General features: G+C 37.7%; 59 protein-coding genes, 1 other RNA gene and 1 riboswitch (1 of these 61 only partly in view). Of the genes, 20 read left to right on the top strand and 40 right to left on the bottom strand.

Features of this window, described 5'->3' with window-relative positions; all coding sequences use genetic code 11:
• Window positions 1-459: 459 nt before the first annotated feature.
• Genes J536_RS09505 through kynU form a run of 3 tightly spaced genes read right to left on the bottom strand, consistent with a single transcriptional unit; the run spans window position 460 to window position 3,911 of the window.
• Window positions 460-1,206 (bottom strand): alpha/beta hydrolase, encoded by a 747-nt coding sequence (locus tag J536_RS09505; protein ID WP_032062766.1) that lies wholly within the window; start codon window positions 1,204-1,206, stop codon window positions 460-462.
• 7 nt (window positions 1,207-1,213) lie between these two features.
• Window positions 1,214-2,620 carry an amino acid permease gene (locus tag J536_RS09510; RefSeq protein ID WP_032062767.1) on the bottom strand — a complete coding sequence of 469 codons (1,407 nt, stop codon included), beginning with the start codon at window positions 2,618-2,620 and terminating at the stop codon, window positions 1,214-1,216.
• Between the two features lie 40 nt (window positions 2,621-2,660).
• Window positions 2,661-3,911, bottom strand: a complete 1,251-nt coding sequence (gene kynU, locus J536_RS09515; RefSeq protein ID WP_032062769.1) for a kynureninase — start codon at window positions 3,909-3,911, stop codon at window positions 2,661-2,663.
• Between the two features lie 147 nt (window positions 3,912-4,058).
• Here kynU and gigD point away from each other — a divergent pair, with 147 nt between their 5' ends.
• Together gigD and J536_RS09525 are read left to right on the top strand one after the other, a co-directional pair.
• Window positions 4,059-4,508 carry an Lrp/AsnC family transcriptional regulator GigD gene (gigD, locus tag J536_RS09520; protein ID WP_017386002.1) on the top strand — a complete coding sequence of 150 codons (450 nt, stop codon included), beginning with the start codon at window positions 4,059-4,061 and terminating at the stop codon, window positions 4,506-4,508.
• Between the two features lie 29 nt (window positions 4,509-4,537).
• Window positions 4,538-5,074, top strand: coding sequence for a GNAT family N-acetyltransferase (locus J536_RS09525; RefSeq protein ID WP_019767682.1), 537 nt, complete (start codon window positions 4,538-4,540; stop codon window positions 5,072-5,074).
• A 37-nt stretch (window positions 5,075-5,111) separates the two neighbouring features.
• On the opposite strand, the gene J536_RS09530 is transcribed toward J536_RS09525, so the two are convergent.
• Window positions 5,112-5,405 carry a hypothetical protein gene (locus J536_RS09530; protein ID WP_023187860.1) on the bottom strand — a complete coding sequence of 98 codons (294 nt, stop codon included), beginning with the start codon at window positions 5,403-5,405 and terminating at the stop codon, window positions 5,112-5,114.
• A 423-nt stretch (window positions 5,406-5,828) separates the two neighbouring features.
• On the opposite strand from J536_RS09530, the gene J536_RS09535 reads away from it, so the two are divergent.
• The 4 genes from J536_RS09535 to J536_RS09550 all read left to right on the top strand — a co-directional run bounded on the left by J536_RS09535 (window position 5,829) and on the right by J536_RS09550 (window position 8,661).
• Complete coding sequence (locus J536_RS09535; protein WP_032062771.1) at window positions 5,829-6,515, top strand: HAD-IA family hydrolase; 687 nt, start codon at window positions 5,829-5,831, stop codon at window positions 6,513-6,515.
• A complete protein-coding gene (locus J536_RS09540) occupies window positions 6,499-6,927 on the top strand; it encodes an RNA-binding S4 domain-containing protein (protein ID WP_005068915.1) in 429 nt (142 codons plus the stop codon). The genes J536_RS09535 and J536_RS09540 overlap by 17 nt, the downstream gene beginning before the upstream one ends.
• A 145-nt stretch (window positions 6,928-7,072) precedes the next feature.
• Window positions 7,073-8,119, top strand: a complete 1,047-nt coding sequence (gene recA, locus J536_RS09545) for a recombinase RecA (RefSeq protein ID WP_002115680.1) — start codon at window positions 7,073-7,075, stop codon at window positions 8,117-8,119.
• Window positions 8,120-8,178: 59 nt separating this feature from the next.
• Window positions 8,179-8,661, top strand: coding sequence for a regulatory protein RecX (locus J536_RS09550; RefSeq protein WP_005068912.1), 483 nt, complete (start codon window positions 8,179-8,181; stop codon window positions 8,659-8,661).
• A gap of 13 nt (window positions 8,662-8,674) precedes the next feature.
• On the opposite strand, the gene ffs is transcribed toward J536_RS09550, so the two are convergent.
• Window positions 8,675-8,771: signal recognition particle sRNA small type (ffs, locus tag J536_RS24860), an RNA gene on the bottom strand.
• Between the two features lie 314 nt (window positions 8,772-9,085).
• Between ffs and J536_RS09555 the strand changes: the two genes are divergently transcribed.
• Window positions 9,086-9,961: a YbgF trimerization domain-containing protein gene (locus tag J536_RS09555; protein WP_005068911.1), complete on the top strand. Its 876-nt coding sequence runs from the start codon at window positions 9,086-9,088 to the stop codon at window positions 9,959-9,961.
• 58 nt (window positions 9,962-10,019) lie between these two features.
• On the opposite strand, the gene lpxA is transcribed toward J536_RS09555, so the two are convergent.
• The 13 genes from lpxA to J536_RS26475 form a co-directional block, all read right to left on the bottom strand.
• Window positions 10,020-10,808 carry an acyl-ACP--UDP-N-acetylglucosamine O-acyltransferase gene (lpxA, locus tag J536_RS09560; protein WP_005068909.1) on the bottom strand — a complete coding sequence of 263 codons (789 nt, stop codon included), beginning with the start codon at window positions 10,806-10,808 and terminating at the stop codon, window positions 10,020-10,022.
• The gene (gene fabZ / locus J536_RS09565) at window positions 10,805-11,290 is read right to left on the bottom strand and encodes a 3-hydroxyacyl-ACP dehydratase FabZ (protein ID WP_002115603.1); all 486 of its coding nucleotides are present in this window, start codon (window positions 11,288-11,290) and stop codon (window positions 10,805-10,807) included. The genes lpxA and fabZ overlap by 4 nt, the downstream gene beginning before the upstream one ends.
• A 6-nt stretch (window positions 11,291-11,296) precedes the next feature.
• A complete protein-coding gene (lpxD, locus tag J536_RS09570) occupies window positions 11,297-12,367 on the bottom strand; it encodes a UDP-3-O-(3-hydroxymyristoyl)glucosamine N-acyltransferase (RefSeq protein WP_002115634.1) in 1,071 nt (356 codons plus the stop codon).
• A gap of 4 nt (window positions 12,368-12,371) precedes the next feature.
• A complete protein-coding gene (locus J536_RS09575; protein ID WP_002115728.1) occupies window positions 12,372-12,872 on the bottom strand; it encodes an OmpH family outer membrane protein in 501 nt (166 codons plus the stop codon).
• 41 nt (window positions 12,873-12,913) lie between these two features.
• Entirely contained in the window at window positions 12,914-15,421 is a 2,508-nt protein-coding gene (gene bamA, locus J536_RS09580; protein WP_005068904.1) for an outer membrane protein assembly factor BamA, read from the bottom strand.
• Between the two features lie 36 nt (window positions 15,422-15,457).
• Window positions 15,458-16,813, bottom strand: coding sequence for an RIP metalloprotease RseP (gene rseP / locus J536_RS09585; protein ID WP_032055911.1), 1,356 nt, complete (start codon window positions 16,811-16,813; stop codon window positions 15,458-15,460).
• A gap of 1 nt (window position 16,814) precedes the next feature.
• A complete protein-coding gene (ispC, locus tag J536_RS09590; protein ID WP_032055909.1) occupies window positions 16,815-18,011 on the bottom strand; it encodes a 1-deoxy-D-xylulose-5-phosphate reductoisomerase in 1,197 nt (398 codons plus the stop codon).
• The gene (locus tag J536_RS09595) at window positions 18,012-18,836 is read right to left on the bottom strand and encodes a phosphatidate cytidylyltransferase (RefSeq protein WP_002115701.1); all 825 of its coding nucleotides are present in this window, start codon (window positions 18,834-18,836) and stop codon (window positions 18,012-18,014) included.
• Window positions 18,836-19,588, bottom strand: coding sequence for a polyprenyl diphosphate synthase (uppS, locus tag J536_RS09600; RefSeq protein WP_002115643.1), 753 nt, complete (start codon window positions 19,586-19,588; stop codon window positions 18,836-18,838). Before uppS ends, J536_RS09595 begins: the two co-directional genes overlap by 1 nt.
• Window positions 19,589-19,593: 5 nt before the next feature.
• Entirely contained in the window at window positions 19,594-20,148 is a 555-nt protein-coding gene (gene frr, locus J536_RS09605) for a ribosome recycling factor (RefSeq protein WP_002115638.1), read from the bottom strand.
• An 84-nt stretch (window positions 20,149-20,232) separates the two neighbouring features.
• Window positions 20,233-20,961 (bottom strand): UMP kinase, encoded by a 729-nt coding sequence (pyrH, locus tag J536_RS09610; RefSeq protein ID WP_000852257.1) that lies wholly within the window; start codon window positions 20,959-20,961, stop codon window positions 20,233-20,235.
• Window positions 20,962-21,012: 51 nt separating this feature from the next.
• Complete coding sequence (gene rimO / locus J536_RS09615; protein ID WP_002115588.1) at window positions 21,013-22,356, bottom strand: 30S ribosomal protein S12 methylthiotransferase RimO; 1,344 nt, start codon at window positions 22,354-22,356, stop codon at window positions 21,013-21,015.
• Between the two features lie 47 nt (window positions 22,357-22,403).
• Entirely contained in the window at window positions 22,404-22,625 is a 222-nt protein-coding gene (locus tag J536_RS26475) for a hypothetical protein (protein ID WP_032062772.1), read from the bottom strand.
• Window positions 22,626-22,698: 73 nt separating this feature from the next.
• Here J536_RS26475 and glnL point away from each other — a divergent pair, with 73 nt between their 5' ends.
• The 5 genes from glnL to J536_RS09645 all read left to right on the top strand — a co-directional run bounded on the left by glnL (window position 22,699) and on the right by J536_RS09645 (window position 27,958).
• Entirely contained in the window at window positions 22,699-23,808 is a 1,110-nt protein-coding gene (gene glnL / locus J536_RS09625; RefSeq protein WP_002115631.1) for a nitrogen regulation protein NR(II), read from the top strand.
• Complete coding sequence (gene glnG / locus J536_RS09630; protein WP_002115702.1) at window positions 23,795-25,288, top strand: nitrogen regulation protein NR(I); 1,494 nt, start codon at window positions 23,795-23,797, stop codon at window positions 25,286-25,288. The genes glnL and glnG overlap by 14 nt, the downstream gene beginning before the upstream one ends.
• A 266-nt stretch (window positions 25,289-25,554) precedes the next feature.
• Window positions 25,555-26,208 carry a TetR/AcrR family transcriptional regulator gene (locus tag J536_RS09635; protein ID WP_005803466.1) on the top strand — a complete coding sequence of 218 codons (654 nt, stop codon included), beginning with the start codon at window positions 25,555-25,557 and terminating at the stop codon, window positions 26,206-26,208.
• A gap of 112 nt (window positions 26,209-26,320) precedes the next feature.
• Entirely contained in the window at window positions 26,321-27,241 is a 921-nt protein-coding gene (gene argF, locus J536_RS09640; RefSeq protein WP_005068890.1) for an ornithine carbamoyltransferase, read from the top strand.
• A gap of 192 nt (window positions 27,242-27,433) precedes the next feature.
• Complete coding sequence (locus tag J536_RS09645; protein WP_032055898.1) at window positions 27,434-27,958, top strand: protein tyrosine phosphatase family protein; 525 nt, start codon at window positions 27,434-27,436, stop codon at window positions 27,956-27,958.
• Here J536_RS09645 and ispF read toward each other — a convergent pair.
• The gene (gene ispF, locus J536_RS09650; protein ID WP_005068887.1) at window positions 27,946-28,437 is read right to left on the bottom strand and encodes a 2-C-methyl-D-erythritol 2,4-cyclodiphosphate synthase; all 492 of its coding nucleotides are present in this window, start codon (window positions 28,435-28,437) and stop codon (window positions 27,946-27,948) included. The two genes, J536_RS09645 and ispF, sit on opposite strands and share 13 nt — an antisense overlap.
• Window positions 28,438-28,537: 100 nt before the next feature.
• Here ispF and J536_RS09655 point away from each other — a divergent pair, with 100 nt between their 5' ends.
• A complete protein-coding gene (locus J536_RS09655) occupies window positions 28,538-29,182 on the top strand; it encodes a hypothetical protein (protein ID WP_016140721.1) in 645 nt (214 codons plus the stop codon).
• Window positions 29,183-29,226: 44 nt separating this feature from the next.
• Here the strand turns inward: J536_RS09655 and J536_RS09660 are convergent, their stop codons facing one another.
• The 3 genes from J536_RS09660 to J536_RS09670 all read right to left on the bottom strand — a co-directional run bounded on the left by J536_RS09660 (window position 29,227) and on the right by J536_RS09670 (window position 32,063).
• Window positions 29,227-30,471, bottom strand: a complete 1,245-nt coding sequence (locus tag J536_RS09660; protein WP_032062773.1) for a D-amino acid dehydrogenase — start codon at window positions 30,469-30,471, stop codon at window positions 29,227-29,229.
• 176 nt (window positions 30,472-30,647) lie between these two features.
• Window positions 30,648-30,736, bottom strand: a riboswitch (glycine riboswitch).
• A gap of 150 nt (window positions 30,737-30,886) precedes the next feature.
• Window positions 30,887-31,378, bottom strand: coding sequence for a hypothetical protein (locus J536_RS09665; protein WP_002115670.1), 492 nt, complete (start codon window positions 31,376-31,378; stop codon window positions 30,887-30,889).
• 241 nt (window positions 31,379-31,619) lie between these two features.
• The gene (locus J536_RS09670; RefSeq protein WP_032055894.1) at window positions 31,620-32,063 is read right to left on the bottom strand and encodes a BLUF domain-containing protein; all 444 of its coding nucleotides are present in this window, start codon (window positions 32,061-32,063) and stop codon (window positions 31,620-31,622) included.
• 228 nt (window positions 32,064-32,291) lie between these two features.
• On the opposite strand from J536_RS09670, the gene J536_RS09675 reads away from it, so the two are divergent.
• A complete protein-coding gene (locus J536_RS09675) occupies window positions 32,292-32,555 on the top strand; it encodes a hypothetical protein (protein WP_032055893.1) in 264 nt (87 codons plus the stop codon).
• On the opposite strand, the gene J536_RS09680 is transcribed toward J536_RS09675, so the two are convergent.
• The gene (locus J536_RS09680) at window positions 32,550-33,251 is read right to left on the bottom strand and encodes an alpha/beta fold hydrolase (protein ID WP_032055891.1); all 702 of its coding nucleotides are present in this window, start codon (window positions 33,249-33,251) and stop codon (window positions 32,550-32,552) included. The two genes, J536_RS09675 and J536_RS09680, sit on opposite strands and share 6 nt — an antisense overlap.
• Window positions 33,252-33,426: 175 nt before the next feature.
• On the opposite strand from J536_RS09680, the gene J536_RS09685 reads away from it, so the two are divergent.
• Complete coding sequence (locus J536_RS09685) at window positions 33,427-33,720, top strand: hypothetical protein (RefSeq protein WP_002115649.1); 294 nt, start codon at window positions 33,427-33,429, stop codon at window positions 33,718-33,720.
• 165 nt (window positions 33,721-33,885) lie between these two features.
• Here the strand turns inward: J536_RS09685 and J536_RS09690 are convergent, their stop codons facing one another.
• The 3 genes from J536_RS09690 to galE all read right to left on the bottom strand — a co-directional run bounded on the left by J536_RS09690 (window position 33,886) and on the right by galE (window position 37,208).
• Window positions 33,886-34,332 carry a DUF6097 family protein gene (locus J536_RS09690; protein WP_032062774.1) on the bottom strand — a complete coding sequence of 149 codons (447 nt, stop codon included), beginning with the start codon at window positions 34,330-34,332 and terminating at the stop codon, window positions 33,886-33,888.
• Between the two features lie 357 nt (window positions 34,333-34,689).
• Window positions 34,690-36,084, bottom strand: coding sequence for a class II fumarate hydratase (gene fumC / locus J536_RS09695; protein ID WP_017385986.1), 1,395 nt, complete (start codon window positions 36,082-36,084; stop codon window positions 34,690-34,692).
• Window positions 36,085-36,200: 116 nt separating this feature from the next.
• On the bottom strand, window positions 36,201-37,208 hold the full coding sequence (galE, locus tag J536_RS09700) for a UDP-glucose 4-epimerase GalE (RefSeq protein ID WP_032062776.1): 1,008 nt from the start codon (window positions 37,206-37,208) through the stop codon (window positions 36,201-36,203).
• Between the two features lie 65 nt (window positions 37,209-37,273).
• On the opposite strand from galE, the gene tusD reads away from it, so the two are divergent.
• The 4 genes from tusD to J536_RS09720 are packed head-to-tail and all read left to right on the top strand — an operon-like array spanning window position 37,274 to window position 38,669.
• A complete protein-coding gene (gene tusD / locus J536_RS09705) occupies window positions 37,274-37,642 on the top strand; it encodes a sulfurtransferase complex subunit TusD (RefSeq protein WP_002115623.1) in 369 nt (122 codons plus the stop codon).
• Window positions 37,643-37,686: 44 nt separating this feature from the next.
• Window positions 37,687-38,037: a hypothetical protein gene (locus tag J536_RS09710; RefSeq protein ID WP_017385985.1), complete on the top strand. Its 351-nt coding sequence runs from the start codon at window positions 37,687-37,689 to the stop codon at window positions 38,035-38,037.
• Between the two features lie 17 nt (window positions 38,038-38,054).
• Window positions 38,055-38,339, top strand: a complete 285-nt coding sequence (locus J536_RS09715) for a DsrH like protein (RefSeq protein WP_032062777.1) — start codon at window positions 38,055-38,057, stop codon at window positions 38,337-38,339.
• Between the two features lie 18 nt (window positions 38,340-38,357).
• Complete coding sequence (locus J536_RS09720; protein WP_032062779.1) at window positions 38,358-38,669, top strand: TusE/DsrC/DsvC family sulfur relay protein; 312 nt, start codon at window positions 38,358-38,360, stop codon at window positions 38,667-38,669.
• Between the two features lie 2 nt (window positions 38,670-38,671).
• Here J536_RS09720 and J536_RS09725 read toward each other — a convergent pair whose 3' ends face one another.
• The gene (locus J536_RS09725; RefSeq protein WP_032062781.1) at window positions 38,672-39,535 is read right to left on the bottom strand and encodes a DMT family transporter; all 864 of its coding nucleotides are present in this window, start codon (window positions 39,533-39,535) and stop codon (window positions 38,672-38,674) included.
• A gap of 123 nt (window positions 39,536-39,658) precedes the next feature.
• Here J536_RS09725 and J536_RS09730 point away from each other — a divergent pair, with 123 nt between their 5' ends.
• Entirely contained in the window at window positions 39,659-41,050 is a 1,392-nt protein-coding gene (locus tag J536_RS09730) for a PLP-dependent aminotransferase family protein (protein WP_032062783.1), read from the top strand.
• A gap of 16 nt (window positions 41,051-41,066) precedes the next feature.
• On the opposite strand, the gene J536_RS09735 is transcribed toward J536_RS09730, so the two are convergent.
• From J536_RS09735 to nirB, 13 genes are all read right to left on the bottom strand, one after another.
• The gene (locus J536_RS09735; RefSeq protein WP_032062785.1) at window positions 41,067-41,549 is read right to left on the bottom strand and encodes a winged helix-turn-helix transcriptional regulator; all 483 of its coding nucleotides are present in this window, start codon (window positions 41,547-41,549) and stop codon (window positions 41,067-41,069) included.
• A gap of 217 nt (window positions 41,550-41,766) precedes the next feature.
• A complete protein-coding gene (locus J536_RS09740) occupies window positions 41,767-43,002 on the bottom strand; it encodes a molybdopterin molybdotransferase MoeA (RefSeq protein ID WP_032062786.1) in 1,236 nt (411 codons plus the stop codon).
• Window positions 43,002-43,925 carry a bifunctional molybdenum cofactor biosynthesis protein MoaC/MoaB gene (gene moaCB / locus J536_RS09745; RefSeq protein ID WP_032062787.1) on the bottom strand — a complete coding sequence of 308 codons (924 nt, stop codon included), beginning with the start codon at window positions 43,923-43,925 and terminating at the stop codon, window positions 43,002-43,004. Before moaCB ends, J536_RS09740 begins: the two co-directional genes overlap by 1 nt.
• A gap of 23 nt (window positions 43,926-43,948) precedes the next feature.
• Window positions 43,949-44,434 (bottom strand): molybdenum cofactor biosynthesis protein MoaE, encoded by a 486-nt coding sequence (locus J536_RS09750; RefSeq protein WP_032062788.1) that lies wholly within the window; start codon window positions 44,432-44,434, stop codon window positions 43,949-43,951.
• A 3-nt stretch (window positions 44,435-44,437) separates the two neighbouring features.
• Entirely contained in the window at window positions 44,438-44,692 is a 255-nt protein-coding gene (locus J536_RS09755) for a MoaD/ThiS family protein (RefSeq protein ID WP_031962498.1), read from the bottom strand.
• The gene (moaA, locus tag J536_RS09760; RefSeq protein ID WP_081404111.1) at window positions 44,693-45,733 is read right to left on the bottom strand and encodes a GTP 3',8-cyclase MoaA; all 1,041 of its coding nucleotides are present in this window, start codon (window positions 45,731-45,733) and stop codon (window positions 44,693-44,695) included.
• A gap of 228 nt (window positions 45,734-45,961) precedes the next feature.
• Window positions 45,962-48,235 (bottom strand): molybdopterin-dependent oxidoreductase, encoded by a 2,274-nt coding sequence (locus J536_RS09765; protein WP_032062792.1) that lies wholly within the window; start codon window positions 48,233-48,235, stop codon window positions 45,962-45,964.
• A 404-nt stretch (window positions 48,236-48,639) separates the two neighbouring features.
• Complete coding sequence (locus J536_RS26130) at window positions 48,640-49,425, bottom strand: hypothetical protein (protein ID WP_050680423.1); 786 nt, start codon at window positions 49,423-49,425, stop codon at window positions 48,640-48,642.
• A 46-nt stretch (window positions 49,426-49,471) separates the two neighbouring features.
• Complete coding sequence (locus J536_RS26135) at window positions 49,472-50,248, bottom strand: hypothetical protein (protein ID WP_228130711.1); 777 nt, start codon at window positions 50,246-50,248, stop codon at window positions 49,472-49,474.
• 120 nt (window positions 50,249-50,368) lie between these two features.
• Entirely contained in the window at window positions 50,369-50,998 is a 630-nt protein-coding gene (gene mobA / locus J536_RS09775) for a molybdenum cofactor guanylyltransferase (protein WP_032062797.1), read from the bottom strand.
• On the bottom strand, window positions 50,995-53,775 hold the full coding sequence (locus tag J536_RS09780; RefSeq protein ID WP_032062798.1) for a nitrate reductase: 2,781 nt from the start codon (window positions 53,773-53,775) through the stop codon (window positions 50,995-50,997). Before J536_RS09780 ends, mobA begins: the two co-directional genes overlap by 4 nt.
• 18 nt (window positions 53,776-53,793) lie before the next feature.
• The gene (nirD, locus tag J536_RS09785) at window positions 53,794-55,416 is read right to left on the bottom strand and encodes a nitrite reductase small subunit NirD (protein ID WP_032062800.1); all 1,623 of its coding nucleotides are present in this window, start codon (window positions 55,414-55,416) and stop codon (window positions 53,794-53,796) included.
• A gap of 12 nt (window positions 55,417-55,428) precedes the next feature.
• Window positions 55,429-57,671 carry the 3' portion of a nitrite reductase large subunit NirB gene (gene nirB / locus J536_RS09790; RefSeq protein WP_032062802.1) on the bottom strand. The gene runs 304 nt beyond the window's last position, so 2,243 of the gene's 2,547 nt are visible here — the last part of the coding sequence; its start codon lies off the right edge, out of view; its stop codon occupies window positions 55,429-55,431.

The following is a 57,671-nucleotide window of genomic DNA, read 5'->3' on the forward strand; positions in this document are numbered from 1 at the left end:
ATGAAGTTCCGAGTGTAATCTCACACTTTGTTAGTTTGGTAAAATATATTTTATATAATCTATTAATTAAATGATAATTCCAGTTAAATAATGAAAAGCAAATACTAGTTTGTTTCTTATTTGGCAAAGGGCTATGTGATTAACTCATATTAATCATTAAATAGATATTACCGCCATATCCAAGAAAAAAATTCGATTTATCTTATTGTTTTTAAAAATCAAATAAAAAAGTCCGCATCTTGGGAAGCTACGGACTTGAAACTCAACTAAACAACAGCTAAACATTTTGCCGCTTAGTGAGAAAGCACTATCTTTTTAATCTAATTAAGTTCTATAGTCAGGTCAATAAGGATACTTAATTTTTATAAAAATTAGGTTGAGTTGTGATTTATCTCACATTTTATCTTCTAATAAGTTTAATCTGTTTTTCTTTACTCAATTACATTCTATTTCAAACACTTAAATTAAAATATTATTAAAGTAATGATTTAAAATAGAATAATGGTTAATTTTAGGAATAAGCTTGAAAGAAACAAAATCCTGATCTTGCCTTTTCTTCATTTCAAAATAATTTTGGCTTTGCCATTTCAACTCATCAAGTTCGAGTTCACCACAGAAAATTGAACATGGAGTAGTAATTCGTTTTGACTGATGAACAGGGCTGTATTTTAAGATATCTTCGCTTGAAAGATTGAGAGCATGATTTAAATGTGTACTTTGTATAGGCTCAAGATCATAAATTCCACTTAACAAAACCATCTCAGATATGAGTGGATGGCCTAATGACAAAGCAGCCAGATGCGCCCCTGCCGAATGTCCAACCAAAACTACCTCATTAGTTTTCCAGTCTTGCTCTCGAATAAAATCGAGAGCTTGATTAATTTGAGAAGCAATATCTGAAATTTTGCTTTGTGGGGCCAGATCATATTCTAAAAGAACGCACTGGACTCCTTTTGCTAGAACATACGGTACGATGAATGCAAAATCTGATTTATCACACCATTGCCAATAACCACCATGAATAAAAATAACAGTCTTTTTGGCTTGCTCTAATGGAAATAAATCTAAAGTTGACCGTAGGTGCATGCCATATTGGATATCTGCAATATGGGTAAATTTTTGATAGCTCAATAAGCTTGTTCTTTTAAATTCTGCCAATATTTCATGTTCATTCGCTACAGTTCTAGAATTGTCATATGGTCGCATAGATCTCTCACTTCAATGATTCTTCATGAGCATTTAAAGCAAGCTTGGCTGATGACCGCTTTAAATAGTAAAAAACCGTAAGAACAACAACTAATGGCACTCCAAATTGTAAAGTTGACTTAAATTCATTGGTAAACCAAGTTGTGATCGTAATACTCAAAATTGCGATTAATCCTAACAGGGAGATTAACTGACTCGCTGGAACCTTAAATTTTAACTGTTCTCCTTTTCGTGCCATGTGCCTTCTGAAACACATATGGGTAACAAAAATACTGCCCCAAGTGAACAGTGCACCGAACATAGATAAAGCAATCATGATCGGGAATGCCGAGTTCGGATTAATGGTATAAACAATACTCGCAATACCAATACCGACCGCTGACAATAGCAACGCGTTAATTGGTACACCATTATGACTAATACGGCCAAATAGTTTTGGTGCATCACCAGCTCGTGACAAGCTAAATAGCATACGTGTTGAGATATACAGCATACTATTCATAGCTGATAAGGCCGCGACAATTACAATAAAATTTAAAATACTATCTGCATATGGAATCCCTACAATTTTCATTACCATCACAAAAGGGCTGGTCGCTTCGGCTCCAATTAAAGTTGTCCAAGGAACAAGTGCCACAATGAGAAATAAAGACAGCAAATAAAATAGGATTAAGCGAATTGCCGTACTTTTAAAAGCTTTCTTAACAGCTCTTTCTGGATCTTTAGCCTCACCTGCTGCAACAGCGATCATTTCAATACTTAAATAACTAAATATTGAAATGATTACTCCAATCCAGACTCCACTAAAACCATGAGGGAAAAAGCCCCCATGCTCGGTTAAATTAGAAAGAACCTGAGCTGTTCCTCCATGACTTTGAGTCAGAATGCCAATTGCTAAAAGAATAAATACAATAATTGCAAAGACTTTTATTGTCGAAAACCAATATTCAACCAACCCAAATGCTTTAACACTATATGCATTAACCACAAGTAACGTCAGCGAGAAAAACGCAATCCAGACCCAAGAACCTACATGAGGAAACCATAATTTCATATAGTCAGCAACTGCTGTAATTTCTGTACCGACCGCTAATACAATACATGCCCAATAACAATAACGGACTAAAAACCCAGCAAGCGGACTTACATAATGCTCAGCATATGCCCCAAATGAGCCTGACGTAGGGTGCTGGACTGTCATCTCAGCAAAAAAAGCCATAATAGCAAATGCGATTAAGCCTCCAATGGCATAACTCACAATGACGGCTGGGCCAGCAAAGCTAATTGCGAACTTGCTTCCCATGAACAGCCCTGTACCAATCGCTCCACCAATTGCAATCATTCCCATCTGTTTTGCGGATAATTTTTTATGTAAACCCGCTTCTCGATTTTGTATTTCATCAAAACTGCTCATAGGCCCTCCTAGCCATTTTTCTAATGTTGATCTCTAACGATCAGGTCACTTCACTGCGCACCAGATAACGCTCATTTTTCCATTCACTATTCAGCATAATTTGCTTAAGTTGTTGTACGGCATTCCAAATATCTTCAAATCCTAGATATAAAGGTGTAATTCCAAAACGTAATACTTCCGGCTCTCGATAATCCCCAATTACCCCACGAGCAATCAGCGCTTGAATAATTTCATAACCGAACTCATGTCTATAACTGACATGACTACCACGATATTTATGGTTTAAAGGGGTAATCAGTTCAAAACCAAACTGTGCACATTCTTGTTGAACAAGTTGAATAAACAAATCAGTTAATTTGAGTGATTTCTCACGTATTTGTTGCATATCAGCTTGTAAGAAAATATCGATACCACATTCAATTAGACTCATAGAAATGATGGGTTGAGTTCCGCACAAGTAACGACGGATACTGTTAGCTGGTTCATAGTGCTGAGCCATATCAAAAGGTTTCTTGTGGCTCCACCAGCCTGAGAGAGGTTGCCAGAACTGATCACGATGCTTTCGATTTACCCATAACAACGCTGGAGAACCTGGGCCACCATTTAAATATTTATAAGTACAACCAATCGCAAAATCACTATTGCTCTGATTAAGATCCATAGGCACTGCACCAACCGAGTGACATAAATCCCAAATAATCAAAGCATCTTTAGCGTGAATTTGTTGATTAATAGACTCCATATCATAGAAATATCCAGTCCGATAATTCACATGAGAAAGAACAACTACCGCCACATCTTTTGCTAGAATACGAGATAAACCATCGGTGCCATCAATCAATTCAACTTGATAACCCTGATGAATCAAATCGATAAAGCCTTCAATAATATAAATATCGGTTGGAAAGGCATCTTTTTCTGCAACAATAATTTTACGTTCCGGAAATTTTTGAGCTTGAATTTTTACCGCTGCTGATAAAACTTTGAATAAATTTAGGGTCGTTGAGTCTGAAATAACGACTTCACCTTTTTCAGCACCGATAAGCTGCGCGACTTTATCTCCGAGTCTAGTCGGTAGTCCCCACCAATCTGCTTTATTCCAACTATTAATGAGGTCCTCACCCCACTCTTTTGCAATAATATGCTGAGCAACCTCTAATGATTTTTTTGGTCTTGCACCCAAAGAATTACCATCTAAATAAATGACATTTTCTGGTAGTGCAAATTCGTCTTTAAACTTTTTGAGTTCATCTTCCTGATCCCAATAGAGGCATTGTTCGTGAGTAATCATTTGTTATTTCACCTATTTTCAACATTTCCTTTGTATTTGAATTCTATCACGCCAATTCTTTCGATTTATTCGATAATATTTGATTAAGATTTGCTATTTTCGTATAAAATTCGAATTAAAATTAAAAAACATGGATGAAATTCGAAAATGAATGTAGATGCAATTGATCTTAAAATTTTAAAACATTTACAAGATAATGCTCGGTTAAGTAACCAAGAACTGGCCGATCTCGTTAACCTTTCGGCTTCAGCTTGTCATCGAAGAGTTAAAATTTTAGAAAGCAATGGTGTAATTGAAAAATATCAAGCGAAAGTTAATTATGAAAAACTAGGTATAAAAATTGAGGCAATTGTCGAAATAAAGCTTGCCCAACTCACAGAAAATGATCACAACTTCTTTTTAAGTCAGATCAAAAATTTTGATGAAGTCATTAATGCATATATTATTACTGGTGAATCTAATTATGTTTTACACGTTGCGACCAAAGATTTGAGTTCTTTTTCTCATTTCGTCATTAATACCTTAAATAAAATAAAGGGTGTAGTAAGCATCAATTCCAAGATCATTTTACAAAAGATTGTGCAAAAACCACTTTGATCCCTTATTTTTAATTAAAGAGACATCTCATGATCGAAACAAAGCGTTTAATTTTAAGACAGTGGAAAGAAAGTGATGTTGAGCCTTTTATAACAATGGGCTTAGATCAAGATGTTATGCAATTTTTCCCAAATCTATTAACACCCCAAGAAAGCCATAATTTAATTCAAAAAATTTCATCTCTCATTAATGAAAATGGTTGGGGTTTCTGGGCAGTAGAATTAAAAGAAACTCATCAATTTATCGGGTTTATTGGTTTACATAGTCAACCTGAACAATTTGACTTTTCTCCATGTGTGGAAATTGGGTGGCGACTTGCAAAAGAATTCTGGAAACAAGGTTATGCAACTGAAGGAGCAAAAGCAGCTTTAGACTATGGTTTTAATGTACTGAATTTAGATAAGATCGTTTCATTTACCGCTAACACAAATACACCCTCTCAAGCTGTCATGGAAAGACTTGGAATGCATAAAGTTAAAAACTTTGATCATCCCAAGGTTCCTCTCCATCACCAATTAAAAGCACATGTGTTATATGAAATTACGAACTCTTCATTTAATTTTTGATTAAAGTCAAAATTTTAAATTATTAATAAATATTTTCTTAATCATCGAAATCATAGCCAACAGATGTAGAGCACTCCCAATACTCATGGATTTTACTCGCGATATCATCTTTTCCCATTGTAGTGAGTACATAAAAGAGTTTAGCCTCTTTATTTTTTCTTAGTATTAATAGGTTGTAGTAATCATACTCAGGCCCATTAAGACCTAAGGTTGGCTGTGCTTCACAGTGCTTTTCTGCTTTGTAATGCCATTCAAGCTTATAAGTATCAAGGCCATCAGCAGCATTGATTACAATACCGTCATTGGCTCCGCCAATAAATCCAATTTTCATTGCTTTCTCTAAATTCTTATTAGGGTTAATTTTAAATATAACTTTAAACAAGTATCCTTCAATTTATAAAATGTATGTCAATACGTATCCTATGTAAGCAAAATTAACCATAAATATAGATGACTTTTAAGATTTCTTAATTGCAAAACTTTGGCTGCCTATTTTTACTTTAAACACAGGAAAAGTTTTCTATTAAAAAGCATTTATTATTGTTTTTTGTTTGCAAAATTACACGCTATAATTTTCAAATCATTTATCCTCCCTACCCATCACATTAATCAAAACACCTTTTGAAAGAATTAATGGGTGGAGTTTTAAATTAATTTTATATCTCGAAGTTTCTTTAATTAATGATTTTAAAAAGGATATATGGTAGATGTGTCTTAAAAAATTTGCTTTAAATGATTTTGGAGATATTTAGATATGTCTAAAATCGTAATGTTTGACATGGATGGTACGCTATTAGATCTCGCTTTTGATGATTTCATCTGGAATGAATGTCTTCCTAAGCGACACGCAGAGATACATCAACTTCCACTCGCCCAGAGCCAAAAAGCACTATATCAGTTTTATCTAGCACATAAGCATACACTTGTTTGGTATTCATCAGCTTATTGGACCAAAACTGTAGGCGTTGATGTACTCAAATTACAGCAAGAATTTCAGACAAAAATTCAAGCTCGGTCTGGTTGTATTGAGCTTCTACAGGAACTGAAAAAGCAAGGATATAGTTGTTGGTTAGTTACAAATGCCGATCATGCAAGCTTACAGTTAAAGCTCGATAATGTTGCAATTAAACACTTCTTTGACGTAATCGTATCGAGTGAACAAATTGGTTATGCAAAAGAAGATATTCATTTTTGGCAAGAGCTCCAAAAATTACACCCTTTTGACCCAGACGTAACCATTTTTATTGATGATACAGCTCCTGTACTAAAAACAGCTGAAAAATTTGGTATCAAGCACTTGTTTACTATCTTGCAGCCCTCAACTCTAAAGGATGTAAGAAAGCATGAAGATTTAGAATATAAAGCGCTAGATCGACTTACAGAATTGCTGTCTATATTGAATCAAATTGATAGAAAGGATAATGATGTCAAAATCGCTTGAAAACGATGCTGTAGAGACCATGCGTATCGACAAATGGTTATGGGCTGCTCGTTTTTTTAAAACTCGTTCAATTGCTAAAGCAGCAATCGAAGGAGGTAAAGTACATCACAATAATGAGCGTGTAAAAGTTTCCAAAGAAATTCGTGTTGGAATGGAACTGATTATTCAACAAGGTTTTGATAAAAAAACCGTTGTCGTAAAAGCGCTTTCGAACACACGTGGTCCAGCACCAGTTGCCCAGCAACTTTATGAAGAAACAGAAGTAAGTATTGCTAGACGGGAGTTGATTGCATCCCAACGAAAATTGCATAATCTTGCTCGACCTGATCATAGACCGAGTAAAAAGGATCGTAGACAGATTAATCGGTTTAAACAGGACAATGATCAACACTGGTCGTATGGTGATGAATAAAAACGTCGAGTTGTGTCGCACACACACAGACAACACATAGAAGCTATAGAAAAAATCTGTCACTATTAGCCCTGTGAAACAAGTTGAGATTCAATGCATCCACTTGGGTTAAACGTGATGAACTTAGAGTATTGAGGTTTTTGAGATGGATGAGAATAAAAGCAAAGCATTACAAGCCGCGCTAAGTCAAATTGAGAAACAATTTGGCAAAAATACGGTGATGCGTCTCGGTGACAACACTGTTCAAGCAGTTGAAGCTGTATCTACAGGTTCTTTGACGTTAGATATTGCATTGGGGATTGGCGGTTTACCGAAAGGTCGTATCGTTGAGATTTATGGTCCAGAATCTTCTGGTAAAACCACAATGACTCTCCAAGCGATTGCACAATGTCAAAAAGCTGGTGGTACTTGTGCATTTATCGATGCAGAACACGCATTAGATCCACAATATGCACGTAAACTCGGTGTGGACATTGATAATCTACTTGTATCGCAACCTGATAACGGTGAACAAGCACTTGAGATTGCAGACATGCTAGTTCGCTCTGGTGCAATTGATTTAATCGTTGTCGACTCAGTGGCTGCTCTTACTCCTAAAGCAGAAATTGAAGGCGAAATGGGTGACTCTCACATGGGCTTACAAGCTCGCTTAATGAGTCAGGCATTACGTAAAATTACGGGTAACGCTAAACGCTCGAACTGTATGGTTATTTTCATTAACCAGATCCGTATGAAAATTGGTGTAATGTTTGGTAGCCCTGAGACTACGACTGGTGGTAACGCATTGAAGTTCTATGCTTCTGTACGTTTAGATATCCGCCGTATTGGTCAGGTCAAAGAAGGTGATGAAATCATCGGCTCTGAAACTCGAGTTAAAGTTGTTAAAAACAAAATGGCTCCTCCTTTTAAAGAAGCTATTTTCCAAATCTTATACGGTAAAGGTACAAACCAGCTTGGCGAACTTGTAGATTTAGCTGTACAACAAGATATCGTGCAAAAAGCAGGCGCTTGGTATTCATATCAAGGCAATAAAATTGGCCAAGGTAAAAACAATGTTATCCGCCACTTTGAAGAAAATCCTCAAATGGCTGGAGAAATTGAAAAGATTATCCGTGAACAACTGCTAACTACGGGTACTAATGGTGCTGTACAGGTGGAAGATGAAGAAGAAGATCTTCTATTAGAGTCTTAATTACCGCTAATAAGTCTTAAAACGCCCTTCGGGGCGTTTTTTACAAGGAAATATTAAATATGTTCAAAAGAACAGAAGAACAGCCCCAACAACGCGCTTTGCTAACAGGTCAACGTTTGCGCTCATATGCTTTTGCGTTATTGACTCGTCGAGATTATTCGAAAGCAGAACTTATCGAGAAATTGAATCGTTATGCACAAAACCCTGAAGAGGTTAAGCAACTTGTTGAAGAGTTATCTGAGCAAAATTATCAAAGTGACCAACGCGTTGCAGAACTAACATTGGCTAGCCAAATTCGTAAAGGCAAAGGGCCAAAACGCATCAAACAAGCTTTAAAAACTAAACAAATCGAAAATGATTTAATTGCAGATGAAATTCATAATATTGATTGGGTGGAACAGGCTTATCAACTTAAAGTGAAAAAGTTTGGTGAAGAAGTAGAAAAAGATCCTAAACTTAAAGCAAAACAGATGAGGTTTTTACAATATAGAGGATTTGATTTAGATGTAATTATGAAGGCAATCCAACGGAGATCGGATTAGAAGATGGTGGTAACCCCACTAGCAAAACTTCGGCACATCATAGATCTGCTACCGTTGCTACCTTCCGGTCCTGGCGGGGTTCACAGAGTACAATTGCGAAGCCACCAGCGGGGCTACCATTGCAAAACAGAGTATAGAGATTTTTAAAAGAGTTGCAAGCCTTCTTCTCAATTTTAAGCAAGTTTATGTTTCAATTGATTAATTCATCGTCAAAAACATATAAATTCCTAGAATCTCTTATCTTATATTCTTTCTTGATACTTATTTTGAATAAAATATGCTTGAAGATTGTAAACTATTCTTGCATTTATATTGTTAGCTGTTTTAATTGCAATGATCAATTAAAACCTTAGATAGCTAATGTGAATAGTTTACATATTCCCTTCTCAAGTTAGCTTTTACATAAAATTATGGACCTATACTCATGCGATTGATGAAGCATTCTTTATTATTTATTGCCTTAATGAGCACTACTTCTCTCTATGCCAATATTCCAATTGAATCGCGCGGTTTAAGTCAAAGTGGTGGTAGTTCAACTAACACTTCATCGAATAACGCTTCAGTCCCTAGTAATTTAAATTGGGAATTGATGCAAAAAAACCAACAATTAGAAAATGATATACGTACCTTACGCGGACAGTTAGAAGAACAATCGAATGATATTGAACAACTGAAAAAAGATTTATCTAATCGCTATACTGATTTAGACCAGCGTTTGGAATTACTAAATCAAAAAGTAGATCCAGAAAGTGCAGCACCAGACAATACAGCAAATAGTGATGCTACAGCTACCGGAAGCTCAGAAGCTCCTCCTACCGACAATAAAGCAGCTAGTACTACTACAACTGCTGCAAGTCAAGTTACTTCCCCTTCACAAACGCAAGTAACACAACCAGCTTCATCGCCTGCTACGCAAAATCAATCGAACCCTGTAGAACTTGAAAAAGCAGCTTATACTGTCGCTTTAGATGCCTACAAACAAGGTGGAGCGAAAAAAGCGATTGCTCCAATGCAAAACTTTATCAAAAATCATCCTAATAGCGTTTATACAGGCAATGCCTATTTTTGGTTAGCCGAGTTTAATTTAGCAACTGATCCGGTAAATTATAATGAAGCTAAAAAGAACTATAATGTAGTCGCTACGCAATACCCAAATTCTAGTAAAGCTCCTCGCGCGCTTTATCAACTCTACAGTATTGCCAAAGATGTTGATAAAAACACTGTATCAGCAAACCAATATAAAGCTAAAATTTTAAGTCAGTATCCAAAATCTGAAGAAGCCAAATTTTTTAACAAATAAAAGTTTTTAAGAAAAAAAGACACCGCAGATTGCGGTGTCTTTTTTTGAATATCTCGGCTTAACGCACAATACCACGTTCTGATTGCTCAACAGAGTCAATTAATAATTGAGCTTCTGGAACATTCGGAAGAATATCATTTTTAATCTGCTCAACAGCTTGAACAGAAGTCAGGCCTGATTTAAAAATCAATTTATAAGCTTCTCTAAGGCCTTGAATTGTATCCTTAGACCAACCCTTTCGGCGCATACCTTCTATATTAATACCAAACGCATGTGCTGGATTACCAGATGCCATAACATACGCTGGCACATCTTTTAAAATTAAAGATGCTCCACCAACCATACTGTAAGAATCGATTTTACAGAATTGATGAATTCCCGAATTACCACCAATAATGACATGATCACCAATATGGACGTGTCCAGCAACACCAACATTATTTGCGAAAATATTATGATCACCAACAATACAGTCATGTGCAATATGCGTATTAACCATCAATAAGTTATGACTACCTATTTTAGTTAAAGCATTATCTTGTACAGTTCCTCTATGTAAACTGCAATGCTCACGAATTAAATTATGATCTCCAATCTCTAACCAAGTTTCTTCACCTTGATATTTCAAGTCTTGGCAAATTTCACCAACACTTGCAAACTGGAAAATCTCATTATTTTGACCAATTTTGGTAAAACCACCAACTACAACATGTGAATGTAATTTAGTACCAGCGCCAATTGTCACATTTGGACCAATAATACAATAAGGTCCTATCTGGACATCCGGGGCAATCACTGCAGATGGATCAATAATGGCCGTAGAATGAATTAAATCGTGATTGCTCATGCCTGCTCTGTTTTTTGGTGTGAAATCATAATTTCAGCGGTTGTTGCTACAATACCGTCAACGGTAGCCGTACAGTTATATTTGTAGATACCGCGTTTTTGCATTACTAATTCAGATTTTAATACAAGTTGGTCGCCAGCAACTACTTGTTTTTTAAATCTTACCTTTTCTGCACCAGCAAAGAGGAATAAAGAACCTGGTTTTGGCGTCTCATTGTTCATAATAAAACCTAGAACGCCCGAAACTTGAGCTAATGCTTCTACAATTAGAACACCCGGCATAATTGGATATTCTGGGAAATGTCCTTGTAGGAACTCTTCATTGATAGAAACATTTTTATAACCAACAATACTATTGTCAGTAACTTCAGTCACACGATCAACCAATAAGAAAGGATAACGATGCGGCAAATATTGACGAATCGTTTGAATCTGCATTGGTAATTCAGGGATGGCAAATTTAGGTGTAGTTGACTCGGTCATAATATTCTATTTACGCAAATTAAAAGTTGATTCAAGAGACTCTATTTGAGCTTGTATATGATCAAGTCGTTTAGTGATTTGGGTCAATGGCACATCTGCTAATTGTCGCAAGCGCACAATTGTCTTTTTCCAATGACTATTTTCAAATAATCCAATTCCTGAAGAATAGGTACCAGCTTCAGAAATATTTTTTGTGACCATTGACATTCCAGTTAAAGTCACATTATCAGTGATTGAAAGGTGACCAGACACACCACAGGCTCCTGCAAGAATACAGTTTTTGCCAATTTTAGTGCTTCCAGCAATTCCACATTTAGCAGCAATAGCTGTATTGGAACCAATATGAACGTTATGTGCGATTTGCACAAGATTATCAATAATTACCCCATCTTCCAAAATCGTATTATCTAGTGCCCCTCGATCAATACTACAATTTGATCCAATACGGACATCATTACCAATAATAACTGAACCTAATTGTGCGATACGATGCCATTTACCTTGATATGGTGCAAATCCAAAGCCTTCACTACCAATCACAGTACTTGCATGAACTCGAACACGATCAAGTAATTTAGAACCGCCAGTAATAGTGACATGAGAATCGATAAAACAATCCTTGCCAATTTCTACATTATCATCCAGACGAGTATGAGACTGAATAATCGTGTTCTCACCTACTACACAATTTTCACCAATTACAACGTAATGGCCAATATATGCTTTTTCAGAAATAATTGCAGAAGGATGAATTTGAGCAGTACTTTCAATACCTATTGATGTGATCTTTTTATCAAAAGCATGGGTAAGGATGGCAAAAGCCAAATATGGATTATCAACAATAATAAAATTTTGTTTATCAGTAAGCTGTTCTTTAATAGAGCTTGTAACAATGTACGCACCCGCACGGCTAGTCTTTGCTTGATCGATATACTTTTCGCCATTTACGAAAGTAATATGAGAAGGTTCAGCATTTTCTAAACTTGCCAGATTTATAAATTGAAGACTACCCGCACCGACTAACTCACCATTAACTAGGTGAGCTAGTTCATCTAAACGATAATGTTGCACTTTCATTAATTTATTTCATTGAATTAACCTTTTGTATCATTTTATCAGTTAAATCATATTTAGCGTCATAGGCAACGGTCGAATTTTTATTCAAAATGAAGTCAAGATTATTTTCTTTTCGTAATTGTTCAGCTGCTTGCTTCACACGAGTCTCAAAAGTTGAGTTCATTCCTTGCAAACTAGTTTGAACTTTAGACTGCAAACCTTGTTGAGTCGAATTAAATTCATTTAATTTTGACTGATATTGAGTTTGAAGCTTCTTAATATCATCTTCTTTCATTTTTTGCCCTTGAGTTTGGGCTTGACGCTGAAGGCCTTCTAACTCTTTACCCAACTGCTCAAGACGAGTTGTTGTTGGTTTAACAGATTGATTTAAACTTGCATTTTGTTGTTTTAAATAAGTACTACTTTCAACAACTTTAGCAAGATCAATAACACCATAACCAGCAGCATTAGTCATAGCAGAAATTGTAAGGCCTAACCCTAACATTAATATATTTAATTTTTTCATCTTAATTTGTGTCCTTATTTCATTGTTTAGTCAAGTCGTACTTAGAAAGTACGACCGATTTCAAACTGAATCTCTTTAGTTTCGTCACCAGGCTTATCATTTAACGGGAATGCATAGCTAAGAGATAATGGCCCAATCATAGTGATCCATGTAAAACCAACACCTACGCTATAACGCATATTACCTAAATCAAAACCGTAGTTATCTTCACAGTATTTTTTAGCATCTGCTATTTGCTGCCCATTCATAATCATAGAATAAGAGCCAACATCACACTTAGTATCAAATACTTGACCACCTTCAGCAAAAATGACTGGTCGTACTTGGCGAGTCCAGTCCCCTTTGAAAGGTAACGGTAAAGCTAATTCAGTACCAAATTGTACTAAAGCATTACCCCCCACCTCTTCTGGAGAACCGTCATTTTGCTTGGTTTCTTGTAAGTTTACACTTGCATACTTAGGACCCAAGGTACTGTTATCATAACCCCGAACAGAACCATAACCACCTGCATAGAAGTTTTTATAGAATGGTAAATCATTACCATAGCCAAGTTTACCGTAACCACGCAATACGAAACCAGTATTACTAATTGGCCAAAATGCCTGTGCATCATAAGTTGCTTTTTGATAGTCAACATCACTACCTGGCAAACCAATTTCAAGACCTACACGATGTGACATACCTGAAGTAGGGAAAATAGGACGGTTTAAAGTATTGTATGACCAACCTAAATTTAAGTTATATGTAAAGAACTCACCATCAAACGCATTATCATATTGTTCTTCTGGGACCTTACATTCCCCCTTCTCAGTATCATACTGCGACTCACCATTTAAGGTTGGACAATATGAACCCTTACTTGTTGCTTTACCACCATTTGCTAACAAATAATCACGCACATAAGTAGAGACATAAGGACCAGTCGTTACTTTAGTATTATCAATACCTAAAGAGGCACTTAGGCTTTGGTTTTCATCAATTGGGTAACCAAAACTTAAACTACCACCGAAACTATCGGTAACGTAATTATTAACGTTATAGTCATCATTTAACTTTGTTTTACGGTAATAAACATTATAACCGCGGCTTACACCATCAATAGTGAAGTAAGGGTCAGTAACACTTAAGTTATAGTAGTCTTGAGTTTCAGAGCGAGATAAATCGATCGAAACACGATTACCCGTTCCCATAAAGTTAGTTTGACTCAAACCTGCCTGGAATGTGATACCACCACTTTGTGAGTAACCTACCGCTAATGTTGTAGTTCCCGAGTGTTGCTCTTCAACATTTACGTTTAAATCCACCTGATCTGGTGAATTTGGAATACGAGCTGGTTTAATATCAACTGTTTTGAAGAATCCAGTACGCTCTAAACGAACCTTGGACAAATCAATTTTTTCATTACTCGCTAAAGCGCCTTCCATTTGACGCATTTCACGACGCAATACTTCATCGGCAGTTTTACTATTACCTGTAAAGTTAATACGACGTACGGTTACTTGCTGACCTGGGTTTACATAATAGTTCAAGTCAACAACACCCGTTTCATTATTAATTTGCGGAACGACATTTACATCTGCAAAGTAATAACCAGCATTACCATATTTACGCAATAACAATTGCTTAACAGCATTTACTTTTTCTTGAGAATAGGTATCCCCATCTTTATAAATTTTCAAAGCTTGCAGTTCTTCAGGTTTATAAAGTGCGTCACCTAAAAACTTGGTTTGACCAAATTTAAACTGGCTACCTTCCTCAACAGCAACTTCAATAAAGATATTCTTTTTATCTTCACTAATATTAAGCTGTGAGTTATTGATATGAAAATTGATATAACCTTTATTCAGATACATAGCGCGCAAAGCTTCAAGGCTCGCTGCCATTTTCTCTCTAGCATAACGGTCATTACGGGTTACAACTGAAGCCCAACCACTTTCTTTAACTGCGAAAGCTTGTTTAATTTCACTGTCTTTAAAAACAGTATTACCAATAATATTGATATTAAAAACTTTAGCTGCCGTACCTTCATTAAAATTTAATTTAAGTTCAACACGGTTATTTGGGCGAGCTATAGTATCAACAGTTACATCAGCATCATAACGGCCTTGCTGAGTATATTGCTGCTCTAATTCAGTTTCAATTGTTTGTAAAGCTGACTTCTTAAAAACTTCGCCTTCAGCAATGCCCATTTTTTTGAGGCCTTGCTCTAAAGCCTCTTTAGGAATAAGTTTGTTACCCTTAAATTCAAGTTTTGAAATAATCGGGCGCTCTACGACATTGAAAACTAAAGTATCGTTATCTCTTGATGCTTTAATATCGTCAAAAAGTCCAGTGGCATACAATGTTCGAATTGCTTCTGCGATCATCGGTTCATTAACGCGATCGCCACTGTTGATTGGCAACATGGTAGAAACATTTGCAGGAGTAAGACGGACCAAACCATCTATACGAATATCTCGAACAACGAAATCATCAGCTGCATATGCTTGTTGTACCGCTGCCATAGCGCTAACAAGTGCCAAAGGCATTAAAAAATGTGTGTGCCGCATGCCAGTTTTTCCAGTAAGTTATAAATCCATATACGTTTACAAACGCATAAAATCGTTAAATAAAGCTAAAAGCATCATACTACCGAGCAGTACCATACCAATTTTTAGACCAAACATTTGTATTTGTTCAGAAACAGGCTTACCACGAATAGCCTCAATAATGTAATAAACGAGATGTCCACCATCTAGCATTGGAATTGGTAATAAATTTAAAATTCCAAGACTTACACTCATTAAAGCCATAAATGAGATGAAAGTCTGCCATCCCATTTCTGCACTTTGTCCCGCTACTTTCGCGATTGTAATTGGTCCAGAAAGATTCTCTAAACCAATTAAACCCTTAACCATTTTTACTATCGAACTCAATATCATGCTAGAGATTTGGCCAGTCTTATCTAGCGACATCTGGAAAGCTTGTATTGGAGTATATTGAATTGTTTGCTTATATTCGTCAGGAATTATAATTTTTCCTGCATCACTTTTTACGCCTAAGACACCGCTCACTTGCCCCATATTGTCACGCTTTCCTTGAGGCATGACTTGCAAATGAACGAGTTGACCATTACGCAACACATCAATACTTAGTAATTTTTCTGGTGAATGTTGCACAACTTCCACAACATCAAACCAATCTTTCATCGCTTGACCATTAATGGATACAATACGATCACCGACTTTTATTCCTTGTCGAATTGCTGCTCCATCTGCAGTCAACTCAGTTACAACAGCGGGAATAACAGGACGATAAGGTGAAAAGCCTAATACATCTAAAGCTGATTCATTTTGGTTTTTTAAAAAATCTTTAATGGGTAAAACAATATTTTTCTCAGTACCTGCACGATCTACATCGATATTCAAGCTACCAGTTTCACCTACACGATCAATCAAAGCAAAGTTAAGTTTTTCCCAAGTTTGCGTTTCCTTTCCATCAACAGCAATAATCTTGTCACCTACTTGTAGTTGAGCTGTAGCAGCTGGCGAGTTGGGTACAACCTTACCCACTCTTGTATTTAGTTGTTCCTGTGCTGGTAAAAATAAAATCCAAAAAAGTAAAACAGCAAAAATCAAGTTAATTAAAGGCCCAGCCGCAACAATTGCTATACGCTTCCATGGTTTTTGACGGTTAAATGCATAAGGTAAATCTTGCTCTGCAACATTACCTTCGCGCTCATCGAGCATTTTTACATAACCGCCTAGAGGCAAAGCTGAAAGTTGGTACTTAATTCCAGATTTTTTTGAGGTCCATTTAAGTAATGTCGGACCAAAACCAATAGAATAAACTAGAACCTTAACACCAAGTTTTCGTGCCACCCAATAGTGACCGAACTCATGAATTGCAATTAATGGACCGAGCAAGAGAGCTGCTGCTGCAATCATAAATAATGCGCTCATTTCAGCCTCCTATACTTGATATATACTGCTGTGCTACATGTCGTGCTACTTCATCTTTATTCAAAATAGACTCGATATTATCAGCAACTGAGTTTTCCAATTTTTGCAAAGTATGCTCTACCACTTGTGGGATATTTGTAAATCCAATCTGTTGGTTTAAAAATGCAGCAACGGCAACCTCATTTGCAGCATTTAAAATAGTAGGTGCCAGCCCTCCTGAACGCATTGCCTGACGGGCTAAATCCAGTGCTGGAAATTTCTGGATATCCGGTGCTTGAAAATTAAGCTGAGAATACTCAAATAAATCTAAAGCAGGAACATTAGTCTGTAAACGTTCTGGCCATGCTAATGCATGGGCAATCGGTGTACACATGTCTGGATTACCCATTTGAGCCAATGTTGAACCGTCAACATATTGCACCATAGAATGAATAATACTTTGTGGATGAACAACAACTGTAACAAAATGTTCAGATATTGAAAACAAATGACACGCCTCGATCAACTCTAACCCTTTATTCATAAGAGTAGCTGAGTCAACTGAGATTTTCTGTCCCATAGACCAGTTGGGATGCTTACAAGCCTGCGCAGGAGTAACTTTTTCTAACTGTTCTAACGAATGGTTTAAAAATGGTCCACCTGAAGCGGTCAATAAGATTCTTGATACGCCCTGTTGCGGTTGTCCATTTCTTTCAGCCTCTAAATAATTATGAGGTAATGACTGAAAAATAGCGTTGTGTTCTGAATCTACCGGTAATAATAATGCCTGATGATCACGTGCTGCTTGCATCATGATTTCACCAGACATGACCAAAGCTTCTTTATTAGCAAGCAATACGCGTTTACCAGCTTTTACAGCCGCTAATGTTGGTAATAAACCAGCTGCTCCAACAATTGCAGCCATAACTACATCAACATCTGGATGAGATGCGATACTTACCAGCCCTTCCTGATCAGTCAAAATTTCAATATTTTGTAATTCACTCTTTACAAATAAAGCTGCTAATTCGTCAACTTTTTGCTTTGGAACAACTACAACTTTTGGTTGGAATTGTTTACATATGTCAACCAATTCAGAAATTCGACTATGAGCTGAAATTGCAAATACTGAATACTTATCAGGATGTTGATTTAAAATTTTTAAGGTACTTTGCCCAATGGAACCGGTTACACCCAATATGCAAACAGATTGTGTCATTTATAAATCTACACCAATAAGTTTTAATATATACATTCCCGTTGCAAAGATCGGGGCTGCAGCAAGTAAAGAATCAATACGATCTAAAACACCACCATGACCAGGTAGTACACGTCCAGAATCTTTAATACCAGCACGACGTTTAATCATTGACTCAAATAAATCACCCAACACTGAACCGAATACTGTAATCAGTGACAAGATAAGAAACAGAATTTGCTGAATTAAAGTTAAATTTAGATACTGATATTGCACAACCAACATTACCAGTATGGTCGTGACAATACCACCATACAAGCCTTCTACTGATTTGTTCGGACTAACGGTTGGAGCTAATTTTCTTTTACCAAATTTACGACCAACAAAGTAAGCACCACTATCTGCACCCCACACGAGTAAGAACAGATACATTAACCACCATGGCGAACTTTGCCAAACAACAAAAATTGAAGTTACCGCAGCACAAACTAAAATAATGCCAATTACATATAGAGTAGCGTTATACCACCCATCAAATTCAGGAAAAGATTTGACCCAATAAACGCTTACAAGCCAAGTCAAAATTGAAGCTGACCACAAAAGTAATGCAATATCATGGAAAAATAGAGCAACGCCCGAAACGAATGCAACAAGCAGACCGTAGCACCAAGCTTTTGGCTTTACAGCATTTACAGTTTCATGGGGCATTAATTTATACCATTCATACCCCGCAACCCCTGCTGCTACAATCATAAGAACCAACATTGGATAATGTGATTGCGTAGCAAACATACAGCCTAAAACAACTGCGACAAGTACCAATGCGGTAACAATCCGCTCTAACATTATAAGTTCTCTATTTTCTCTTGCTGAATTTGTTCAGATGTTTTGCCAAAACGACGCTCACGCCCTGAAAAAACATTCAATGCATGATCGAATTCTTGTACTGTAAATTCTGGCCATAAAGTATCAGTAAAATACAGTTCAGCATATGCTGCTTGCCATAACAAGAAATTAGATATGCGATAATCTCCACCTGTACGGATCAATAAGTCCACAGCTGGCAGATCGTTTAGACTGACATATTTTTCGAACAAATCAACATTTATTTGATCAGCACCAAATTCACCACGGGAAACCGCTTCAGCAACTTGTTTTGCTGCATTTGCAATATCCCACATCCCGCCATAGCTCACAGCAATAGTTAAGGTCATAGTGTTATGGTGTGCTGTCTGTTGCTCTGCATCTTCCATTAAGGCAACTAGGTGTGACGGTAATCTGGAACGATCACCGATGAAACGCAAAGCAATATTAAATTTCTTCATGCGAGGTATTTGCTCATGAATAGTTTCTTCAAGAAGCTTCATAAGCAGATCGACTTCAAATTGTGGTCGATTCCAGTTTTCGCTTGAAAATGCAAACACCGTTAAAGCACGAATACCTGTTTTTTTACAATGTTCAACGATAGGATCAAGAACATTTTTACCCTCTCGATGTCCATCACCTTTTTGCATTTGATTTTTTTTTGCAAAGCGGTTGTTGCCATCCATGATAATGGCAACATGCTTAGGAAGATGATACTCTTCTGAATCGGTCATAAAATTTAGACCTTCATCAATTCTGCTTCTTTCGCTGCAAGACGCTTGTCTACTTCTGCAACATATTTGTCAGTGATTTTCTGGATATCATCACCTGCACGGCGCTCATCATCTTCTGAGATTTCTTTCTCTTTTAATAATGCTTTGATATCACCTAATACATCACGACGAATATTACGAATTGCAACTTTTGCATTTTCAGCTTCGCTACGCGCAATTTTTTGCATATCACGACGTGTTTCTTCAGTTAATGCAGGTAAAGGTACACGAATTGCATCCGCTGTAATTGGGTTTAAACCAAGATCACTCTCACGAATTGCCTTATCAATAGCTGAAACCATTGTACGTTCAAATGGCTGAACAAGAAGTGTACGAGAATCTTCAACACCAACGTTTGCCACTTGATTTAAAGGCACATCAGAACCGTAGTAAGGAACCATTACCCCATTTAAGATTGATGGGTGTGCACGGCCGGTACGAACTTTAGCAAACCCGAGTTCCAAAGACTCAAGAGTTTTCAACATACGCTGTTCGCTGTCTTTTTTCAGATCGTTAATCATATGATCTACCTTACTTATTTATTCAAGGATGTTTTAACAAATTTAATTTAGCGCTAGTATAAAGAGCTTTCGTCAACACGTACATTATTTAGTAACGCGTGTACCTTCTTTTTCGCCCATGACTACTGACAATAGCGCGCCTGATTTATTCATATCAAAAACTTGTAATGGCACATTATGGTCACGACATAAACAAATAGCTGTCAAATCCATAACACCAAGTTTTTCGTCTAATACTTGATCAAAGGTTAAATGATCATATTTAACCGCATCTTCGTATTTACTTGGATCTTTATTATATACGCCATCTACTTTGGTCGCTTTTAGAATTAAATTTGCTTCAATTTCAATTCCGCGTAAGCAAGCTGCCGTATCAGTCGTAAAGAATGGATTTCCTGTACCAGCAACAAAAACACAAACTTCACCTTGACTCAAGTGACGAATCGCATCACGACTTGAATAAGACTCTACGACTGTACCAATTGGTAATGCAGACATAAGGCGAGTTCTGATATTACGGCGAACCAATGCATCACGCATAGCCAAGCCATTCATTACAGTTGCAAGCATACCCATTTGATCGCCTGTTACACGACCAACCAAGCCATCCTTTTGCAACTGACTACCACGATACAAGTTACCGCCACCAACAACGATACCCACTTGCACACCTAAGCCAACCAAGTGAGCAATTGAAAGGGACATTTGATCAAGAACTTGGGCATCAATACCCATGTCTTTGTTACCTGATAATGCTTCACCAGATAGTTTTAATAAAATGCGTGAATAACGGGGGCTAATTGTTTCCGCCATGAGTTTGCTCCAAAACCTCTTAAACTGAATGCTTTTTTGAATCGTTATCGATTAAACCGACTTAATTTTAATTAACTTTGCAAATAAGTCGTATTCATCCGCATCGGTGATTTCGACTTCCAACATATCGCCTGGTTGAATAGTGCTCTTATCGATATCTTCTACAAAGACATTACCGTCAATTTCCGGAGCATCGGCATAAGAACGTGCAACAGCAACAGGATATTCATCTTCCAAACTATCGACTAATACAGTCATCGTTTGACCAATACGTTTTTGCAACTTAGCAGCAGAAATTTGTTGCTGCACTTGCATAAAGCGCTCGTAACGCTCTTGCTTAATTTCTTCAGGCACATGATCGGGTAAATCATTTGCCGTAGCGCCTTCTACTGGTGAGTAGGTAAAGCAGCCAACACGATCAAGTTCAGCTTCAACTAACCAATCGAGCAATATTTGAAAATCTTCTTCAGTTTCGCCTGGGAAACCCACTACAAATGTAGAACGAATCACAAGATCCGGGCATTTTTCACGCCACAATTTAATTTTTTCGAGTGTATTTTCACTGTGAGCCGGACGCTTCATTAACTTAAGAATACGCGGGCTTGCATGTTGGAATGGAATATCAAGATATGGCAGAATTTTACCTTGTGCCATTAAGTCAATAACCGCATCAACATGTGGGTATGGATAAACATAATGTAAGCGCACCCAGATACCAAGTTGGCCTAGTGCTTCACACATATCAAAGAATTTTGTTTTAACAGGCTGGCCATTCCAGAAATCAAGTTTGTACTTGGTATCTACACCATATGCTGACGTATCTTGGGAAATAACCAAGATTTCTTTAACACCTGCTCTTTTAAGCGCAGCGGCTTCTTCCAGTACACTTCCAACTGGACGCGATACTAGATCGCCACGCATACTTGGGATAATACAGAAGGTACAACGGTGGTTACATCCTTCAGATATTTTTAAATAGGCATAATGTTTAGGCGTTAAGCGAATTCCTTGTTCGGGAACCAAATCAACAAAGGGGTTGTGTTTAGGTGGTGCTGGTACATATTCATGTACAGCTTCCATTACATCTTGATAAGCTGCCGCACCAGTAACCTTTAAAACGTTTGGATGCATTTGACGAATTTTGTCTTCGTCTTTACCTAAGCATCCAGTAACGATTACTCGACCATTTTCACTCATGGCCTCGCCAATTGCATCTAGCGACTCTTGCACCGCAGATTCGATAAAACCACAGGTATTAACAACAACTAAATCAGCACCATCATAATCTGATGCAACTTGATAACCTTCAGTCTTTAACTGAGTTAAAATTCGTTCAGAATCTACCAATGCCTTAGGACAACCTAAAGAAACAAAACCGACTTTGGGGGTCTTCATGAATCTGCGCTCCACTTGAATGCGCGTATTGTATGTCTTTTCTTGTCTCAAGCATAGGTGGAAAGCCTACTCTTTGTGTAATGCACCAAAATACGACCAACATTTGCACCAAAACTCACCTTTGCACCAAGTTGGATCATGTTATTATCTACATTTAAGCCATCAGTTTTGATCAACCGATATAAAGACCGATTTAAGCGCGTTTTTAAATACTTTAAAACTTTAAAATAACCCATAAACAAAGTTGGCGTATATTTTGCATCGTTCATGTTCTATAACGGTGAAAATCCGATAACCAATGAAGATGCCATTGCGCTATTTTAAGACAGGAACGATTCGCTAATGGATCAACACAACCCTATCGACTATCGCCTATTGGTAGACAATTTAACTACTGCGATTTTATTGATCGATAGTAACTTGAATATTTTTTACTTAAATTCTGCCTGCGAAGCACTATTTGACATTAGTTTGCTTCGAGCTTCAGGACAGCCGGTTTTGAACTTACTTCATGCACCAGATGATACTTTTAATACACATGAAGCTTTATTAAACACTATTAAAACGGGTCAACCTTATACTCGTCGAGAAGCGGTTATTAATGTCAACTTTAAAGACCTTCATGTTGATTACACGGTGTCTCAATTAAATGCAGGTAAGAGTTATCATCCATTACTCTTGATTGAGCTCAACCCGATTGATCGTATGTTAAAGATTTCTAAAGAAGAAAATCTGGTACAACAACATCAGGTCGCTAGGCAGCTTGTACGTGGCGTTGCGCACGAAATTAAGAACCCACTGGCGGGGATTCGCGGTGCAACTCAATTACTCGCGCGCAGTTTGAATGATAAGAGTTATGCTGAATTTACAGATGTCATTATTAATGAAGTAGACCGTTTAACTAACTTGGCAGATACCATGTTGGGTTCTAGACAACTCCCAAGTTATGAGAATGTTAACGTACACGAACCTTTGGAGCGAGTGCGTTCACTTATCGCCAACCAGACAAAGAAGAAAATTAAAATTATACGGGATTATGATTTGTCTTTACCCGATGTTAATGCTGATCGTGATCAGTTAATACAAGTCATGCTCAACATTAGTGTAAATGCAATTCAAGCCATAACAGAAAACAAAGCATTTTTTATAGATCACGAACCGGAGTTAATTCTACGTACACGTATACAACGTCTTGTCACAATTAACGGTGTACTAAATCGATCTACAGTGCGAGTCGACATAGAGGACAATGGACCAGGCATTCCTGAAAGTATTTTGGAGTCAGTATTCTATCCATTGGTTACTGGACGAGCAAAAGGTACTGGGCTTGGCCTGAGTATTGCACAGAATATTATGCATCAACATAACGGAATGATTGAATGCCAATCTGTTCCTGGAAAAACAATTTTTAGCTTATATTTACCTTGGGAGTCAGACCGTGTCGCGAAATAAAATATGGGTTATTGATGATGATCGCGCCATGCGATGGGTATTGGAAAAGACCTTTAAAGAGGAAGGTTTTGATGTTACCAATTTTGAAGAAGCTCAAACTGCGCTTGAACGTTTGCACCATGATGCTCCCGATGTCATCTTAACTGACATCCGCATGCCTGGAATTGATGGTTTAACTTTTTTATCTAAAGTCAAAAACACTCATCCAGATTTACCTGTCATTATTATGACAGCACATTCTGACTTAGAGTCTGCTGTATCAAGCTATCAAACTGGCGCGTTTGAATATTTACCAAAGCCTTTTGATATTGATGAAGCTTTAGCTTTAGTCAATCGCGCGATCCTGCATATTAATAAACTACAACAGCAAGAAGCTACAAAAACAGCTTCACCTCTTCAATCAACAGAAATTATTGGTGAATCTCCGGCAATGCAGGAGGTTTTCCGTGCTATCGGCCGTTTATCGCAATCTCATATTACTGTTTTAATTAATGGTGAATCGGGTACGGGTAAAGAATTAGTTGCTCATGCTTTACACAAGCACTCCCCACGCCGTGCCAAGCCTTTTATTGCTTTAAATATGGCTGCGATACCAAAAGACTTGATTGAAACCGAGTTATTTGGTCATGAAAAAGGCGCTTTCACAGGGGCAAATACTCAGCATCAAGGCCGCTTTGAACAGGCAAATGGCGGAACACTGTTCCTTGATGAAATTGGTGATATGCCATTTGAAACTCAGACTCGATTGCTTCGCGTACTCGCTGACGGTGAGTTCTATCGTGTAGGCGGACACATTCCCGTTAAAGTAGATGTTCGAATTGTTGCGGCAACGCATCAGGATCTAGAGAAACTGGTAAATGAAGGTCGCTTCCGTGAAGACTTATATCACCGCTTAAATGTGATTCGTATTCACATTCCTAAGCTTGCCCACCGTAGTGAAGATATCCCAATGCTTGCGCAGCATTTCCTTGCGCGTGCAGGTAAAGAGCTTGGCGTAAGTCCAAAAATCTTACGTACCGAGACGACAGACTATATGCAACAGTTACCATGGCCAGGTAACGTACGACAACTTGAGAATACTTGCCGCTGGCTAACTGTAATGATTACGGGCCGCGAAGTTTATCCGGAAGATTTACCTTCTGAGCTCAAACAAGTTCCATTGCAAAAGAATAGTGATTCTAGTCAACCAGCACCTTCATTTGAACGTATTTCTCTACATCATTGGGATGAACTACTAAATCAATGGGCTATTCAAAAGCTTAAAAATGGTGAAATGAAAATTTTGGATATTGCCACACCAATGTTTGAACGCACATTGATTAACGCAGCCTTGCAACAAACACGTGGACGCAAACGTCACGCAGCGGAATTATTAGGTTGGGGTCGCAACACCTTAACACGCAAGTTAAAGGAACTTGGAATGGATTCTGCAGATGATGACGAAGAAGATGAGCACAAGGTTACTCAAACTGAAGCCTAGAAATCTCATTATTTAACTTCAAAGCGGTTAAGTCATTCTTAGCCGCTTTGTTTTTCAATCAGATTTTTGATTAAAATATAATGCAAACATAAGGTTACATCATTAAACCCTTCTACAACCTACACTAAACTTATATTTTCTATTAGTTTATTTTTTGAATTAGCCACTTACTGTTCAGCATATGATCTAAAAAAATGGTTATGACCATCACTAAAGATAGTTTTGCTATACTAGATAAGCAAAGTCAGTTGTTGTTATTAAATTTTATGCATGATTCAGTCCTGGATTCACATCACCTTGCATGTGAGAAACCTCAAACACGCCGCGGTATTGAACGTCGTTTAGCTCTATTGTTAAGCGCGACCGAGCTGTTCCTAGAGAAAGGATATGATGCTGTATCTCTCGATGATATTGTTAATCATGCAGGTGGCTCTAAGGCTTCTATTTATAAATATTTTGGCAATAAAGAAGGACTTTTTACGGCTATATGTGATCATAAACGTGAAATGTTTTTTAAAGACATTTGCATTCCATTCCAACCAGAGAAAAGCACTTTAAGAGAATATCTGATTCAAACACTTAATCGTGTATATATTCATATTATTCAGCCCGAACATGTTGCATTTTTAAGACTTATTATTGAACAGACCGAATGTAACACTGTCCTCATACAATACTTATATGACAAATGGGTACATAATTTACAAAATACACTTACTCAAGCATTAGAGTTTGCGGATAAATCAGGCGAAATTACCTGTAATTCTCCGTATTATTCTTCACTCATGTATTTTGGGATTTTACGAGATATTGAATGGCGTATGATTATGGGTATGCCAGCTCTTCCAGATGAGAAAGAAGCTTTTGATTATATTGAATATTGTGTAGATATTTTCTTAAAAGGCCATCATAAAGTCTAATTCTTTTGCATTTTAAAATGCTTATAGTATAGTAGACTTCTTTTTTCCCACATCCACCCAGCCAACAACAGATAATTGTTATATTTCAAAACGATTATTATGGAGTAGCTACATGGCTCTAAGACATTTCCTAACTTTACGTGATCTATCCACTCTAGAACTTAATCGCATTTTAGAACGCGCAAGCGAGCTTAAAAAAATGCAACATGACAATAAGGTCTACCAGCCTTTTGTTGGTAAAGTATTGGGAATGATTTTTGAGAAATCAAGTACGCGTACACGTATCTCTTTTGAAGCAGGTATTAACCAATTTGGCGGTAGTGCGATTTTTTTATCGCCTCGTGACACACAATTAGGCCGTGGTGAACCAATCGAAGATTCAGCACGTGTAATTTCAAGTATGCTTGATATTGTGATGATTCGTACTTTCGGTCATGACATTGTTGAACGTTTTGCATCTTATTCAAAAGTTCCTGTAATTAACGGCTTAACTGATGATCATCATCCATGCCAGTTACTTGCTGACTTACAAACTTATATTGAACACCGCGGCAGCATTGAAGGCAAAACCGTTGCTTGGATTGGTGATGGTAATAATATGTGTAATTCATATATTGAAGCTGCACACATGATGGGTTTCAAACTCAAAATTGCATCGCCAAAAGGATATGAACCTAAACCTGAATTTTTAGCCGAGTTTGGTCATTGCGTTGAGCTTTATGACAATGCAGAAGATGCAGCAGTAAATGCTGACCTTATTGTGACTGATGTATGGGCAAGTATGGGCCAAGAAGAAGAGCAAAAACTTCGTGAAAAAGCCTTTGCTGATTTTCAGGTTAACGAAAAATTAATGAGCCTTGCTCACCCAGATTGTTTATTCATGCACTGCTTACCTGCTCATCGCGGCGAAGAAATTTCTGAAACCATGCTCGATTATAAAAATGCAGTCGTATGGGATGAAGCAGAAAACCGTCTCCATGCTCAAAAAGCTTTAGTCGAATTTTTATTAAATGAAAATTTAAAGAAAGCTTAAATTTTGAGTTTAAAAAACAGCATCTTTATGATGCTGTTTTTTATTTTATAAGACTTGTACTCTTCCAGTTAATTATTTTTAAAAATTTGATAACGTTGCCGAATATATAAGCAGGCTGTATTTTAACTATTCTCTAGAATCGTGTATAACATTCTACACAATAAGCTAAGCCTACTCTTGTAGAGTGCGATCATGACAACCCTTGAACAATCATTATCTCAAATTCCCGCATTTTCGATTATTCATGAACATTTATTTAGCTCGGCCCAGCCTTCTGCTGAACAACTAAAATTGATTAAAGAGTTTGGTTGTAGCACAGTCATTAACCTTGCTTTAACTAATGCTTCAAATCATCTTGAAAATGAAGACCGTATTTGTTTAGACCTTGGTTTAAATTATATTCATATTCCAATTGATTGGGAGATGCCTTCTGCTGAGCAGTGCTTATTAGTTTTAGATTTGATTGATCATTTAGTGCAAAATGAAATTATTTGGATACATTGCGCCAAAAATAAACGCGTAAGTTGCCTGATGTATGTCTATAGACAGTTTTATATGAATATGGATATGCCGACTTCTCAGGATTTATTGCACGAAATTTGGGAACCTAATGAGACTTGGACTGGACTCATTCATAATATTACCTTACAGCTACAAGGCCGTAAGGCAACTTTAGAACTTCAACAGTCTTTACAACAGGCAGATCACTTGGTGTGATGAGAAATTAAAACCGTCGCTGTAGCCAAAATTCCTTCTTGACGACCGGTAAACCCGAGTTTTTCGGTTGTCGTTGCTTTAATACTAATTTGATTAATATCTACATTTAGAACGTCAGCAATGCTTTGACGCATTTCCAGATTATGCTTAGCTAATTTTGGACGTTCGCAAGCCACCGTAATATCGGCATTATTTAACTGATAACCACGATCTAAGATCAATTGATAAACATGCTTTAACAATACTCGGCTATCTGCGCCTTTGTATTCTGGGTCAGTATCAGGAAAATGTTGTCCAATATCTCCAAGCGCTAAAGCACCTAATAAAGCATCACATAGCGCATGAAGTACAACGTCACCGTCAGAATGTGCTTTCAAACCATGTGTATGTGGAATTTGAATACCCGCCAATGTAACGAAGTTCCCCTCTTCAAAGGCATGTACATCCATTCCTTGTCCAATACGAATCTGAGCAACCATATAAATTATTACCTTCCATAAAAACTTAAGAAATCTTGTATTCAGCCGTTCTGTTTCGCTATAGTACACCTAGCAAAGTAGACTGAAAGTATAAGCGATCATGCTGTCTAATACTGATATGAATCAATTGAAAAGATTAAGTTTTGTCGTGACACTGAGTTGTTTATGTTCACCTCTTGTCTTTGCAGAATCAATAGACTGTTCCAATACTGGAGCTGAGCTTAAAATCTGTTCAAAAACATTTAGTGAATCCAGAAAGCAACTCAATAATAAATATCTTTCTGCATATTTAGTTACTGATGCCCCCTTACAGCTTTTACAGGATACACAAAAGTTATGGTCTAAACATACTCAGCAATGCAAGAGTAATACATGTATTCAACAACAGTTTGATTTACGTACTGATGACTTAAATTTTTATGCTTCACTTAAGCAAACGCTTACCCAGCATTATCTTAAGTTTGAAAATGGACATATAGCAGCTCAGCCTGTACACATTCAAGTCCATCAGCTCGCGAAAGATAAAATTAAGATTGAAGGGATAGCATACCGCAATCCAAATAACCGCAAAGAAACTCAAACGATCTCATTGATGGCCTATAGTTCACCTGAACAAAAAAGTGAAATTTTAGACAATGAGCACAACTGTAAATATCAGTTTAATTTTCAAAAAGCTTTACTTAATGTGAAAACTCAGCAAAAAGGCTGTGAACGTTTTAGCGGAATCTACCGCCTATATGATTAACGCTTAAAATAAAAGCCAGTGTTTGAACACTGGCTTTTTACTTTCTACGCTGGATATTTTTGAGCAATATCCTGACCGACTAAAACTGCGGTTGCCGCAGACAAAGTCCAACCTAAATGCCCATGCCCTGTATTATAAAAAATACGAGGTTGTTTAGATTGCTTAACAACAGGCAGCATATTCGGCATCATTGGTCTTAACCCTGCCCAAGGCACCACATGCTCAGTTGAAATATCAAAGTTACGATTAACCCAATTCACTAATGGTTGAATACGATCAGCCCGTATGTCGCGGTTATAGCCATTAAACTCAGCAGTCCCTGCCACACGCAGTCGATCTTTACCTAAACGAGAAGTCACAATTTTTGCACTTTCATCTAGTAAACTCACCCAAGGAGCATTCTTTACGCTGTGCTCATCTTTTAATTGCACGGTAATTGAATAACCTTTTACTGGATACACATTTACTCGCTCACCAATCATATCGGCAAGTTGATAACTCCCTACACCACCACAAACAACAAGTACATCACCTTCTAGCTGAATGTTATCGGACTCAACCAGATAAGGATGCTCAGCACTTGGTTGACAAGTTACGACTACTTTATCTGCGCCGCACTTAATATCCATAACTTCTAGGCCGAACTTATATTGAACGCCATATTCTTTAGTCTTCTCAGCCAAAGAGGTTGAATATTTATGAATATCACCCGTCGCATCACTTGGCGTGTAATAGCCGCCGAAATAGTCACCTGTCAAAGATGGCTCTATTGTTTTCATTTCATCAGGTGAAACCGAATAGCGTTCCAATGTACCTTTGTTCAATACGTTATTAACTTGTTTAGCAATCTCGTAGTCAGCCTTACTGTGATACATATGGAGGATTCCACGTTTCTCCAAATCAAACTCAAGCTGCTCTTTTTCAGCAACTTCAAACAAACGCTTACGAGCGAGTAATGCCAAACGGACCGTCTCAATCGTATTCGCTTCATAGTTTTTAATATGTGATAGAAATTCAACTAGCCAACTATACTTATGCAGACTAAATGAAGGGTTCAACAATAGAGGAGCATCTTTTTGTCTCATCCATTTAAAGCCTTTAATCACGGTGGCTTTTTGGTTCCATACTTCGGCGTTACAAGCCGATAATTGCCCTCCATTGGCAAATGATGTTTCCATTGCAGGATATAAATGTCGATCAATCACTGTGACTTGATAACCCAGTTGCGATAATTCATAAGCAGAGGTAACCCCTGTGATTCCCGCACCTATCACAATAACATGTGGCATAACAGACTCCTCAGAAATGCAAAAACATTTCATCAGTACAGCCCATCTGTCATTGGTACCTGAGAGTTTTGACCCCAACGTTACCTTTTAACGTTTAGATCTTCCCCTTCGGTGAGTTTATAATTTATAAGTTATTGTTTTCCATTCTTATAAATCTAAGCTTCTCTCCAGATTTTTTAATTATTACAGTCCTTTTGCCTGAGAGTTTCCGGGCTTGTTGCTCCTTCGGCGGGTTCTTAATGAACCTCTCTCCCGCAATAATTTTGTATTTATATAAGCAATGTATCTGCCACATTGAAAAAAACGCATTCTTTTCTTGTAAACTTTTGTATAAGCAATCTTAAAATTATAAGGCACTGATTTAATTAGAAAATAAAAAAGGTGAATTTTTATAAATTCACCTTTTACACTTAAATTAGAGTTTTCCGTTGAGCACTTGGTCTGAAACCGTACCCTTCCATTGCTCACGCAAGGTTGGTAAGTAGAATTTCTCACCAATAGTGACCAGTTCAGCATCAATCAATGCATGAACTTCGTGCATAAAAATATAATCCAAAGCAACTAAAGAAAGCTGATGGTTCTTTTGGGCTGTTTTCTTACGTTTTACCTGTGCTTGTTTCACTAACTCATTTGCAAAGTTTTTATCTTTGTAAGCAGTAATTGCGTTTAAACGAAGCTCAATAACGCCCCATCCCGCTAATAGCTTTTTAAAAACTTCAAAATCTTTTGAGGTTGATTCCCACGTTACGTTTTCTAGATCATTATCTTCAGGTAAAACTGGTAATAATAAATCCGCTGTACTTGGGAAAATCTTTTTAAGATTTAACAGAAACTTAACCGGCTGATCACTAGGATAATCATTAAATTGCACGTGTTGCTGGGTATCTGTTAAATAAATAGAGAGCATTCAAAAATCCTTAACTAAGCAGCTGTTTTTAATAATTTTATCTCTAACTTTGCGAAATACATGCAAAACAAAAAACAATATAAAAACAGGACAAGGTGGGCATTTTAACAATTATGACGGCTTATTCAACGCCAATTCGCCATTAATTAGTGAAAGTTTCAGTCTTTGTGATAAAAAGCTCTCCGAAGAGAGCTTAACTTTAAATAGAACATCAAAAATCCGTTGTAATTCTTGGTTTCGGTTAACCTTGATATTGATCAACTTTATAATTTGGCTGATCTACAAGCAGTTCAATAAAAGACGGAATAGAGGTAGTGTTAAGCAGATAAGGATTAAACTCATCAACATGATGATAATGAAAGAACTCTTTTATTTTCGTGTTAATGGGAGCAAATTTCATACTCCAATGTTTAAATAGCCGTTGTTCGGATGGTTCTGAAAAGATGATTTCACAGTTCTGATGTCTCGAATCTTTCAAAATTAATTTATAAAATAGCGATTCGACCTGTTCTTTCTCACCTTCCAAATACTGCAAGAAGTATCCATTACCATAGTAAAGCACTCCTGTAATATCATTATGTGAATTGAATTTGACAGCTTCTGTGAGAATATCAATTAAATCTTGTTTTATTTGACTATGTTCACTATTGGTTTTACTTGCATACATAAAGCCTATTAAACTCATAGCGATACTCGAAGATAGATTTTAATGTCCATTCTGACATCTACCCTCTCTTCTTACAATGTAAGCTATTTAAAACCTTGTATTTCAAAAGTAAAGATTATTTTCTTTTTGAAAATGACAAACTTTAACAACCCGAAATCTTTTGTAAATTAATGCCAACCTAACAAGCTAATTAGACACTATTAATTTTAGTACAATTGAAAATTATCTTTAATGTATGGATGTCTAATGGAGAATCATGAAGTTATTCTTCAAGACGAACATCATAAACAGTTTAAGATTATTAAAGTTCAAGATGTTCGTTTTGATAAGAGTACCCTTAACAATAGCTACCAATGGTTATGGATATTTGATCATAGTTCAGAGTTTTTTCCATTTGAGTTATGGGATCAGCTTGATCATGCAACCATTCACCAAAAGATCAAACTTGGTAATCAAGTTTTCAGGATTATTAAGATTCTGACGAAGAAAACAAAAGTTAGGCCCTCATGAAAGATAAGTACTTAACCAAGTTAAAATCACTGTAACCAATGCTTTTGGCTGTTCCATCGGAATCATATGACCAGTATTTTTAATTATCTCAAGCTTTGCATGTCGCAATTGATCTAATAATTCTATGGCTTCTTCCTTAGAGCGCAGTTGGTCATCAGCGCCAGAAATAATTAAAGTTGGACATGTGATTTTGCTCATATCATAAGAACTTCTATCTAACATAGATTGTTTAACGAATTCTTCATAACCTAAAGCTTTCCCCATCTCTTGGATTCTTTTTACAAGAGTACGATTCTGCACATTTGATGGATGAAGTGTTTTTTCAATCGATATTGAGCTTAGCCCATGGAAATTTTTCCTAGAGTTAAGTTTAATTGCAGTTAACTTTTGATTTTTCTGCTCTTCTGTATCTGAGCGTAGTGAAGACGCTATTAAAACAAGCGCCTTAACTTTTTCAGGAAATTGCTCCACTATAGATCTGGCGATATATCCTCCAAGTGAGAATCCAATCAGTACAAAGCTTTCCGGCGCATTTTCAACAATTTTTTGAGCAATTTCTTTTATTGTTTTTCCTTCTTTTAAAGTAGCTCGAGATATATTCCACTCTTTAGGCATTTCATCTATGAGTTCATTCCAGAGAGATTCATCAAGCATATAACCAGGAATTAAAACAACTGAAAGTGTCTTTTGATTCATAAGTTTTTTAATACCTTACTTGTAAATTATAGCTAACAGCATTTTATGCTAATAAAAAATCTATAATTAGAATATTGAAGTAAAAAATAAAATCACTATATAAATTAAACAGAAATAACTGTGGAAGCACGCCAGACTAAAACATTCCCTTTTTATGCTTGAGAAGGAGGTACACATGAAAGTTAGAGCATCACGTACGTATTCCGCTTCAGCAAATAATTATTTTATTTCTAAGGAATATGATTGTACTGTTATTCCTGTAAAAGGAATGTGTTTTATAGACTCTGGTTTAACTGAGAGTGGAGTGATTGAACCAGTAGAGATTATTGAAGTGACTATAGAACCAGAATCTAACTCATATCATGTTCTTTTAGCACGCGATATACATGAGTACGAAAAAGAAGAGCTAAAAAAGAAGTTTGAAGCTATGAAATCTCATGGTTGGGAATACATAGACGGCTTACTTTGATATTTTCTAATTTCAAGATACAAGCTAAATCCTTCCACCCCAAAAGAGCCCTCATTTGAGGGCTTTTATATAAATATTAGCGCGTACACTTTTATTAATGATTTATCTGTATATACAGATAATAGAGTGCACAGCATATTGTATGCTTAAAGATTTTAAACATATTTAGCTAAGAAGTTTATTCACATTCTTTTCAATTAATTTTTTGCTTTGGTTATTAAGTATATAAAAGTATCCAATCAATCCAAAGAATATGACTGCATAAATTATGACAATCCAAATATATTTAAATATATTATCGAACAACATATGATTTAAGACATCTACATCAATATTGATACCAAAGTTATGTACATATCGACTTAAGAATAATGCAATACAATAAATCAATATTGGAACCGCAAGAACTCCTGTCCATATATTGATTTTATTTTTCTTAACTTCTAGTTTTTCAAAATCATCTTCTCCAAAATATTTTTCAACTTCAATAATTTGCTTATTCAAATCATCTTTTAATGATATAGGTAATCTGTTGTCTTTAATATGATATTGAATGTTTTTCAAGATTTCTGCACTTTCTAATGCCTCACCTAAAATTGTTAAATTTCCCATAGAAAAACCAGAATGTAATTAGTAAAACCATGGATTTTAAGGCAAATTTTATGATTAAAAGCACTTTTTAACACAAAAGTAATAAATTGAGCTGAGTTAAAAAATATTCAAAAGAAATACGAGAAGCCGAAAATGTTCCAAAGATTACTAAACATAGCTTCCTCTCACTATATTTCTCAATTTTTTAAACACTATGAGAACGACTGAACTTTTATCCTGAACTATAAGATTATCAAAAGCCAAATTTTAATAGGAGTTAAGTATTCGAATTATTAAAATAAAAAGGCACTTTCGAAATAGCTCCAAAGTGCCTTTCTATTGATTGAGATTCTAAAAATATCTTTATTTTTAGATAGATTACTTACTATTTGGTGAAACCATCTTTTCAGGTTTAACTACTTCGTCAAATTGTTCCGCTGTAACCAAACCAAGCTCAACAGCAACCTGCTTCAACGTTTTATTTTCTTTATAAGCAGTCTTTGCAACTTTTGCAGAATTTTCATAGCCGATTACTGGATTTAAAGCTGTAACTAGCATCAGAGAATTATGCAAGAAGTGATCAATCTTATCGCGATTAGGCTCAATTCCCACCGCGCAGTGATCATTAAAGCTATTACATGCATCACCAAGTAACTGAATAGATTGCAATAAGTTATAAGCAATCACTGGCATAAAGACGTTTAATTCGAAGTTACCTGAAGCACCTGCTACGTTAATGGTCGTATCATTTCCAAGCACTTGCGCAACAACCATGGTCATTGCTTCACTTTGTGTTGGGTTTACTTTCCCAGGCATAATGCTTGAACCAGGCTCATTTTCTGGAATACGGATTTCACCAAAACCACAACGAGGTCCACTTGCCAGCCAACGAATATCATTCGCGATTTTGTTTAAGCTTACAGCCAAAGTTTTTAATGCACCTGATGCAAAAACAGCGGCGTCCCGTCCTGCTAGAGCTTCAAATTTATTGGGTGCAGTTACAAAAGGTAAACCTGTGAGTAATGCAAGCTGAGCTGCTGCTTTTACTGCATAGTCGGGATGTGCATTTAATCCTGTACCTACCGCTGTGCCACCTAATGGCAACTCATATAAGCCACTCAAAGCTTGTTGTAGTCGAACCAATCCATGCTCAAGCTGTGATACATAGCCACTAAATTCTTGACCTAAGGTTAATGGAGTAGCATCTTGCAAATGGGTACGGCCAATTTTGACAATATCCTGAAACTCATCTGACTTTTTTTGCAAAGTCGCTTTAAGCTGCTCTACAGCAGGAATGAGCAACTCGTTAATTTGTAAACTTGCTGCCACGTGAATGGCCGTTGGAAATGAGTCATTTGTTGATTGAGCACGATTGACATGATCGTTTGGATGTACTGGCTTTTGAGCACCTAAAGCTTGCCCTAATTTCTGGTTTGCAATATTGGCAATCACTTCGTTACAGTTCATGTTGCTTTGCGTACCAGAACCTGTTTGCCAGACAACTAAAGGAAATTGGGAATCCCACTTGCCATCAATGACCTCTTCAGCAGCACCCACAATATATTGACTCAAATCTTGTGGTAGTTGTTCAAGTTCAGCATTGGTTATTGCAGCAGCCTTTTTTACAAAACCCATCGCTCGAATCATGGCACGGGGTAATCGTTCTTGCCCGATTTTAAAGTTCTGTAAGCTGCGTTGAGTCTGTGCCCCCCACAATGCTTCATTTGGAACTTCAATCTCACCCATAGTGTCATGTTCAATTCGTGTTTGCATAGAAACCTCGGTTATCTCAATAAAGAACTCACGGGCTGAAGCAAGTGTTTGCTCTGGCTAGTTAATTTTGAATATCGTACTCAAGCATACCAGTATTGTAAATAAGAATCATTATCTTATCTTCCATTTAAAGTATTTTGATAGAAGCGCCATTCATCTTCGATCATTTGTTTTAATGGGCGTTTCGGTGTCCATTGCAATAGTGTTTTTGCTTTCCCAATATTAGCCCCAACTTGATCTAACTCAACATGTTTATAAATTGCTGATTGTGTAGGAACTTCAGCTTGAGTAACTTGTGAAATTTCATCGAGTAATTGACGAATTGAATGAACTTGCTCATGTGCAATATTAAATGCTTCGCAACAATGCGTTTGTTCACGCAGCCAATGTAAGCTCGCAATGACTGCTTCACATAAATCTAAAACATGTAAAAAACTGCGTTCAGTCGTATGATCTGACGTTTCAGCTTGATCTTGTAATTCAATTAAATCACGTTGCATTGCTGCGACTTGCATCGCAAGCGGAACAATATTTTTAGGGAGCTGAGCGACATACTCTCCGAGTACCCCATGTTCAAATGCACCTACGATATTAGACAATCGTAAGATCGCAATTTTCCACTCATGGTCAATTTTATAAGTATCACGGATAATTTCTTCAATCATCTGTTGAGACTTAATGTAGGGATTAGGATAAGCATAATTAAATTCTTCTGTTTCACTCAATTGCAAGCCAGATTTCCCATAAGCTGCAAGGCTAGACAGATGAATGAAGTGACGAACACCCGTACGTTGCATGGCACGAAGCAAGCTCATAATGCAACTAACATTATCATTATAATATTCAAGAGGTTTAAGGTTAGATTCTTCAATTGATTTGAATCCGGCAGTATGAATAACTGCATCAATTGAATATTGCTCAAACACCTTATTCAGCGCTGGTGTATTGCGTACATCAAGTTTGACAAATGGAACGTACATACCAGAAATAAACTCTAGCCGTTCCAAAGTTTGCAAGGTTGAATTAGCCAAATTATCGACGATTACCACCTCTTGCCCTTGAGCCATTAGACTCAACGCAATGTGTGAACCGATAAAGCCTAAACCACCTGTCACTAAAATCATTGTATACTTACCTTTCTCTTAATGTATCTACGCCCATTTAGACGTATGACCATAGTGAATTCTCAATGAGTACATTACTACTAATTACCTCTGCTCCTACTTCCATTCATGCTTGGCATGCGTTAGGACTTGCTCAGGCACTCAAAAGTAAAAATGAAGACTTCCGTGTATTCTTTTACCAAGATGGCGTGCAGGTTGCTAATGATTTTCAATGGGTTCCTGACGACCAGCGTAATTTAACGCATGAATGGCAAAAGCTTGCGATTCGTCTTCCTGTTTGTGTGAGTGCTGCCCTCGCTCGTGGTATTACAGATGCAGAAAATGCCAGTCGCCATCACCTTACTCATCACAACCTTGCCAAAGACTTTGAACTTGTCGGGTTAGGTGAACTTGCTGATGCAGTACAGTCAGCATCTCGTCTTATTCAATTTTAAGTTACTTTGTTTGCTTAGATTGTTGCTTTTAAAAGGTATATTGTGTGAAATCTGTACTCGTCATTTTAAGTCAAGCCAATTTAACCAGTCTTCAAATCAATGAAAGCCTTTCCGCTACTATGGTTTTAGCAACCTTTGGCTCACCAGTCAAAGTATTATTGAAAGATGCTGCTCTTAGTCTTTTGCAAAATGATTTAAGCTTTGATCAGTTTCGTCAGGCTTTCAAAGTGGCCTCAAATATGGTCGAAAGTTTTGAGTTCTACGACTTGAGCCCAATTCTGATTGAAAGTAAAAATCAGCAGCATCCTCTTGTACAAAAAACCGAACAAGAGATTGAATTCGTTCAGTTGAATGCTGAGTTTATTCAATCTTTTGATCATGTTCTATATTGGTAGATAAAGGTGTAAGTTTAATGAATCCGTCAACACTTTATCTTGTGCAATCTTCTTACCATTCTACGCCGAAGATTATTGATGAATTACGCAATCTTTTTCAGGTAGGTGATCAAGTTGTTTTTATGGGTGATGCAACTGCACACCTTTCTGCTGAAATGATTCAACCATTTGAATCTGTTTCATGTTTAAGCATCGAAAAAGATTTAATCGATACGGATACTTTAGCTCAGATAAATGTATTAGATTACGATCAATTTGCTGATCTGGTTTTAACGTTTAATCGCTGTATTTCTCTTAAATAATATATTTAGGCTGGTTTCATGAATTTAGAATTAGACCAAGATGGTCATTTGGTTGATTACACAATCTGGAATCCTGAAGTTGCGCAAGAACTTGCCAAATCGCTTGATCTTGAACTCAACGATTGGCATTTTGAAGTTTTAGCAGCTGTACGTCAGTTTTATCAACAGTTTGGACACTCTCCAGCAACTCGTCCTCTCATTAAATTCTTAATGAAAACAGTTAGTCCAGATATTAATAATGCAGTTTTACAGCAACAATTCAATACTGGTTTAGTGGCGCGTCACTTAAGTCGTTTAGCAGGGATCCCTAAACCAGCAAATTGCTTATAAAATTAGGTAAACTTTTTGGCGGCAGCGACGCATAAAATCGTTGCTGCTGTAACCACCAACATTGACCAACTTACTTGTTCGTGTAACAAGACCGCAGCAATACCTAATCCCATTAAAGGTTGCAAGAGTTGTAGTTGGCTAATCGCAGCAATTCCTCCTTGAGCAAGCCCTTTGTACCAAAAGAAAAAACCTATCAGCATACTAAATAAAGACACATAAATAAGACCTACTAAAGCTGATGTAGATACGCTCTGAAATGAAGCCGGCATATAGAAAATTGTCAGAAATAGCATAAACGGTAGTGACAAAATTAGCGCCCAACAAATGACCTGCCACCCCCCTATTTTTCTTGAAAGAACACCGCCTTCTGCATAACCAAAGCCACAAAAAATGATCGCCATCAACATATAAAAGTCTCCTATCCCGAGTGAGGTATCACCAGAGACGAAGAACATATAAGCAAATACAACCGCGCTCCCTAAGATTGCAAATATCCAGAAAAATTGATTCGGTTTTTCGCCGCCTCTCAATACAGCAAATATTGCAGTTGCGAGAGGCAAAAGGCTAACAAAAACGATTGAATGAGCCGCATTCATGTATTGGAGAGCAAGCGCTGTAAATAGAGGAAAACCTATCACCACGCCTAAAGCAACGATGGCAAGAGGCCACCAATCTTGTTTGGCTGGTTTTTTTTGTTTTAAAACCAAAATAAGAATAAGGCCTAAAATACCTGCAATTGCCGCACGTGCCGCAGTTAGAAAACCCGGTTCGAACCCCATTACAGCTACGCGTGTTGCTGGTAGTGATCCCGCAAAAATAGCCACGCCAATAAAACCATTCACCCAGCCATTCATAAACCTAGTCATAATTTTCTCCGTCACTATACGAAGAATTTAAGCTGTGCTAAGGTGAATAAACCAGATACAAAGCAGTACAATTTAAAAGAACTGTAATGTATTAATAACCAGTACAGTTCGGATTGTAAGTCAGTGAACCAGAACAAAACCAAAATTGAAATTGTCATTTCAGAGATTGAGCAACAAATAAAAAATCGGTCTTTAATGCCTGGAGCACGCTTACCCTCCGTTCGTAAGTTAGCAAATAATCTTGGCTTTTCTGTATCAACGGTTGTAGAAGCCTATGAAAGATTAATTGCTCTAGGCAAAATCGAATCAAGAAGTGGGTCTGGATTCTATATTGTTGGTCCGCTTGCCCCTCTTTCTTTAAGCGAATTAGGTCCTAAATTAGATCGCTCAGTCGATCCATTATGGATTTCACGCCAATCTTTGGAGGCGAAAGCAGATGTTTTTAAACCCGGTTGCGGTTGGTTACCTGATGACTGGATGCCATTAGATAGTATTCGTAAAGCATTAAGATCGGCTGCAAGAAGCCCAGATGATTGTTTGATGGGTTATTCAACGCCATTAGGACTACCAGCTCTACGTGATTTACTGGCAAGACGCGCTCAAGCAAAAGGTATCAATGCAAATCTTAATCAAGTGCTTTTAACAGACTCAGGAACTCAAGCCATTGATTTAGTGTGCCGATTTTTACTAAAGCCCGATGATGTCGTTCTTATTGATGATCCTTGTTATTTCAACTTTCATGCATTGCTTAAAGTCCATCAAGTCAAAGTTATTGGTATTCCCTACACACCAACAGGCCCTGACTTAAAGGCATTTAAAGAAGCAATTGAGACTTACAATCCACGTCTTTATATCACCAACTCAGGAATTCACAATCCAACTGGTGCGACACTGTCTCTTGCTACAGCCCATCAACTTTTAAAACTCATTGAACAATCCAATTTGATTGTCGTTGAAGATGATATTTTTTCAGATTTTGAATATAGCCCTGCTCCTCGGCTTGCTGCTTTGGATAATCTTTCACGTGTCATTTTTATTGGGAGTTTTTCTAAAACGTTATCAGCATCTATTCGTTGTGGTTATATTATTGCTAAACCAGAATGGATTGATCAGCTCACAGACCTGAAAATTGCCACAAGCTTTTCTCACAATGGTGTATCAGCTGAAGTTTTATTAAGTGCTTTAACAGATGGGTCTTATCGTAAACATATAGAATTATTAAAGGTCCGATTAGCAAAAGCAATGCACGATACCATTACTCAGTTAGGACCTTTGGGTATAAAACCATGGATTAAGCCTCAAGCTGGAATTTTTGTTTGGTGTCATTTGCCAAAGGGAGTTGAAGCTTCAGAAATTGCGAAATATTGTATTAATCATCAGGTTATTCTTGCACCAGGAAACGCGTTTAGCCAAGCTTCCAATGCTGGTCAATTCATACGCTTTAATGTAACACAGTCAAATCATGACCATATCTATAAGACTCTGGCTGATGCGATTCAACTAGAGTCTTTATAATTGATAGTAAGAGAAATTAAGCTTGTTTCTGTTTTTGCTGCATATATGCAAAATAACCCGGCCCAGCTGAAACCTGAACTTGTTTTGCATGTAAAGGTTCACGGCAAACCGAACATGCCATGACTGGTTCAAATTTATGACCACAAGTTTTATGACGATATTCTAAAGGTTTGCCTAAACCTTGATCCATCCATTTATCTGCCCAATTCGCCATAGACAAAATAATTGGATAAAGCTCAAAACCTTTATCAGTCAATTTATATTCAAAGCGTTCCTGCCGATCAAAATAAGGAGCTTTGGCTAAAATTTCATATTCAACCAAACGCTTTAAACGATCTGAAAGGACATGACGAGTTACACCTAATGATTTTTGAAAATCATCAAAGCGGCGTATTCCCATAAAAGCATTACGTAATATTAGCATCGTCCATCGATCGCCAATCACTGATAGCATACGAGCAACCGAACAAGGTTGATCACCGATGTCATCCCATTTCATCTTTATGCGTTCCTCGATATTTCCTAGCCTAATGGCCCTATTGTTTATACCCTAAACCACTTACTACGAGTTATGCAAGATTCATTATAAAAATAACTTCTTATCAACTTTATAAAAGAATTTTTATTATAAAAAAATAGAAAGCTATTATATAAATTCACTTAACAAATATAACTCACCCAATTGTATAGTGAGTTATATCTATTATTATTCATCATTAATTTGAGATGAATACACCCTTCAAAATATGACCTGCTTCTAGTTTCACACTTGCTGGGATTCGCACCAGACAATTGGCCTGCATTAAATTACTGAGCATGTGTGATTGCTGTTTTGTCAGACTTTTAACTTTAAGTTGTCCATTGTCAAAATAAGCATGCATTCTTAGAAAACGTTCACGCGCATCTTCTTTTAAATCGTGATCTAAAATTGCACTAAACCACACTGGCCCAGCTTGGTTTCCCTGCAAAGTGTCAAGCAATGCTTTACCGTAAACCTGCATAGACACATAGACCGCAGCAGGATTACCGGGCAACCCAAGTAAATAACAGTGGTGATCTGATTCTGGATGAGAATATTCAGCAAAAAAGAGTGGCTTACCTGGCTTTTGTTTTACTTTCCAAAAGATCTGCTCAAAACCAACTTCAAAAGCACATGGCCGAACAAAATCATAGTCTCCAACAGAGACTCCACCGGTGGTTATAACCACATCATGGCTATCTTTTAATTGGTCGAAATATTGTGTGACCTGTGCTGCCTCATCTGCTACATGAATGAGTTCAACATCTAAACCATAATCTTCAAACCAAGCTTTTAGTAATGGGCCATTCGCATCAAAGATTTTACCTTCAGCTAGATCTTCTGCTGTTTCGGCAACTTCATCACCCGTGATCAAAACAGCGACCTTCGGTGCACGATAGACTTCAACAGTTTGCACACCCGCCATACTTAAGGCAGCCAAACTTCCAATATTCAAAAATTGTCCAACTTGCGCAAGTAACTGCCCTTGCTGGATTTCTTCGCCAGTAAAACGAATATCAGCTTGAGGACGTATATGCTCCGTTAAACAAATCTCTTGAGGCGAAACAACCGATACGATTTCTTGCCGAGCTACATGCGTTGTCCCTTCAGGAATTTTGCCGCCAGTAAATATGCGAATCGCTTGACCTCCACTCAAAATGTCATGACTTTCGCTTCCGGCACGAATCTCGCCAGCAACCTGAAACTTCTGATTATTTAAATCTTCAGCATGACAACAAAGTGCATAGCCATCCACAGCACTTTGAGAAAAGCTTGGTAGGTTAATTTCTGAATAAATTTCTTTAGAAAGATATCTACTTAGGCTATTTTGAAGAGGTTGCTGAATTGAACCTAATTTTTTAGGTCGGTTACTAATCAGCTCAATTGCTTCATCTACGCTAATCAACCCACGTTCTGCACCACAACCTGACATTATTCATAGCCTCCCGGATGTGGTAGATCACGGCAAACATCAAAAATATGCACTAAGGCAGGTAAAATAGCAGCCATTGATTCGCTTGCTCCACCACGACTTCCCGGTAAAGTCACCACTAAAGAACGATCAATAAAACCAGCTACTCCACGCGACATTGCAGCATATGGCGTGCGTTTTTGTCCAAATGAACGAGCAGCTTCCATTAAACCATCTAACTTACGCTCAAGAAGCGGTTCTAATGTGTCGACCGTAATGTCACGCTTACCAATTCCAGTTCCACCAACCGTCATAATACAAGCATATGATTTGCTCAACTCAAGCACTAAGTTTTTTAAAGTATCCGCCTCGTCTGGCAAAATTTGGTAATGAATCGGATCGAATCCTGCCTCTGTTAAAGTTTCAACCACAGATTTTCCGGCAGTATCGGGCTTTCTACCCGCTGCGACGGTATCGGACAACACAATAACCGCAGCCGAAACGGGTTGACGAAGAACTCGCTTAAAGTGTGATTTCCCACCTTTTTTCTTAAGCAATTTACATTGATCCATCCAGAGCTCTTCTGGTTCACAATGTGGTTTTAACATGTCGTAAATGGTTAAACCTGCGAGACTGGCAGCCGTTAAGGCCTCCATCTCTACGCCAGTTGGACCAATGGTTTCAACTACGGCAACGATCTTTACAAAATCATGTTCTAGTTGATATTCAACATCTGCCCGATAAATCGGCAGTGGATGACATAAAGGAATCAGCTCATCAGTACGTTTTGCTGCCAAAATTCCTGCAACACGTGCGGTTTTTAATGCATCACCTTTTTCCGTATTCCCTTGTCTTAATAACTCAATACAGTGCGGTGGTGCATATAAAATAGCTTGTGCTTCAGCAACACGATAACTTTCCGGCTTCATTCCTACGTTTTTCATTATTTATCCTAGTCTTGCTTATTTCAGTGTGAGTGTTCATGGCCGGCATGATTGTGATGCTTGTGTTCGTGCGGTGCATCCTTACGAATACAGCAGCCCTCTACATAATGACTCGTGCCATCTGTAAAGAACTCTTCTTTAAACACAGGCACTTCATGCTTTACCCGCTCAACCGCTTCTTCGCATGCTTGAAAAGCTTCACGGCGATGAGCTGCATAAGCAATTGCAATGATTGCTGTTTCACCGACATCTAGATGCCCAATCCGATGAACAACTCGCACATAAGATACCTGATACTTTTTCTCAATTTCCAGTTCAATTTCACGTATCATTTTTTCAGAAAGCGGTTTATACGAGGTATATTTCAGTGCTTTAACAGCTTTACCTTCATGATGATTACGAACCGTACCCATAAAAATATCAATTCCACCGCATTCAGGAAATGATTCAATAGGATCAAAGGTATCAAGGCTTAAAGCCTGCTCTTGTATACGTGCAAAATCTCGCATGGCTTAGCCTCCTGCAACTGGTGATAATAAAACCAAAGTACATGGCTCACTTAAGGCAGATTGTCTGGTTATAACGTTATCCTCTATCGCACATGCACATTTTTCCATGGCCTGTGTGCATTCCGGATGTAAAGTCACAATTTGATCTAAGACATCTTTCACTAAAATATTGGTAGGACAAACGATCGAAAGATTTTGGGGAAGCAATTTTTCAATTGCACCGAATGATTCGATTTTAATTTGGATAGATTGCTGCATTTATCCCCCAAGCATATGCATACTGATTTTACGGGTTTGTTGATGTTGTAAGGCATGAAAGCCTTTAGCTTTATGCCAGATATATGGATGGACCAAATTCTTTAAATTTTGGATATACATATCGTATTCTGGTGTACGTTGTTTACTTACCAGCGTTTGAAGTTGTGGTTTAATATTTAAACCCTGCGGTGCAAATAAACAGTTATAGAGTTCACCTTGTGCCGTTAGTCGTATACGGTCACATTGATGGCAAAATGAATGAGTAATGGTAGAAATGATGCCTAGCGCGTAGCTATTGTTAAGTAAATATTGGCGTGCTGGCTCATGTTGCTGCTCGATGACTTGTACCGAATAATGCGGTTGTAATGTCTGTAAAATTTCTGCTTCACTCACCACATCTCTATTTGACCAAAGTGCATCACCATCAAGTGGCATGAATTCAATAAAACGTAGCGGAATATGATTGGCGATAGACCATTTCACCATCGGTAGAATTTGATCGTCATTTTTATCTTTCATTAACACGCAGTTCATTTTAAAAGGTAACCCTGCATCTTTTGCAGCTTGAATACCCTCAAGAACTGGTTCTAACTTTTTCTTAGTGAGCTCTTTAAATTGAATCGGATCTAGGCTATCTAAACTAATATTTAAATCATCTAGACCAACATCTTTTAATTGCTGAGCGTATTTTGCAAGATAATGTCCATTAGTGGTCATTGAAATACGCTTTAAACCTAATGCTTTTAAAGCTTGTAAATCGCGAATGAAATGAACAATACCTTGACGCATTAATGGTTCACCACCCGTAATACGGATGCTTTCAATACCTTGTTGCACCATAAAACTGCAAAACTGAAAGAGCGCCTCAAAACTAAGCAAATCTTGTTTATTTAGCCATTCAGGATGTTCAGGCATGCAATACACACACTTAAAATTACAGCGATCAGTTACTGAAATACGTAACTTTCGCTTGATACGCCCATATTGATCTTGCAAAAGCATTGGCGCAGTTTCAGAGTGATATTGTTTCATTATTTGCACTCATATCGAGAACAGTTCAAATATTGCAAGCACTCATTAAGAGCAATTAAACTTTTAAAATTGCGTCTTAGTAGTGCTTTATCTTTATTGCAAAATTTGTTCCAATTCTATTTATCATCCATAACTTTTTGGGTTGTATTTGAAATTTCGGCCGTACCGTTTTAGCTCAAACTTTAAAGCTTTACAAAATCAGTGCGGCGTCAACCTTTTATATGCCCTACTTTATTTCTAGCACTTTTCTAAACGGATGGGTACATATTTATGGTAAGGCGTTTTAGATAAAGGGTCACAATGCTCACCAGAAATGAGCATGTTTAATTGTGGTCCAATAGGTTCCCCACCTTGAAAGCGCATGCCATAACCATGTGGAAGCGAAACAACTCCTTTTCGCATTCCCTCATCAAAATCTACAGTAACCTGAATTTCTCCATGTTGTGAGATACATTTGATTTGATCACCCATAGCTACATTTAAGGCCTCTGCATCTTCAGGATGAATTCGTAAAGCTCCTTCAGCATCTACTTTTCGCCAAGCCGGGTCACGGTAAATTTGATTAGCGTTATAACTACGTCGCTCACCCGACAAAAGGATAAAAGGAAATTCTTCAACATTCACCTCATGGCTTTTCAAGGTTGTGAGTTCACTTAACATTTCGGGAATCGCAAGACGTACTTTCTTATCTTTATAAGCAACCAATTTCCAGACTTCATCATATTCATGTTGTGATAAAACCATACCTGAACGTTGCTTTAATATCTGCTCAAATAGTTTAACACCTTGTGTTAATGGATTACCCTTATAACCTGCACGACGTACCGCTTTGGTGTGTAAAACAGCATATTGAATCGACAGAGGCAATAAAAAAGCAACTGAACCAGCTGATTTTTCTAAGTGTTTACCTAAAGTGCGATAGAGAATTGAGGCTGCAAAAGGAATGTATTTTTTATTTCGTGCAAAAGTAAGTCCCAATGCCGATAGGTAAGGTAAATAGGCTGTTTTTTTCGAGTCGACTGAAGCTATTTTTTCTAAAATTGGAAAGCGTTTTGGAATCACCTGCATAGCTTCAAGTAATCGTGTATAAATTTCTGCCTCTGGCAAAGTATTCGTTTGAGCGGCCAATACAGGATGCCTGAGGTGAAAACCATTTTTAGGAAACTCAAGATTAAAGCCAGTAAATTCCCATTTTTCAAACTGGGTATGCGCTGGCAAAATGTAGTCCGCAAGCCTAGCGGTTTCCGTCATGGCAACATCCACCACAACCAACAAATCTAATGCTTTCAATGCTTCCTCATAGGCTGGTGTATCAGGATAAGTTAATAACGGGTTACAGCTATCTACAAAAACTGCGCGAATTCGCTTTTCCCCTGCTTTTAGGATTTCATCGGGTAAAATATTAGGCGGGAAAAACCCGGAAATCGGGAACATTTTATGGTAAACACTACGACGATATTTCGGCTTTCTTTCATCTGTATCGCTTAAGATTGGAATAAACATAGTATGCAGATTATTGGTACCTTGCTTTCCAAAGTTTCCAGTCAGTAAGTACAGTAGTTTTTCTAAATATCCGTTTAATGTAGTATTTAAAGTATGTTGAATGCCTAAATCAATACGTACACAGCCTCTTTTCGCCTTGGCAAAATCTCGAACGACTTGGTAAATCAAATCGACTGGAACATCAGCTTTAGCAATATAATCTTCAATCGGGACATGGTTAAATACTGTTTTTACGTCGTCAAATCCTTGCGTATGTTGCTCAATAAATGCTTCGTCATAAAGCTTTTCTTTAATAATGATCGCAATCATAGCCGACATTAAAAAAGCATCAGTCCCTGGTTTTAGCTGCACATGAATGTCTGCTTGTTTGGCCGTTTCGGTAACACGCGGGTCAAACACGACCATGGTTCGATTCGGATCTTTCTTAATATGTTTTAGGGTATCTCTTGCGTTAGGAATGCCATGGGCCTGAAAAGGATTTGTCCCAATGAAAAGTACATAATCTGCGTGTTCAACATCTTCTGTGGTATGGCAAGCTTGACTACCGAATAGGCGGCCATTGAGCCAGAAATCACCTGTTTTTTCTTGAGCAAGTGAGTTATAAGCATAATAACTTTTCATGGCCAGCAAAAGCTGTCGGCCATACGCTGCGCCGAGGTGGTTACCCTGACCGCCGCCCCCAACAGAAGCAAAAGCAGTCCCGCCAAAATCATCTCTAATCTGAACTAAACAATCAGCAATTTCTTGTATGGCTACATCCCAACTCACTTCTTGAAATGATCCATCAGGTTGACGTTTTAAAGGTGTAGTCAAACGGTCTGCGTGTTGCTGGTAATGTTGTAATCTGGCAGCTTTTTGGCAAATGTAGCCTTGAGAAAATGGATGTTCGGGATCACCTTTAATTTTGACAAACTGGTTATCTTTAATTTCAACACTTAAACCGCAGTTTCTAGAACATAAGATACATGCGGTCACATCTGTTTTACTTTGCTGAGCTGTGTCCATCATTTTTCTGGCTCCGTTTATTTTTATACATCTAGCTAGAATTAAAATAACAAGTTCCAAAATAGAACTTAAATAATAAATAGTCAACCGTATAAAGATTAAAAATATAGTTCACTCGGCCAATCGTTAAATGACAATTGATGTGAGATTTTTGACACATATTTCAGAATTTTAAAAAGAATTTATATATCAATCACAAATTTCAAATGAACTTAGGTATTACAATAATGAAAACAAACATGGAGATGATGCTGTTGCATTAATTCTAGCTTGGTTCACTAGTTTACATTTAGCTTGTAAGATTGAGTTTACCCCTATCCCATCTAAGGATGGGGATAGAGTTAAATTTTGATGATTATGAGTGGTATCAAGAAAAAGGGTTTATTTGATTAATTTTTGAGAAGAAACTATTTATAATCTCTTTTCACTATTCTGACGTTTACTTGGGCATCTTCATGCCCATCATATTCAAAAAATTTGACAACTAAAAGATCTCTATATTTACTTCCGTATATATCGGAATATTTAACAACGAGATAAAACTCAACTGCACGTTGTTCAATTAATTCCTCAACGTAATCAACATCTACGTAACAAACAATAGTTACAGTACCATCTTTCTTAATTTCATAAGTAGAATCTAACTGAATCATTTTATTACTGTCAGTAACAGTTATATGTTTTGCAACTTCACCCAAATTTTTAATTTCAAATACTAATCTAAGTACTTCTTCTGGTTCTTGAAATTCTGGAACACCATCAATCAGAATAGTATTACCTCCTTCTACCTCAAAGCTATATCGAACGTGATTAATTTCTAGAAAGGGTTTTGCTGCAAAATATTTAGCTTGTATTTCTTGCTGTTGAAAACTTACTAATTTAGATTGTTGTTCCACACTATTTTTAAGTTCTTCACATTGCTTATTAAAAGCTTCATTACTAATTTTTAGTTCTTTACCTTGTTGTAAATATCCTAAATAAAGGAAAAGGAAAGCTAATGGAGCAAATACACCAGCTAAAAAATCCCCTAGTTCATTCGAATTAAGAAGACGGTTTTCTCCTTTACTGAATATTAAACATACGGTATGTATAACAACAAAACTTAGATAAATAACAACTACCCAAAAAGTCCATTTTTTGTAAAAAGCCCAAGTTTTATAGAATGGCTGTTTAGGTGGTACTGGGTTTTCCATGGAATTCATTACTCGTTAATTGATTAAAAACAGATCATTTATGTAATTAATAATAATTAGGATCATCTGTAAAGTTTTTATTATGCAACCATGAAATTGCATAAGGAACATTCAATTGAGGTAGTATTTGATTATGATCTATAGTGATTTTTAAAATTTGAATTCTTATTACATCAATTGCATCAGTATAAAAAAATTTTAAGTAAAGAACTGATATATCTTCCCTTTCATCAATGACATAGCGGGAATGAATGTTAAAGTTAATATTTATTCCTTTTTCTAAATCAGTTGGTAAAAAATCAGCCCCTTCCCATACGAGTTGATTATTTACGTAATCTTTGGAATACATTGTAAAAAGACTTCTGCATAGATTTCGACTATTTTTTAAATTAAATGAGAAAATAAAACATAGAGCACCATGAGACTGTAATTGTTTAATTTCAAAATCTTTTACATGGAAATAGGGCTGAGCATTAATGATTTCTAATTCTGTTTGCCTCTTTTCTCTATCTATTAATAAATCTAATTCTTGTTGAGCCGTAATTGCTAAGCTTTTCTGTTGCGCCACACTATTAGATAATTCTTCTATTTGTAGACTTAATTCTTTGCCCTGTTGGTGATAGCCATAAATTAGCCACATAAATACTAAAGGTGCAAAGAAGCCAGCTAAAAAATCTCCCCACTCATTTGGTCTTAAAGTTCTCACCCCCTTCACATCTAAAAGGCAATATAAAATAACCATTGCCAAGTACACTATCGTGAATATAAGCATATATGGGAATTTTGACTTTTCTTTAGTTTCTTCAATTTTATTGGTATCCACTATAATATTTTCCCGTAATATAAAAAAATGTAAATTAACAGAAATAAATATACTTATAAATAATGATTAATCTGATTAAATAAAATGCATCTTATTTTGTAAATTGACAGAATCTAATGTTTAACTTGCTGTAAATATCTCTTTAAAAGCATTGATTTGTTTATATTGTTGAAGCTCATCCAAAGAGTTAATGCTATGAAAAAATAAGTTTTGTTTTTGAAATACGGCGACTTGTGCATGTAAAAGTTTAAAGCAGTCTTTTAAACTTAATCGTTGTTTGTCAATTTGCTCTCTTATCGTGATCAGACTTTCACGTTTTAATAAGCAAAATGGGTATAAAGCATCCCCATTAATTGAAACATAGGCTGCCTGAGCTTGTTTATTTTTGCGAAGTGCGCTGTGTAATTTGGCAACGACTTGCGTAGGTATATACGTCACATCACAGGGAATAAACAAAACATAATCTGCCTTTACATGTGACCATGCGCTTTTCATACCCATAAGCGGACCGAAAAAACCGGAAGAATCATCTTGAAAACACTTAATATCAGGCACAATACTTTGATAAATCGAATAATCACGATGACTATTTACCCAAATTTCAGATACAGATGGCTTTAGTTTTTGATGAATTTTGAATAGTTGCGTATCGCCATCAAATTGCTGTAACAGCTTATTTAAACCATTCATACGGCGGGCTTGTCCACCCGCCAAAATGACCAGATCAGTTACGGGATATCCCTTATTCACACTTCCACCTCTTGTTGGCAAGCTTTAATCAAGCCACGAATCTCAGGTAAACATGAACCACAGTTCCCACCTGCTTTTAAACATGCAGTAACCTGTTTTTCATGGGTAATGTTTTGTGTTTTTATCACGTCGATAATTTTATTCTTACCTACTTTAAAACAACTACACACTAAAGGCCCATCATTATTAGTAGCCGACATTGGCATACCCGCTAGTAAAGCTTTTCGGTGCAAGGCGCTCAAACGTTCTCGTTTAAACAGACTCGCTACCCAATCACGGTCTGGCAATAAATCTGGCGGTGCAATATATAGACTTGCAATTACAATGCCATCTTTCAAAATAACACTATGGCTCAGTTGTGAAGAGATATCTTCTATGCTTAACCATTCAAAGGTTTCATCGGCAAATGGTAAAAAGCTTTTCAGATTCTTTTGAGTATTGTGAAAAGTTTGGCGGTCTGCAAGTTCATAACGGTTGGTTTTAACCATTTTGACTTTTGTCCACCATGCACAGTGATGTAGCGATTCTTGAATATGCGAATCGTATCCTTCACGAATATAGAGCACACCTTGCCAAGTGGTATAGAACGGCTGAATAGTTACAGGCGTATGTTTGAATTCAGGTTCACCTGAAATTGCATCAACTTCTGGATTAACGACTTTACCAATACGGGCGTCGGATGCAACCTGTTCAGTCCAGTGAATCGGTGCAAAAATTTGCCCACGACGTACCCCCGATGAGAAGGTCACACGTAGTACACAACTGCCCCATTTCGAACGAACTTCTACTAAACCTTGATCACGTACACCAAACTTTAAGGCATCATTTGGATGAATCTCACAGAATGGTTCAGCGCGGTGACTGGTCAAATTTGGTGACAAACCAGTACGCGTCATGGTGTGCCATTGATCACGAATACGTCCCGTGTTCAAAATGAGCGGATAATCTTCTGAAACTGCATGTACCGGATCGATTGCAACAGTCGGAATCAATTTTGCCTTGGCATTTTTATGACTAAACTGGCCCTTGCCAAACAGTTGTTGAACGGCTTTAGCGTCTTGGTTTTTATCCCATACTGGCCATTGCACTGGTTGTAGAGCATCGTACTCAGCATTACTTAGGTTAATTAAACCTTTCAAGTTGAAATAACGAAAATTATTACTTTGTTCACGAGCATCTATGTCTGCATTGTCTTGTGCAGATAACGCTGCATGCTCATTAAAGATGTCACTTGCACTCGCAAAGTCAAAACCTTTAAAGCCCAATTTTTTTGCGACTTGGCTAACAGACCACCAATCTGATTTTGCTTCACCCGGCGCAGATAAGAATGCGCGCTGACGTGAAATACGACGCTCAGAGTTAGTCACGGTTCCATCTTTTTCACCCCAACCTAAAGCTGGAAGTAACACATCGGCGTAAGCCGTAGTATCGGTATCGGCACAGATATCTGACACAACGACCAATTCGCATTTCTCTAATGCACGTTTCACCTGATCGGCATCTGGCAAACTCACCACTGGATTAGTTGCCATAATCCAGATCGCTTTAATTTTTCCGGCTTCAACCGCATTAAATAAATCAACTGCTTTCAAACCAGCTTGAGTTGCAATAAATGGGCTATCCCAAAAGGTTTGCACTACTTTTTGATGTAATGGGTTATCTAAGTCCATGTGTGCCGCTAGCATATTGGCTAAGCCACCCACTTCTCGACCACCCATCGCATTGGGCTGACCTGTCATCGAAAATGGTGCAGCGCCGAGCTTTCCAATTTTGCCTGTTAGTAAGTGACAGTTAATAATGCTGTTGGCTTTATTCACGCCCTGACTTGATTGATTCACACCCATTGAAAATAGGGTAATGATTTTTTCAGTTTGAGCAAATTTCTCAAAAAACTGTTGCAACTTATCGAGTGCAATTCCCGTACGCTTTGCGACATATTCAATATCAGTTTCTGGCTCACTGCTTTCCAAAACATCTTGCAGACCTTCGGTATAAGTATCTATAAAGGCCTGATCGGCATGACCATTTCCATATAAATATTGAAATAAGCCATTAAATAATGCGACATCTTGACCCGGCAAAATCGGTAAATGTAAATCCGCTTGTTCACAAGTACTGGTAAAACGTGGATCAATCACCACAACAAACATATCTGGATTGTGGCTTTTAGCCTGCATAATCCGCTGATACAGCACAGGATGGCACCATGCGGTATTAGAACCGACCAAAACCACCATATCTGCATGTTCAAAATCTTCATAACTTGCAGGCACAATATCTTCACCGAAACTCCGTTTGTGACCTGCCACCGCAGATGACATGCAAAGGCGTGAGTTGGTATCAATATTTGCAGTACCCAAATAGCCTTTTACAAACTTATTCACCACATAATAGTCTTCAGTCAAAAGCTGACCTGAAACATAAAATGCAATGCTGTCACGACCATATTGATCGATACAAGATTGGAATTTATCGGCAATTTTATTAATGGCGGCATCCCATGTCGTTACCACCCGATCAGCTTTGCGCCCCATCATTGGTTGTAAAACACGTGTTTCTAACCCCAAAGTATCCGCAAGACGGCTACCTTTAATACATAAGCGTCCAAAGTTGGAAGGATGCTCGGCATCCCCCTCAACTTGCACCACAGGTCCTTGAGGTTTTTGTTGGACGTTTACGCTAACACCACAGCCCACCCCACAATATGGACATGTTGTTTTAGTGATTTTTGCAACATGGTCGGAGCTATCGATTTCAACGTTTGGAATACTATTCATAACTGCTCCTTTGCCTATTTAGCCTGCATTTTTTAATGCAAAATCTCGACCAAATAGCAGTTTATTTCTAAATGAAGAAACAGGTGTTTGGTCTGCAATTAACTCTGCATACCACATGCCATCTTCAGTATCACCGAACAGTACTGCACCGATTACCCGATCGCTTTGAATGATAATACGCTTATAAATCTGGCGTTTTTCATCGTTCAGTATAATGTCTTCATAATCATCTTTCGGCTCAAAATTGCCCGCAGAGAATACATCGACACCACTGACTTTTAACTGAGTCGGCACAGTGGGTGCTTTAAAAGTTAAGCTGCCGTGTTCAGCCAGATGGGTCGCGCAAATAAAAGCTTGCCCCCACAGTGGTTCAACCAAACCGAAAGTTTGACCACGGTGTTCAATACACTCACCCACCGCATAAATACTTGGGTCAAATGTTTGCATGGTGTCATTCACCAATACACCACGATTACAACGTAAACCAGCACTTTGTGCCAAAGCAATATTTGGACGAATGCCCACAGCAAATACCACAAGGTCAGCATCTAAGACCGTGCCATCTTTCAAACGGATTTGTTTGACATGACCATTTTCATCACCAATTAACGCCTCTGTATTGGCTTCGGTAATAATATGAATGCCTTTTTGCTCAATGCTATGACGAAGTAATTGACTCGCACGTCCATCAAGTTGACGTTCCATAATACGGTCCATCAAATGCAATACTGTGACATTCATACCGCGTTGTTTTAAACCATACGCCGCTTCTAAACCGAGTAAACCGCCACCAATCACCACTGCATTGGTTTTTGAATCGCAGTATTCAATCATGGTGTTGACGTCATAAATATCGCGGAAAGTTAACACGCCCTTTAAGTCAACACCTTGAACTGGTGGAATAAATGGTGCCGAGCCTGTTGCCAGAATTAAACGATCATAATCAACTGTCCGACCTTTTTCGGTGTAAACCACTTTACGTGGGCGATCAATTTTTACGGCTTTATCACCGGCAATAAATTTAATGCCTTTATCGTCATACCACTTTGGTGGATGCAACATAATGTCTTCAATGGTTTTTTCACCCGATAAAACCGGAGACAACATAATACGGTTATAGTTCCCCCATGGTTCTTCACCAATCACCGTAACTTCATAACGATCTGGCGCCATATCAAGTAAATCTTCCAGACAACGCATCCCTGCCAAACCATTCCCGATCAGCACCAGTTTAAGTTTGTCTTGTGATACACCTGTATTGGTAATATAAGTTTTTTGCGGCACCGCGTTGACCCAGACACGGCCATCAACAATTTTGCTCGGATAAACTGCCAATTTTTGGTCTTTATCTTCTAAACAACGGCCCGTTGCCAAACTAAAATGTTGTTTATAGATTGGCGATGCAACGACGCGTTCGCCTTGTAAATCTCCAATAATGCCGCGGCTCATCACATTCGCTTGGCTAAACGGATCTTTATTACTCAGCACGTAAACACGTTTTTCATGTCCTACACGGAAGATTGCTACAGCTTGGCCCCCCACTAGTGCACCCGCACCAGTATTTGGGGTTAAATCATCGAGTGCACAAACGTCAATCCATTGATCATCAGGAAGCATATTTTTGTCTTGTACAATATTCATATAATTTCTCCTTTATGCTTCAACCATTGGAATGCGGTCTTCTGAACGTTCAGCTTCGGTTAATGGACGGATTTGACCACGTTCAGTTGTAAATTGAATGTGTGGATCGGCCTGTTCATTTGCTCCTGCATTGATATACGTTTGGAAGCGTTTACGAACTTCAGGATTTTCCACCGCAGTACGCCATTCGTCTTGATATGTGCCAATGATGTGTTCCATACGGCGTTCAAGCTCGGCAGCCAAACCAAGTGAATCATCCACAACTACAGATTTAAGGTAATCTAGGCCACCTTCCATGTTGTCGCGCCATACACTGGTACGTTGTAAACGGTCTGCTGTTTGGATGTAGAACATATAGAAACGGTCGATGTAACGGATGAGCGTTGCTTTATCAAGGTCAGATGCAAGTAATTCAGCATGACGTGGTTTCATACCACCATTACCACAGACATAAAGGTTCCAACCTTTTTCGGTCGCGATAATACCAACGTCTTTACCTTGCGCTTCTGCACACTCACGAGTACAGCCAGACACTGCCATTTTTAATTTATGTGGTGAACGTAAACCTTTGTAGCGGTTTTCAAGCTCAATCGCTAAACCAACCGAGTTGTCTACCCCGTAACGGCACCAAGTACTTCCCACACATGATTTCACGGTACGCAATGATTTACCGTAAGCATGACCAGACTCGAAACCAGCAGCATTTAACTCTTCCCAAATGAATGGAAGCTCGTGAACTTGCGCACCGAACATGTCAACACGTTGACCGCCAGTAATTTTGGTATATAGATTATATTTCTTCGCAATTTGACCAATCGCGATTAAACCATCTGGTGTCACTTCACCACCAGCCATACGCGGTACAACCGAGTAAGAACCGTCTTTTTGGATATTACCCAAATAGTAGTCATTACTGTCTTGTAAGCCTGCATGGCTTGGCTCAAGGACGAAATCGTTCCAGCAAGATGCCAAAATATTTGCGGCAGCAGGTTTACAGATATCACAACCTAAACCATGACCATGTTGATGAATCAAATCATCGAATGTCTTAATTTCATTGACACGAACCAAGTGATACAACTCTTGACGCGAGTACGGGAAGTGTTCGCAAATGTGGTTATTTACAGTCACACCTTGACGTTGTAACTCTGACTTCAACACTTGCGTCACTAATGGTGCACAGCCACCACATGCTGTTGCTGCTTTGGTGCATTTCTTTAATGCACCTAAAGAGGTCGAACCATCGCTAATTGCTTGGCAGATGTCCGCTTTTGATACGTTGTTACATGAACAAATGGTCGCGCTGTCTGGAAGTAAATCTACACCGCTACCACCAGACTTACCTGCTGATTGTTCAAAGCCAGGCATAATCAAGCTTTCAGGAACTTCAGGTAAAGCCAGACCGTTTAACATCATTTGTAAAAGGTCGTTGTACTCTTTCGCATCGCCCACCAAAACCGCACCCAGCAATTTGGTTTTATCTGCATTTATAACTATCTTTTTATAAACCAGTGCATGCTCATCTGCATAGAAATAGCTTAATGCACCCGGCGTCATAGCATGTGCATCACCTACAGAGGCAACGTCCACACCCATCAACTTCAACTTAGTGCTCATGTCTGCACCAGCGAAGCAATGACACTCTTCATCTAAAATGTGTTTTGCTGCAATACGTGCCATGTCATAGCCCGGAGCAACCAAACCATAAATTTTGTTTTGCCAAAGTGCACATTCACCAATAGCATAAATATTGGTATCTGAAGTTTGGCAATAATCATTAATGACAATACCACCACGCTCACCAATCGCGAGTCCACTATTGCGTGCGAGCTCATCACGTGGACGGATCCCCGCAGAGAATAAAATGACATCTGCTTCAAGCTCGCTACCATCTGCAAATTTCATTACATGTGTAGTGCTGTTGCCACATTCGATAGATTGTGTCGCTTTTTGTGTATGAACTTTTACACCAAGGTCTTCAATTTTACGGCGTAAAACTTTACCGCCCAAATCATCAATTTGAACTGCCATTAAACGTGGCGCAAACTCAACAACATGTGTTTCTAAATCTAAATCACGTAAAGCTTTTGCAGCCTCAAGTCCAAGTAAACCACCACCAATCACTACACCTGTTTTTGCATTAAGACTCGCTGCACGAATCGCGTCTAAGTCTTCAATCGTACGGTAAACGAAGCAGTTTTCACGGTCATTACCCGGAATTGGTGGAACGAATGCATACGAACCAGTTGCCAACA

The organism is Acinetobacter sp. 809848, from assembly GCF_000581275.1.
GTDB classification, from domain to species: Bacteria; Pseudomonadota; Gammaproteobacteria; order Pseudomonadales; family Moraxellaceae; genus Acinetobacter; species Acinetobacter pittii.

Excerpts from the sequence above, each read along its gene's own strand:
- J536_RS09505 (WP_032062766.1), bottom strand. The coding sequence starts at position 1,206 with ATGCGACCATATGACAATTCTAGAACTGTAGCGAATGAACATGAAATA.
- J536_RS09510 (WP_032062767.1), bottom strand. The coding sequence starts at position 2,620 with ATGAGCAGTTTTGATGAAATACAAAATCGAGAAGCGGGTTTACATAAA.
- kynU (WP_032062769.1), bottom strand. The coding sequence starts at position 3,911 with ATGATTACTCACGAACAATGCCTCTATTGGGATCAGGAAGATGAACTC.
- gigD (WP_017386002.1), top strand. The coding sequence starts at position 4,059 with ATGAATGTAGATGCAATTGATCTTAAAATTTTAAAACATTTACAAGAT.
- J536_RS09525 (WP_019767682.1), top strand. The coding sequence starts at position 4,538 with ATGATCGAAACAAAGCGTTTAATTTTAAGACAGTGGAAAGAAAGTGAT.
- J536_RS09530 (WP_023187860.1), bottom strand. The coding sequence starts at position 5,405 with ATGAAAATTGGATTTATTGGCGGAGCCAATGACGGTATTGTAATCAAT.
- J536_RS09535 (WP_032062771.1), top strand. The coding sequence starts at position 5,829 with ATGTCTAAAATCGTAATGTTTGACATGGATGGTACGCTATTAGATCTC.
- J536_RS09540 (WP_005068915.1), top strand. The coding sequence starts at position 6,499 with ATGTCAAAATCGCTTGAAAACGATGCTGTAGAGACCATGCGTATCGAC.
- recA (WP_002115680.1), top strand. The coding sequence starts at position 7,073 with ATGGATGAGAATAAAAGCAAAGCATTACAAGCCGCGCTAAGTCAAATT.
- J536_RS09550 (WP_005068912.1), top strand. The coding sequence starts at position 8,179 with ATGTTCAAAAGAACAGAAGAACAGCCCCAACAACGCGCTTTGCTAACA.
- J536_RS09555 (WP_005068911.1), top strand. The coding sequence starts at position 9,086 with ATGCGATTGATGAAGCATTCTTTATTATTTATTGCCTTAATGAGCACT.
- lpxA (WP_005068909.1), bottom strand. The coding sequence starts at position 10,808 with ATGAGCAATCACGATTTAATTCATTCTACGGCCATTATTGATCCATCT.
- fabZ (WP_002115603.1), bottom strand. The coding sequence starts at position 11,290 with ATGACCGAGTCAACTACACCTAAATTTGCCATCCCTGAATTACCAATG.
- lpxD (WP_002115634.1), bottom strand. The coding sequence starts at position 12,367 with ATGAAAGTGCAACATTATCGTTTAGATGAACTAGCTCACCTAGTTAAT.
- J536_RS09575 (WP_002115728.1), bottom strand. The coding sequence starts at position 12,872 with ATGAAAAAATTAAATATATTAATGTTAGGGTTAGGCCTTACAATTTCT.
- bamA (WP_005068904.1), bottom strand. The coding sequence starts at position 15,421 with ATGCGGCACACACATTTTTTAATGCCTTTGGCACTTGTTAGCGCTATG.
- rseP (WP_032055911.1), bottom strand. The coding sequence starts at position 16,813 with ATGAGCGCATTATTTATGATTGCAGCAGCAGCTCTCTTGCTCGGTCCA.
- ispC (WP_032055909.1), bottom strand. The coding sequence starts at position 18,011 with ATGACACAATCTGTTTGCATATTGGGTGTAACCGGTTCCATTGGGCAA.
- J536_RS09595 (WP_002115701.1), bottom strand. The coding sequence starts at position 18,836 with ATGTTAGAGCGGATTGTTACCGCATTGGTACTTGTCGCAGTTGTTTTA.
- uppS (WP_002115643.1), bottom strand. The coding sequence starts at position 19,588 with ATGACCGATTCAGAAGAGTATCATCTTCCTAAGCATGTTGCCATTATC.
- frr (WP_002115638.1), bottom strand. The coding sequence starts at position 20,148 with ATGATTAACGATCTGAAAAAAGACAGCGAACAGCGTATGTTGAAAACT.
- pyrH (WP_000852257.1), bottom strand. The coding sequence starts at position 20,961 with ATGGCGGAAACAATTAGCCCCCGTTATTCACGCATTTTATTAAAACTA.
- rimO (WP_002115588.1), bottom strand. The coding sequence starts at position 22,356 with ATGAAGACCCCCAAAGTCGGTTTTGTTTCTTTAGGTTGTCCTAAGGCA.
- J536_RS26475 (WP_032062772.1), bottom strand. The coding sequence starts at position 22,625 with ATGAACGATGCAAAATATACGCCAACTTTGTTTATGGGTTATTTTAAA.
- glnL (WP_002115631.1), top strand. The coding sequence starts at position 22,699 with ATGGATCAACACAACCCTATCGACTATCGCCTATTGGTAGACAATTTA.
- J536_RS09635 (WP_005803466.1), top strand. The coding sequence starts at position 25,555 with ATGCATGATTCAGTCCTGGATTCACATCACCTTGCATGTGAGAAACCT.
- argF (WP_005068890.1), top strand. The coding sequence starts at position 26,321 with ATGGCTCTAAGACATTTCCTAACTTTACGTGATCTATCCACTCTAGAA.
- J536_RS09645 (WP_032055898.1), top strand. The coding sequence starts at position 27,434 with ATGACAACCCTTGAACAATCATTATCTCAAATTCCCGCATTTTCGATT.
- ispF (WP_005068887.1), bottom strand. The coding sequence starts at position 28,437 with ATGGTTGCTCAGATTCGTATTGGACAAGGAATGGATGTACATGCCTTT.
- J536_RS09655 (WP_016140721.1), top strand. The coding sequence starts at position 28,538 with ATGCTGTCTAATACTGATATGAATCAATTGAAAAGATTAAGTTTTGTC.
- J536_RS09660 (WP_032062773.1), bottom strand. The coding sequence starts at position 30,471 with ATGCCACATGTTATTGTGATAGGTGCGGGAATCACAGGGGTTACCTCT.
- J536_RS09665 (WP_002115670.1), bottom strand. The coding sequence starts at position 31,378 with ATGCTCTCTATTTATTTAACAGATACCCAGCAACACGTGCAATTTAAT.
- J536_RS09670 (WP_032055894.1), bottom strand. The coding sequence starts at position 32,063 with ATGAGTTTAATAGGCTTTATGTATGCAAGTAAAACCAATAGTGAACAT.
- J536_RS09675 (WP_032055893.1), top strand. The coding sequence starts at position 32,292 with ATGGAGAATCATGAAGTTATTCTTCAAGACGAACATCATAAACAGTTT.
- J536_RS09680 (WP_032055891.1), bottom strand. The coding sequence starts at position 33,251 with ATGAATCAAAAGACACTTTCAGTTGTTTTAATTCCTGGTTATATGCTT.
- J536_RS09685 (WP_002115649.1), top strand. The coding sequence starts at position 33,427 with ATGAAAGTTAGAGCATCACGTACGTATTCCGCTTCAGCAAATAATTAT.
- J536_RS09690 (WP_032062774.1), bottom strand. The coding sequence starts at position 34,332 with ATGGGAAATTTAACAATTTTAGGTGAGGCATTAGAAAGTGCAGAAATC.
- fumC (WP_017385986.1), bottom strand. The coding sequence starts at position 36,084 with ATGCAAACACGAATTGAACATGACACTATGGGTGAGATTGAAGTTCCA.
- galE (WP_032062776.1), bottom strand. The coding sequence starts at position 37,208 with ATGATTTTAGTGACAGGTGGTTTAGGCTTTATCGGTTCACACATTGCG.
- tusD (WP_002115623.1), top strand. The coding sequence starts at position 37,274 with ATGAGTACATTACTACTAATTACCTCTGCTCCTACTTCCATTCATGCT.
- J536_RS09715 (WP_032062777.1), top strand. The coding sequence starts at position 38,055 with ATGAATCCGTCAACACTTTATCTTGTGCAATCTTCTTACCATTCTACG.
- J536_RS09720 (WP_032062779.1), top strand. The coding sequence starts at position 38,358 with ATGAATTTAGAATTAGACCAAGATGGTCATTTGGTTGATTACACAATC.
- J536_RS09725 (WP_032062781.1), bottom strand. The coding sequence starts at position 39,535 with ATGACTAGGTTTATGAATGGCTGGGTGAATGGTTTTATTGGCGTGGCT.
- J536_RS09735 (WP_032062785.1), bottom strand. The coding sequence starts at position 41,549 with ATGAAATGGGATGACATCGGTGATCAACCTTGTTCGGTTGCTCGTATG.
- J536_RS09740 (WP_032062786.1), bottom strand. The coding sequence starts at position 43,002 with ATGTCAGGTTGTGGTGCAGAACGTGGGTTGATTAGCGTAGATGAAGCA.
- moaCB (WP_032062787.1), bottom strand. The coding sequence starts at position 43,925 with ATGAAAAACGTAGGAATGAAGCCGGAAAGTTATCGTGTTGCTGAAGCA.
- J536_RS09750 (WP_032062788.1), bottom strand. The coding sequence starts at position 44,434 with ATGCGAGATTTTGCACGTATACAAGAGCAGGCTTTAAGCCTTGATACC.
- J536_RS09755 (WP_031962498.1), bottom strand. The coding sequence starts at position 44,692 with ATGCAGCAATCTATCCAAATTAAAATCGAATCATTCGGTGCAATTGAA.
- J536_RS09765 (WP_032062792.1), bottom strand. The coding sequence starts at position 48,235 with ATGATGGACACAGCTCAGCAAAGTAAAACAGATGTGACCGCATGTATC.
- J536_RS26130 (WP_050680423.1), bottom strand. The coding sequence starts at position 49,425 with ATGGAAAACCCAGTACCACCTAAACAGCCATTCTATAAAACTTGGGCT.
- J536_RS09780 (WP_032062798.1), bottom strand. The coding sequence starts at position 53,775 with ATGAATAGTATTCCAAACGTTGAAATCGATAGCTCCGACCATGTTGCA.
- nirD (WP_032062800.1), bottom strand. The coding sequence starts at position 55,416 with ATGAATATTGTACAAGACAAAAATATGCTTCCTGATGATCAATGGATT.